This is a genomic window from Stenotrophomonas sp. S4 (assembly GCF_054187805.2).
The window spans coordinates 4,270,220-4,327,365 of the sequence record NZ_CM196188.1 but is presented as its reverse complement, the minus strand read 5'-3'; the positions used below and the strand labels follow the sequence as shown (position 1 = coordinate 4,327,365).

The 57,146-nt window shown below is 67.1% G+C and carries 50 protein-coding genes (1 of these 50 cut by a window edge); 32 read left to right on the top strand and 18 right to left on the bottom strand.

The window, feature by feature from the left end; all coding sequences use genetic code 11:
• On the bottom strand, positions 1–296 hold the 5' end (the start) of the coding sequence (locus ACUZUJ_RS20125) for a DUF4126 domain-containing protein (RefSeq protein ID WP_049447262.1). It extends 322 nt beyond the left edge of the window; only the first 296 of its 618 coding nucleotides appear in the window; its start codon is at positions 294–296; its stop codon lies beyond the left edge, outside the window.
• A 179-nt stretch (positions 297–475) separates the two neighbouring features.
• On the opposite strand from ACUZUJ_RS20125, the gene ACUZUJ_RS20120 reads away from it, so the two are divergent.
• From ACUZUJ_RS20120 to ampE, 5 genes are all read left to right on the top strand, one after another.
• Positions 476–1,219, top strand: coding sequence for a DUF6776 family protein (locus tag ACUZUJ_RS20120; RefSeq protein WP_049447264.1), 744 nt, complete (start codon positions 476–478; stop codon positions 1,217–1,219).
• A 4-nt stretch (positions 1,220–1,223) separates the two neighbouring features.
• A complete protein-coding gene (locus ACUZUJ_RS20115; RefSeq protein WP_014038728.1) occupies positions 1,224–1,688 on the top strand; it encodes a bactofilin family protein in 465 nt (154 codons plus the stop codon).
• 31 nt (positions 1,689–1,719) lie between these two features.
• On the top strand, positions 1,720–2,112 hold the full coding sequence (gene erpA / locus ACUZUJ_RS20110; protein WP_005419789.1) for an iron-sulfur cluster insertion protein ErpA: 393 nt from the start codon (positions 1,720–1,722) through the stop codon (positions 2,110–2,112).
• Between the two features lie 116 nt (positions 2,113–2,228).
• On the top strand, positions 2,229–3,134 hold the full coding sequence (nudC, locus tag ACUZUJ_RS20105) for an NAD(+) diphosphatase (RefSeq protein ID WP_101766188.1): 906 nt from the start codon (positions 2,229–2,231) through the stop codon (positions 3,132–3,134).
• 134 nt (positions 3,135–3,268) lie between these two features.
• Complete coding sequence (gene ampE, locus ACUZUJ_RS20100; protein ID WP_049447267.1) at positions 3,269–4,156, top strand: regulatory signaling modulator protein AmpE; 888 nt, start codon at positions 3,269–3,271, stop codon at positions 4,154–4,156.
• Positions 4,157–4,629: 473 nt separating this feature from the next.
• On the opposite strand, the gene ACUZUJ_RS20095 is transcribed toward ampE, so the two are convergent.
• From ACUZUJ_RS20095 to ACUZUJ_RS20050, 10 genes are all read right to left on the bottom strand, one after another.
• A complete protein-coding gene (locus ACUZUJ_RS20095; protein ID WP_014038725.1) occupies positions 4,630–5,055 on the bottom strand; it encodes a DUF2752 domain-containing protein in 426 nt (141 codons plus the stop codon).
• A gap of 44 nt (positions 5,056–5,099) precedes the next feature.
• Positions 5,100–5,378 (bottom strand): CD225/dispanin family protein, encoded by a 279-nt coding sequence (locus tag ACUZUJ_RS20090; protein WP_014648653.1) that lies wholly within the window; start codon positions 5,376–5,378, stop codon positions 5,100–5,102.
• A gap of 34 nt (positions 5,379–5,412) precedes the next feature.
• Complete coding sequence (locus ACUZUJ_RS20085) at positions 5,413–5,700, bottom strand: CD225/dispanin family protein (protein ID WP_458220664.1); 288 nt, start codon at positions 5,698–5,700, stop codon at positions 5,413–5,415.
• 181 nt (positions 5,701–5,881) lie between these two features.
• Positions 5,882–7,771 (bottom strand): MFS transporter, encoded by a 1,890-nt coding sequence (locus ACUZUJ_RS20080; RefSeq protein ID WP_049447270.1) that lies wholly within the window; start codon positions 7,769–7,771, stop codon positions 5,882–5,884.
• 140 nt (positions 7,772–7,911) lie between these two features.
• Positions 7,912–8,706, bottom strand: a complete 795-nt coding sequence (locus ACUZUJ_RS20075; protein WP_101766452.1) for an SDR family NAD(P)-dependent oxidoreductase — start codon at positions 8,704–8,706, stop codon at positions 7,912–7,914.
• Between the two features lie 142 nt (positions 8,707–8,848).
• On the bottom strand, positions 8,849–11,026 hold the full coding sequence (gene yccS / locus ACUZUJ_RS20070; RefSeq protein ID WP_101766185.1) for a YccS family putative transporter: 2,178 nt from the start codon (positions 11,024–11,026) through the stop codon (positions 8,849–8,851).
• 129 nt (positions 11,027–11,155) lie between these two features.
• On the bottom strand, positions 11,156–13,225 hold the full coding sequence (locus tag ACUZUJ_RS20065) for a TonB-dependent siderophore receptor (RefSeq protein WP_458220665.1): 2,070 nt from the start codon (positions 13,223–13,225) through the stop codon (positions 11,156–11,158).
• A gap of 245 nt (positions 13,226–13,470) precedes the next feature.
• The gene (locus ACUZUJ_RS20060; protein WP_049447274.1) at positions 13,471–16,593 is read right to left on the bottom strand and encodes an efflux RND transporter permease subunit; all 3,123 of its coding nucleotides are present in this window, start codon (positions 16,591–16,593) and stop codon (positions 13,471–13,473) included.
• A gap of 31 nt (positions 16,594–16,624) precedes the next feature.
• Entirely contained in the window at positions 16,625–19,858 is a 3,234-nt protein-coding gene (locus ACUZUJ_RS20055; protein ID WP_458220666.1) for an efflux RND transporter permease subunit, read from the bottom strand.
• Between the two features lie 74 nt (positions 19,859–19,932).
• Complete coding sequence (locus tag ACUZUJ_RS20050; RefSeq protein WP_049447277.1) at positions 19,933–21,177, bottom strand: efflux RND transporter periplasmic adaptor subunit; 1,245 nt, start codon at positions 21,175–21,177, stop codon at positions 19,933–19,935.
• A gap of 186 nt (positions 21,178–21,363) precedes the next feature.
• Here ACUZUJ_RS20050 and ACUZUJ_RS20045 point away from each other — a divergent pair, with 186 nt between their 5' ends.
• The 11 genes from ACUZUJ_RS20045 to ACUZUJ_RS19995 all read left to right on the top strand — a co-directional run bounded on the left by ACUZUJ_RS20045 (position 21,364) and on the right by ACUZUJ_RS19995 (position 31,608).
• A complete protein-coding gene (locus ACUZUJ_RS20045) occupies positions 21,364–22,683 on the top strand; it encodes a M20 family metallopeptidase (RefSeq protein ID WP_049447280.1) in 1,320 nt (439 codons plus the stop codon).
• A gap of 219 nt (positions 22,684–22,902) precedes the next feature.
• Positions 22,903–23,196: a transposase gene (locus tag ACUZUJ_RS20040; RefSeq protein ID WP_087921478.1), complete on the top strand. Its 294-nt coding sequence runs from the start codon at positions 22,903–22,905 to the stop codon at positions 23,194–23,196.
• On the top strand, positions 23,193–24,053 hold the full coding sequence (locus tag ACUZUJ_RS20035) for an IS3 family transposase (protein ID WP_101764920.1): 861 nt from the start codon (positions 23,193–23,195) through the stop codon (positions 24,051–24,053). The genes ACUZUJ_RS20040 and ACUZUJ_RS20035 overlap by 4 nt, the downstream gene beginning before the upstream one ends.
• 435 nt (positions 24,054–24,488) lie before the next feature.
• Positions 24,489–25,307: an NADPH-dependent 7-cyano-7-deazaguanine reductase QueF gene (gene queF / locus ACUZUJ_RS20030; protein ID WP_049447282.1), complete on the top strand. Its 819-nt coding sequence runs from the start codon at positions 24,489–24,491 to the stop codon at positions 25,305–25,307.
• Positions 25,308–25,530: 223 nt separating this feature from the next.
• Positions 25,531–25,824, top strand: coding sequence for a LysM peptidoglycan-binding domain-containing protein (locus ACUZUJ_RS20025; protein ID WP_005419771.1), 294 nt, complete (start codon positions 25,531–25,533; stop codon positions 25,822–25,824).
• Positions 25,825–25,869: 45 nt separating this feature from the next.
• Positions 25,870–26,382, top strand: coding sequence for a hypothetical protein (locus ACUZUJ_RS20020; RefSeq protein ID WP_119006835.1), 513 nt, complete (start codon positions 25,870–25,872; stop codon positions 26,380–26,382).
• Between the two features lie 362 nt (positions 26,383–26,744).
• On the top strand, positions 26,745–28,967 hold the full coding sequence (locus ACUZUJ_RS20015; protein WP_458220605.1) for an NADP-dependent isocitrate dehydrogenase: 2,223 nt from the start codon (positions 26,745–26,747) through the stop codon (positions 28,965–28,967).
• A gap of 312 nt (positions 28,968–29,279) precedes the next feature.
• Positions 29,280–30,245, top strand: coding sequence for a hypothetical protein (locus tag ACUZUJ_RS20010; protein WP_014038713.1), 966 nt, complete (start codon positions 29,280–29,282; stop codon positions 30,243–30,245).
• Positions 30,238–30,786, top strand: a complete 549-nt coding sequence (locus ACUZUJ_RS20005; protein WP_075676018.1) for a GTP-binding protein — start codon at positions 30,238–30,240, stop codon at positions 30,784–30,786. The genes ACUZUJ_RS20010 and ACUZUJ_RS20005 overlap by 8 nt, the downstream gene beginning before the upstream one ends.
• Positions 30,779–31,195, top strand: a complete 417-nt coding sequence (locus ACUZUJ_RS20000; protein ID WP_101766183.1) for a roadblock/LC7 domain-containing protein — start codon at positions 30,779–30,781, stop codon at positions 31,193–31,195. Before ACUZUJ_RS20005 ends, ACUZUJ_RS20000 begins: the two co-directional genes overlap by 8 nt.
• 53 nt (positions 31,196–31,248) lie before the next feature.
• A complete protein-coding gene (locus tag ACUZUJ_RS19995) occupies positions 31,249–31,608 on the top strand; it encodes a hypothetical protein (protein WP_005419760.1) in 360 nt (119 codons plus the stop codon).
• Between the two features lie 75 nt (positions 31,609–31,683).
• On the opposite strand, the gene ACUZUJ_RS19990 is transcribed toward ACUZUJ_RS19995, so the two are convergent.
• A complete protein-coding gene (locus ACUZUJ_RS19990) occupies positions 31,684–32,430 on the bottom strand; it encodes a KilA-N domain-containing protein (RefSeq protein ID WP_135966490.1) in 747 nt (248 codons plus the stop codon).
• 155 nt (positions 32,431–32,585) lie between these two features.
• Between ACUZUJ_RS19990 and aceK the strand changes: the two genes are divergently transcribed.
• Together aceK and ACUZUJ_RS19980 are read left to right on the top strand one after the other, a co-directional pair.
• The gene (gene aceK, locus ACUZUJ_RS19985; RefSeq protein ID WP_101766181.1) at positions 32,586–34,316 is read left to right on the top strand and encodes a bifunctional isocitrate dehydrogenase kinase/phosphatase; all 1,731 of its coding nucleotides are present in this window, start codon (positions 32,586–32,588) and stop codon (positions 34,314–34,316) included.
• 80 nt (positions 34,317–34,396) lie between these two features.
• Positions 34,397–35,287: an energy transducer TonB gene (locus ACUZUJ_RS19980; protein WP_049447295.1), complete on the top strand. Its 891-nt coding sequence runs from the start codon at positions 34,397–34,399 to the stop codon at positions 35,285–35,287.
• Between the two features lie 39 nt (positions 35,288–35,326).
• Here the strand turns inward: ACUZUJ_RS19980 and ACUZUJ_RS19975 are convergent, their stop codons facing one another.
• The 3 genes from ACUZUJ_RS19975 to trxA form a co-directional block, all read right to left on the bottom strand.
• A complete protein-coding gene (locus ACUZUJ_RS19975) occupies positions 35,327–36,901 on the bottom strand; it encodes a sensor domain-containing diguanylate cyclase (protein ID WP_075676022.1) in 1,575 nt (524 codons plus the stop codon).
• 209 nt (positions 36,902–37,110) lie between these two features.
• Positions 37,111–38,856 (bottom strand): transcription termination factor Rho, encoded by a 1,746-nt coding sequence (rho, locus tag ACUZUJ_RS19970; RefSeq protein ID WP_101766179.1) that lies wholly within the window; start codon positions 38,854–38,856, stop codon positions 37,111–37,113.
• A 227-nt stretch (positions 38,857–39,083) separates the two neighbouring features.
• A complete protein-coding gene (gene trxA / locus ACUZUJ_RS19965) occupies positions 39,084–39,413 on the bottom strand; it encodes a thioredoxin (protein ID WP_005411275.1) in 330 nt (109 codons plus the stop codon).
• Positions 39,414–39,923: 510 nt separating this feature from the next.
• Between trxA and rhlB the strand changes: the two genes are divergently transcribed.
• The 8 genes from rhlB (at position 39,924) to relB (ending at position 47,032) form a co-directional block, all read left to right on the top strand.
• Entirely contained in the window at positions 39,924–41,645 is a 1,722-nt protein-coding gene (gene rhlB / locus ACUZUJ_RS19960) for an ATP-dependent RNA helicase RhlB (protein WP_458220604.1), read from the top strand.
• Between the two features lie 158 nt (positions 41,646–41,803).
• Positions 41,804–42,490, top strand: a complete 687-nt coding sequence (ftsE, locus tag ACUZUJ_RS19955) for a cell division ATP-binding protein FtsE (RefSeq protein ID WP_005419728.1) — start codon at positions 41,804–41,806, stop codon at positions 42,488–42,490.
• Positions 42,491–42,493: 3 nt separating this feature from the next.
• Complete coding sequence (ftsX, locus tag ACUZUJ_RS19950) at positions 42,494–43,441, top strand: permease-like cell division protein FtsX (protein WP_014038703.1); 948 nt, start codon at positions 42,494–42,496, stop codon at positions 43,439–43,441.
• A 7-nt stretch (positions 43,442–43,448) separates the two neighbouring features.
• Complete coding sequence (locus tag ACUZUJ_RS19945) at positions 43,449–44,291, top strand: response regulator (RefSeq protein ID WP_049424094.1); 843 nt, start codon at positions 43,449–43,451, stop codon at positions 44,289–44,291.
• Entirely contained in the window at positions 44,288–45,001 is a 714-nt protein-coding gene (gene ung, locus ACUZUJ_RS19940) for a uracil-DNA glycosylase (protein WP_005419723.1), read from the top strand. Before ACUZUJ_RS19945 ends, ung begins: the two co-directional genes overlap by 4 nt.
• A 278-nt stretch (positions 45,002–45,279) precedes the next feature.
• Positions 45,280–46,155: an RNA polymerase sigma factor RpoH gene (gene rpoH, locus ACUZUJ_RS19935; protein ID WP_006473441.1), complete on the top strand. Its 876-nt coding sequence runs from the start codon at positions 45,280–45,282 to the stop codon at positions 46,153–46,155.
• 177 nt (positions 46,156–46,332) lie between these two features.
• Entirely contained in the window at positions 46,333–46,716 is a 384-nt protein-coding gene (locus ACUZUJ_RS19930; protein ID WP_458220603.1) for a type II toxin-antitoxin system RelE/ParE family toxin, read from the top strand.
• Positions 46,700–47,032: a type II toxin-antitoxin system RelB family anti-toxin transcriptional regulator gene (gene relB / locus ACUZUJ_RS19925; RefSeq protein WP_014038700.1), complete on the top strand. Its 333-nt coding sequence runs from the start codon at positions 46,700–46,702 to the stop codon at positions 47,030–47,032. The genes ACUZUJ_RS19930 and relB overlap by 17 nt, the downstream gene beginning before the upstream one ends.
• A 123-nt stretch (positions 47,033–47,155) precedes the next feature.
• Here the strand turns inward: relB and purD are convergent, their stop codons facing one another.
• Genes purD through purH form a run of 3 tightly spaced genes read right to left on the bottom strand, consistent with a single transcriptional unit; the run spans position 47,156 to position 50,976 of the window.
• Positions 47,156–48,439, bottom strand: a complete 1,284-nt coding sequence (gene purD, locus ACUZUJ_RS19920; RefSeq protein WP_458220602.1) for a phosphoribosylamine--glycine ligase — start codon at positions 48,437–48,439, stop codon at positions 47,156–47,158.
• 58 nt (positions 48,440–48,497) lie between these two features.
• Positions 48,498–49,376 carry a hypothetical protein gene (locus ACUZUJ_RS19915; protein ID WP_458220601.1) on the bottom strand — a complete coding sequence of 293 codons (879 nt, stop codon included), beginning with the start codon at positions 49,374–49,376 and terminating at the stop codon, positions 48,498–48,500.
• Between the two features lie 16 nt (positions 49,377–49,392).
• Positions 49,393–50,976: a bifunctional phosphoribosylaminoimidazolecarboxamide formyltransferase/IMP cyclohydrolase gene (gene purH, locus ACUZUJ_RS19910; RefSeq protein ID WP_458220600.1), complete on the bottom strand. Its 1,584-nt coding sequence runs from the start codon at positions 50,974–50,976 to the stop codon at positions 49,393–49,395.
• A 223-nt stretch (positions 50,977–51,199) separates the two neighbouring features.
• On the opposite strand from purH, the gene ACUZUJ_RS19905 reads away from it, so the two are divergent.
• Genes ACUZUJ_RS19905 through ACUZUJ_RS19880 form a run of 6 tightly spaced genes read left to right on the top strand, consistent with a single transcriptional unit; the run spans position 51,200 to position 57,000 of the window.
• The gene (locus ACUZUJ_RS19905) at positions 51,200–51,817 is read left to right on the top strand and encodes a CDP-alcohol phosphatidyltransferase family protein (protein ID WP_458220599.1); all 618 of its coding nucleotides are present in this window, start codon (positions 51,200–51,202) and stop codon (positions 51,815–51,817) included.
• Between the two features lie 34 nt (positions 51,818–51,851).
• On the top strand, positions 51,852–53,603 hold the full coding sequence (locus ACUZUJ_RS19900; RefSeq protein WP_135966499.1) for a bifunctional alpha/beta hydrolase/class I SAM-dependent methyltransferase: 1,752 nt from the start codon (positions 51,852–51,854) through the stop codon (positions 53,601–53,603).
• Positions 53,603–54,931 carry a phosphatase PAP2/dual specificity phosphatase family protein gene (locus tag ACUZUJ_RS19895; protein WP_458220598.1) on the top strand — a complete coding sequence of 443 codons (1,329 nt, stop codon included), beginning with the start codon at positions 53,603–53,605 and terminating at the stop codon, positions 54,929–54,931. Before ACUZUJ_RS19900 ends, ACUZUJ_RS19895 begins: the two co-directional genes overlap by 1 nt.
• Positions 54,928–55,365, top strand: a complete 438-nt coding sequence (locus tag ACUZUJ_RS19890; protein ID WP_101766174.1) for a hypothetical protein — start codon at positions 54,928–54,930, stop codon at positions 55,363–55,365. The genes ACUZUJ_RS19895 and ACUZUJ_RS19890 overlap by 4 nt, the downstream gene beginning before the upstream one ends.
• Before the next feature lie 13 nt (positions 55,366–55,378).
• The gene (locus ACUZUJ_RS19885) at positions 55,379–56,008 is read left to right on the top strand and encodes a lysophospholipid acyltransferase family protein (protein WP_458220597.1); all 630 of its coding nucleotides are present in this window, start codon (positions 55,379–55,381) and stop codon (positions 56,006–56,008) included.
• Positions 56,005–57,000 carry a phosphatidate cytidylyltransferase gene (locus ACUZUJ_RS19880; RefSeq protein ID WP_197592607.1) on the top strand — a complete coding sequence of 332 codons (996 nt, stop codon included), beginning with the start codon at positions 56,005–56,007 and terminating at the stop codon, positions 56,998–57,000. Before ACUZUJ_RS19885 ends, ACUZUJ_RS19880 begins: the two co-directional genes overlap by 4 nt.
• Positions 57,001–57,146 lie beyond the last annotated feature (146 nt).

The following is a 57,146-nucleotide window of genomic DNA, read 5'->3' as shown; positions in this document are numbered from 1 at the left end:
CCATCCGGCGACAGTGTGGCCGCCGCGAGGAATGCGCCGGCAGGTACGCGCGCGAGGGTCTGCACCAGGTCCCAGACCGAGTCCACGCCGGGGATCTTGTCGGCGAAGAACTCGGCGATGGCCAGCGCCGCCGATGTGCCCAGCACCCACCACGATTCAGTGGCCTGCAGGGCGGGCGGCAGGTCGACCCAGCCGAGCAGGCCGGCCAGGCCGACGCCGAACACGGTGAGGTAGACGCGGATGCCGGCCAGCCAGGCCAGCAGGATGCCGATCACGAACAGGTGGGCTTCGGTCATGGCGGTGCTCCGGCGACGGAACTGTGCAGGGGGCCACACTATCGACGATGGCGTGCCTGAACGCCACAGACCGTGGCCGGCCACTGCGCAGGAAACCCACCCGTCCTGTCATACACTAGCCCGTCGTTTGCCACAGGGGCCGTAACGGTGTCGCCCTCGCGATACCCCGGAAACCACCCATGACCAACCGTCCTCCCATGCGCGTGCAGGTGCGCCTGCCCGGCGCGCCGCGACCGCCTGTCGACCGCCGCCGCCTGCTGGTGATCGGCGGCATCTGGCTGCTCAGCCTGGTGCTGGCGGTGCTCGGCGGCTGCTGGATGGCCACGCCGCGTGATGCCCAGGGCCAGCGCCTGCAGGCCGCCGAGAAGCGTGCCGAGACGCTGCAGGCGCAGCTGACCGAACTGCGCCAGAAGCAGGCCACGCTGGAAGCCTCCGACCGCATCAGCCGCGCCGCCAACACCGAGGTGCAATCCTCGCTGGCCGAGCGCGATGAGGAAATCGCCGGCCTGCGCGCCGACGTCGCCTTCTATGAGCGGCTGGTCGGTTCGACCAGCCAGCGCAAGGGCCTGAACACCCACTCGATCGAGTTCAGCCCGGAAGCGGCCGGCACCTGGCAGTACACCGCTGTGCTGACCCAGAACCTCAACCGCGGTGCCATCAGCCAGGGGCAGATGCGCTTCACCGTGGAAGGCGTGAAGAACGGCAAGCTGGCCACGATCAGCTGGGATGATCTGCACCAGCGCAGCAAGGTACCGGGACAGGATTACTCGTTCCGGTACTTCCAGCAGATCACCGGCAGCGTGATGCTGCCGGCTGACTTCACCCCGCAACGCGTGCGGGTGACATTGGGGAGTGGTACGGGGGGTACCACCCAGGTATTCGACTGGAAACAGGCCGGCGCGCCGGCCAGCAAAGGGGAGTAGGCAGATGTTCGGAAGCAGCAAATCCAACCGGGAAGGCCAGCTGGTGGTGGATGCCCTGATCGGCAACCAGGTGGTGATCCGCGGTGATGTGGAATTCAGTGGGGGCCTGTATGTGGAAGGCCGCATCCACGGCAAGGTGATTGCCGCCGAAGGCGCCAGTGGCGCGACCCTGACGGTCGCCGAGCATGGCGTGATCGAGGGTGAGATCCGCGCCCAGGTGGTGGTCATCAGTGGCCGCCTGGACGGCGATGTGCACGCCACCGAGAAGGTCGAGCTGACCCCGAGCGCACGGGTCAATGGCAACGTCCACTACCAGGTGGTGGAGATGAATGCGGGTGCCCAGCTGAACGGCCGCCTGATCCATGCCAGCGCGCCGATGGCGGCCTTGCCGGCGCCGGAAGGCGACGACGCCAATGATGGCAAGGGCGACACCGCCGCACGCCGCAAGCTGGCCGAGGCGATGGCTTGAAAGCCATCGTCGGCACCCCCATGCTGACACCATGAGCACGCTAGTCTCCCTGCCCGGCGCCACCCCGGTTGCCGCGCCCGATTACCAGTCGCTGGAGCGCCCGCTGAACTTCACCGAGTCGGCGGCCGCCAAGGTCAAATCCCTGATCCAGGAAGAGGGCAACCCCGACCTGGCCCTGCGCGTGTACATCGAGGGAGGCGGCTGTTCGGGCTTCCAGTACGGGTTCGAGTTCGACGAGAACCGTGCCGAGGACGACCTGGCGGTACAGACCAGCGGGGTGACCCTGCTGGTCGACCCGCTGAGCCTGCAGTACCTGATGGGCGCCGAGGTGGACTACACCGAGAGCCTGACCGGTGCCCAGTTCGTGATCCGCAACCCGAACGCGAAGACCACCTGCGGCTGCGGCAGCAGCTTCAGCATGTAGTAGATCCACGCCATGCGTGGATGCGCGGTGCCCGCAACCTCGCCCGTGGAGCACACGGGCAAACTGCGCACAGTGCCGACCTTGCCACCCGCATCGATTGGCGGCACGCTTGCCGGATGCCCAATACTCCTTCGCCGCTTTCCGGTTTCGCCTTCGTTGGCGAACCGCTGGAGCGCGCCGATGCCCTGCGCGAGGATGCCGATGCACTGGCGCGCCTGTGGCCGGGTGCGCGCATTCTCGTGCTCGATCAGGACGGCAGCGCCTTCACCGGCGATGACGATCAGCCGCTGGCGCTGAGCGGTGCCGACATCGGCGGCGGCCCGGGTGCCGCGATCTTCCTTGGCCTGCGCGGGGAGCAGGCGTGGTTCTCGGTTGAAGCCGCCAACGTCACCATCAGCGCACCACGCCGGCTTGATCTGCGCCAGGCCGCGTTGCTGTGGTCGATGGCCGATGCGACCGCTTTCAGCTATGCCCGCGGCATGTCCTACTGGCACTCGCGCACCCGCTTCTGCGGCGTGTGCGGCGGCGCCGTGGCGTTTGCTCGTGGTGGCTTCGTCGGCCGCTGCGGGCAATGCGCCACCGAGCACTATCCGCGTGTCGATCCCGCCGTGATCGTGGCCGTGGAGAACCAGGGCCGGCTGCTGCTGGGCCGGCAGTCGAACTGGGCACCGCGTCGCTACTCGGTGCTGGCCGGCTTCGTCGAACCGGGCGAGACCTTCGAGCAGACCGTGGTGCGCGAAGTCCACGAGGAGAGCAAAGTGCGGGTGACCGCCTGCCAGTACCTCGGTTCGCAGCCGTGGCCGTTCCCCGGCGCGCTGATGGTCGGCTTCCGTGCACAGGCGCAGGATGACCTGCCGACCGTGGATGGCGAACTGGAGGACGCGCGCTGGTTCAGTGCCGAAGAGGTGGGCGCTGCGTTGGCACGCGATGTGGAGGACGATGGCCAGGGCATCCGCCTGTCGCCGCCGATCTCGATCTCGCGGGGCCTGATCGAACACTGGTACCGCCAGCACGCGGGCTGAACCCGGCCGGCTGCGGCGCCTGTATTGCCGCCACCTGAACACGGCCCGGGTTACAGTGCGGGTCATCGCGGAGGGCGCCGCTGCGACAGGTAAGGTAGCGGCGCCGAGCGTTCTGTTTCGTAGGGAGACCTGCCATGTTCACCACTCTGGCCGCCGTGCTGGTGGCACTGGCCCTGGGCCATGTTGCCCCGGCCGCTGCCGCCTCGCTGCGCCGTTTCGACGGCTTCCGGCGATGGCTGGGCTGGCTGGACGCGCATGGCGGCAAGGCCTGGCAGGGCGCGGCAGGCGTGGCGCTGGCGCTGTTGCCGCCGCTGCTGCTGATGGGCCTGCTGGCCTGGCTGCTGCGCGGGGTGTTGTTTGGCCTGCCGTCGCTGCTGCTGGGCGTGGCGGTGCTGGCCTGGTGCTGGGGGCCGCGCGACCTGGACCGCGATATCGAAGCGATCATCGATGCGGACGACGCCGCGACGCGGCAGGCTGCGGTGCGCAACCTGCAGGCCGCCGGTGGCAGCCTGCGCGAGGACGTGCCGTCGCTGGTCGAGGCGACCGTGCTCAACGCGCTGCGTCGCTGGTTCGCGGTGCTGTTCTGGTTCCTGTTGCTGGGCCCGGCGGGCGCGCTGGGTTACCGGCTGCTGGCATTGATGGCGGAGAGCCCGATGCGTGCACGCGTGCCGGTGGAGCCGCTGGCGCTGGCGCAGCGCCTGCTGGGCTGGATCGAGTGGCCGGTGGCGCAGCTGATGGCGTTTTCGATGGCGCTGGTGGGCAACTTCGATACGGCGTGGAAGGCCTGGCGCCAGGCCCATGGCGAACGCCTGGCGGGCAACATCGGATTCCTGGGCGCGGTGGCGCGGGCCAGCGTCAACGCCGAGCTGCGCGAGGATGCGCACGATTACACCGAGGCGGGGTTGCTGCCGGTGTGGCAGCGGCTGCCGGACCTGCGCGATGCGATGAGCCTGGTGTGGCGGATGTTGCTGCTGTGGCTGGCGATCCTGGCCCTGCTGGTGATTGCAGGCTGGGTGACGTAGTTGTATTGCAGGGCTTGCAGCCCTGCACCTGCAGAGGCAACAGCAACAGCAGCTCTGGATTGGTGATGGTTGGGCGGGGCGGTGTGGGGCTGCAGGACACGCCGTAAACCCGTCCTTGGGGGCTCGATGGCGCCATCCATGGCGCCAACGGTCCTGCAGCCCCACACCGCCCCACCCGCGACAGATTTCCGGTGACGGATGTTCTGTAGAGCCGAGCCATGCTCGGCTCCGAGCAAGCGCAGCGAAGCGATCCGCTTCCGCTTTTGATCTTCTCTTTCTTTTCCGTGGTGGACGCACACGGAAACTGTCCGTGGCCGGGTGGGTGGGCTGCGCAGGGGCGTGAGCCGCATGGATGCGGCGACCGAGCTTACATGGACGTACTTGCAGCGGCCCCTGCGCAGCCTACCCGCCCGGCCAACCCCATGATCGACAAACGCCGCCCACCACGAGGGGCCGCGCCGTTGGCTGGAAACCTAGATCGGTGCCAGCGCGGTGAACGGTGCCCACGGCAGGTTGCGCAGCAGCGCATACCCGGGCAGCACCCAGAGCCAGAACGTGGGATTGGCCAATACCCGCATCAGCGGGTCGAGCACGCGCGGACGGATGCCGGCGACGTTCAGCAGCATCAGCAGCAGGAAGGGCAGGCTGATGACCAGCAGCGGGTTCATCGCCATCGCGCCGGGCAGGTCGAAATGGACCAGCGAATACAGGCAGCGGGTGCTGCCACAGCCCGGGCAGTACAGGCCGGTCAGCGCGTACAGCGGGCAGCTCGGCAAGGGATTGCCGGCGACATACGGATTGACGTTGCGCAGCACCACCGCGGCACCAGCGGCCAGGCCGGTGGCGGCCAGCAGCGGTGCCCAGCGGGCGAATCGGGAGCGGGCGGGAAGTGCGGACATTGCAGCAACGGATCCGGCGCGGGCGCCGGATCCGTCCACGCGGATCAGTAGCCGCTGTTGTTCATTGCACCCATGCCGCCGACAGCGACGATCAGGATGCCGTACAGCACGCCGACCACGACGGCGGCGATGGCCGACCAGATGGCCCACTTCTTGGCCTTGGCGGCGGAGTCCTGGGCACCGGCGATGTCGCCAGCGGCCAGCTTGCCGTTGACCTGGGCGGCGTAGACGATCGACACGATGCCGGCCGGCAGGCAGCAGAACAGGGTGCTCAGGATGGCCCAGACCAGATTGTTCGGGACCTGCGGAGTGGCGGTGTTCATGGGTTCAAGCTCCTTGATGGGTGGTGGTGGTGAATCATTGGTCGGAAAGAGCGCCCAGTACGGCCAAGCCGCCGAACAGCCCGAACCACAACAGCAACAGGACCGGCAGGGCCACGGCCGAAGCCAACGCCCACCAGCCCGCCTTGCGCGACGCGCTGTAGGCCCCCGGCAGGTCGCCGGCCGCGCGGCGGCCATCGACCTGGGAGGCATAGACGATCGACACCACGCCCAACGGCAGGCAGCAGAACAGCGTCGTCAGGATCGCCCAGACCAGATGGTTGGGGATGTAGACCGGACGGCTGAGCGGTGGCGGTTGATTCAAAGCGAGACTCCATTCCTTGGTGGCCGGCCATGTTGAAACGGCCGAACCTCCCCCCTGTGGGTGCGTAATCTACCTCAACCCGCGTTGCATGTATGCGTTTACAGCCACGGCATGCCGTGTTCGCCACTGGACGCTGGCGTATGTGGAGAGGTCACCCGGCCCGCTGGACGGGCCGGTTCCTTCAGGCGTGATCACCACGCAGGGCCCGCACCTGGGCCTCCAGCACCGGGGCGCTGGTGGTGTGGCCATCGACGGCCGGCGCTGCCACCACCTCGACGGTGGCGCGGAAACGGCGCGGCACGCGCATGCGGCCGAGGCGGCTGTCGCGGCGGCTCCACATGCTCGACCACATGCCGCGCAGCGCCATCGGCACCACCGGCACCGGCCGTCGCTCGAGGATCTTCTCGACGCCGGACTTGAACGGCGCCATCTGCCCGTCGCGGGTCAGGGCGCCCTCGGGGAAGATGCAGACCAGTTCGCCCTCGGCCAACGCGGCGTCGATCTCATCGAACGCGCGCTGCATCAGCGCCGGGTCTTCGCGCGCCCCGGCAATCGGGATGGCCTTGGCCGTCCGGAAGATCCAGCGCATCACCGGGATGTTGAAGATCTTGTAGTACATGACGAAGCGCACCGGGCGCGGGATGGTCGCCGACAGGATCAGTGCGTCCATGTAGCTGACGTGGTTGCAGACCAGCAGTGCGGCGCCTTCGTCCGGCACGTTGGCCTCGATGCCGTGCGGGCGCAGCCGGTACAGGGTGCGCACCATCAGCCAGCTGAGGAAGCGCATCAGGAATTCGGGGACGATGGTGAAGATGTAGATCGCCACCAGTGCGTTGGCGATGGCCAGCGCCAGGAACTGCTGCGGAATGGTCCAGTGCAGCAGCTTGTGGGCGGCCAGCGACAGCAGCGCCGCAGCGACGATGAAACCCGAGTTCTGGATGTTCAGTGCGGCGAACACGCGCGACATCTGCGCCTTCGGCGTGCGGCTCTGGATCAGCGCGAACAGCGGCACCACGAAGATGCCGGTGAACAGGCCGATGCCGATCAGGTCGATGACGATGCGGATGCTGCCGGGCTGCTGCAGGAACGGCCCGATGGTCAGCCCGTGCACCGTCGCTTCGCCGCTGCGGGCAAAGTACAGGTCGAGCAGGAACGCAGTCATGCCGAACGCACCCAGCGGTACCAGGCCGATTTCCACCGTGCGGGCCGACAGCTTCTCGCACAACAGCGAGCCGACGCCGGTGCCGACCGAGAACAGGGCCAGCGCAAAGATGTACAGGGTCGGCTGGCCACCCAGGTTGGTCACCGCGTAGGCCGGCAGCTGCGAGGTCAGCACGGTGCCGACGAACCAGAACCAGGACACGCCCAGGATCGAGTTGCGCACGGCCTTCTGCTGGCGCGCCATGCGCAGCACCGCCAGCGATTCCGGCAACGGATTCCAGTTGATCTTCAGGTTCGGGTCGCCGGCATCGACCTTGGGAATCAGGCGGGCGGCGATGTTGCCGCAGATCGCCAGGGCGATGATCGCGCACGCAGCCACCACTGTGCCGTGGCTGCCGGCCACGGTGAACACCAGGCCGCCGACGATCATGCCGGAGAGGATCGACATCGAAGTGCCCATCTCGACCAGGCCATTGCCGCCGGTCAGCTCTTCGGGCCTGAGCACCGACGGCAGCACCGAATACTTCACCGGCCCAAACAGGGTCGACTGCATGCCGGTACAGAACAGTGCGACCAGCAGCACCGGCAGGCTCTGGGTGAGGAAGCCGGTGGCCGCCAGCGACATGATCACGATCTCCATGGTGGTGGTGATCACGATCAGCCGCGATTTTTCCAGTTTGTCGGCGATCTGCCCGGCCAGCGCCGAGAACAGGAAGTACGGCAGGATGAAGATGGCCGGCGCCAGCGTGGCATACAGCCCCAGTTCTTCCTCCGGCACGGCCATGAACAGCAACATGCTGATGATCGCCTGCCGGTACACGTTGTCGTTGAACGCACCGAGCGCCTGGACCACGAAGAACGGCAGGAAACGGCGCTGGCGCAGCAGGGCGAACTGGTTGTGACCGGACATGGAACCTCCTTGACCGGCGCAGCCTAGCATTCCTGCCCACCCGTCGGGACCATGGCGGGATGCATCCACGCATGGCGTGGATCTACTGAAGCCCCACGACTGTGGGTGCGGACGGTTGGTCCGCACACCTGTCGGCACTCTCAGACGATATCGTCGACCACGCCGCCATCCACGCGCAGCGCAGCACCCGAGGTCGCCGAGGCCTGTGGCGAGGCCAGGTACACCACCATGTTGGCCACTTCTTCGACCGTGGCAGTGCGCTGGATCACCGAGGACGGCCGGTGCGCCATCACGAACTCGCGGCCGATCTGCTCCAGCGGCTTGCCGCTGCGCTGGCGTTCATCCTCGAACATCGCCGCGAAACCATCGGACAGGGTCGGGCCGGGCAGCACCGCGTTGACGGTGACGCCACTGCCGGCCACGCGCTTGGCCAGGCCGCGCGACAACGACAGCTGCGCGGTCTTGCTGACCCCGTAATGGATCATGTCGGCGGGGATGTTGCGTGCCGATTCGGAGGAAATGAACAGCACGCGGCCCCAGCCGGCATCGACCATCGCCGGCAGCAGCGCACGCGACAGGCGCACGCCGGACATCACGTTGGTCTGCCAGTAGCGCTCCCAGGTCGCGTCATCGGTTTCGAAGAAGTCCTGTGGGCCGAAGATGCCGGCGTTGTTGACCAGGATGTCGACCTTGGGCAGGCCGGCCAACAGTGTTTCGACACCGGCTCCCTCAGAGAGGTCGGCGGCGATGCCGAGCACGTCGGCTCCCGGCACGGCGGCGAGCAGGTGCTGGCGGCCGCGCTCGACGCTGTCGGTGCTGCGGCCATTGAGAATGACGCGCGCACCTGCGGCAGCCAGGCCCTGGGCGATGGCCAGGCCGATGCCGGCGGTGGAGGCGGTCACCAGCGCGGTGCGACCGCTGAGTTCGATTTTCATGGCGATGATCCGGAGCGGGGGATTGCCCAGTATCCGCGTGGCCGCGTGATCGAACTGCAGCGCTGGATGCAATGCGCCGTTGCACACGGCGCAGCGGATCCACGCCATGCATGGATGGCGTGCCCGATTCAGCGATGAGGGATCAGGTCAGGCTGGTCACCGCTTCATTGGCCGCTGCCCGCACCTTCGGCAGCATCCGCAGCACCAGCGCCATCTGCGTGCGGATCAGCTGCAGCTTCGGCGGCATTGCCTCGTCGATCTGCTCCAGCTCGGCGGCCACTGCGCGGTCGGCGTCATTGTCATCTTCCGCGACCGGTTGCCGCGCGGTCAGGGCCGAAGCCAGCTGCTGCAGTGCCTTGCGCACGCGCTCGCCGGCCGCCAATGCCAGCGGGTCGCCAGCATAGCTGTCCACCTGGTCGCGATGCGCGCCCAATGCCGACAGATGGCCGAGCAGCGTGTTGGACAGCGCCAGGAAGTGGAAGCCGGCATCCAGATTGCGGCGCACATGGCCGGGTTCACGCAGCATGTTCGACAGTGCGGTGGACAGCGCGGCATCCGCGTTGTGCATGTCGCGCCGCGCGATGCGGTAGGCCAGGTCGTCTCGCATGCCGCTGCGGTACTGGCCCAGCACCGAATCCAGGTAGCGAGCCGCAGTGTCCAGCACGCGTGCCAGGACGAGATGCAGCTGCCGGCCCTGCCAGTCAGGCAGGATCAGGAATGCTGCCGCCGCTGCGATCGCGCAGCCCAGCACCGTATCGACCATGCGCGGCACGATCAGCACGAAGCCATCGCCGATCAGGTTGAAGCAGGTCAGTGCCATCACGGTGATCGCCGCCGACGCCACCAGGTAGCGGTCGGTGCGGGTGAAGAAGAACAGCAGCGCAGAGAGCAGGGCGATCAGCAGCTGCACGTGCAGCTGCGGGAACAGCTGCAGCAGCGCCCAGGTCAGTACCAGGCCGGCCAGGGTGCCGACGATGCGTTGTGCCAGGCGCTGGCGGGTCGCGCCGAAGTTGGGCCGGCACACGAACACGATGGTCAGCAGCACCCACGAACCGTTCTGCGCATTGAACAGGCGGATCGCTGCAAAGCCGGCGATCAGCGCCAGCGCCATGCGCAGGCCGTGGCGGAACAGCACCGAACCGGGCGTGAGCTGCTGGCGGATGCGCACGCCCATCTCGCGCAGGGTGTGCGGGTTGCTGTCGCGCAGGCGGGTATCGACGTTGTCCAGGCTCGCTTCGGAGCGTTCGGCATCCAGCAGGCGCCGTTCGATGCTGCGCAGGTTGTGCACCAGCAGGTCCAGCGAGCCCAGCAGGCGCTGCCATTGCGGCCGCTGCTGGTCGCGCAGGTAGGCCAGCGCATCGGCCAGGTCGCGCCCGGCCTGCTGGTTGCTTTCGCCGTATACGAACGGACGGCGCAGGCGGATCGCCTCGCCCAGGCGGGCACAGGCCTGCCCCTGCAGGTCGAGCAGGCGCTGGCAGCGATACAGCACGTCGCTGTGGAAGAACGCGTCCACCAGCGCGCCATACGGGTAGTGCGAAGAACTGGCGCGTTCGTGGAAATCCTGCGCCATGTAGTACAGGCGCAGGTACAGGCCGGAGTTCACGCCGGGGCGGCCGGAGCGGCCGAAGCGGGCCAGGATCGCGGTCTTGGCCTCGTTCAGTGCACCGACCACACGACGGTTCTGTTCGGCAAGATCAAGCTGGCGACGTTGCAGGTCGGCTTCGCGCACCGGCTCGAACAGCGCGGCCTTCAGCTGCAGGTAGCGGCCCAGTTCCTGGTAGAGCCGCGCCACGCGCTCACGTACCGGCCGGTTGGCGAACAGCGCGGTCCACAGGATCGACAGCAGGCCATACCAGACTGCGCCGGCCAGCAGGTGGCTGACCGCGTCCAGCGCGCTGTGCAGGTCGCTGGCACCGTGCTGTTCCAGGCCGATCATGGTGTAGATCGCCAGGGTCACCGTGGCCTGGGCAATGGACGCATAGCGCTCGCCGAGCGCGCCAAGCAGGGTCAGCCCGAAGGTGGACAATGCCAGCGCGCCGATGAAGATCCACGGCCATGGGAACAGCCAGATCACCGAGGCCGCAGCAATGCAGAAGCACAGCAGCGACAGCGCCACGGCCTTGGTCCGGCCCCACCAGTTGTCGTCGGTCTCGGCGATGGCGCTGGCGATGATGCCCAGGAACACACCGGGCAGGGCGGTCAGCGCATCGAACTGCCAGCACACGGCAACGGCCGTGGCCAGCGCGATGAACACGCGCAGGCCGTAGCTGGCCTTTTCGTGGGCCCAGAGGCGGCTGAGGCGGGACTGTCGGGCGGGCATGCAGGCTCGGTGGAAGGGTCCTCCAACATTATTGCGGGTGTGGGGTGAAATATGGAGTGCGGACCAACCGTCCGCACCCACCGTCCATATGCGGGCCCGTGGTCCGCATGGACGGCGGGGACCGGCACCTTACATCTCCCAGCGCACGCTCACAGCGAACGTGCGCGGCAGGCCGGCGCCGGCGTTGGACCAGTACTTCCGGTTGGCCAGGTTCTCGACGCTGGCGCGCACGGTCACCGGGTGGCCGGAGGCGAGCAGGCGATAGCCGATGCCGGCATTGACCAATGTGTAGTCGGGCAGCTTCAGGGTGTTGTCGGCGTCATACCAGACATCGCCGTAGTAGCGCACGGCGGCGTAGGTCTCCAGCCCATCAACCCATGGCAGTTGGTAGGTGGCATGAAGTACCCCGCTCCAGCGCGCAGCACCGGCGGTACGGTTACCTTCCTGTGCGGCGCTGGTCGGGGACAGCTTGTCGTAGGTCGGGTCAAGCCAGGTGACGCCACCGCCGATGCTCAGTGCATCGTTGAGGTGCAGGTCGGCACTGGCTTCGATGCCTTCGTACAGTGTGATGCCGTCCTGAACCAGGCGCTTGCCGGCAGGTGTGAGTTCATCGATGTTGGCGCCACGCTCCAGCCGGAACGCCGCCACGTTCGCATTCCAGCGTGTCGCCTCGACCTTCGCACCGATCTCGTACTGCTTGCTGATGGTCGGGTCGAGCACGTCGCCGGCGTTGACGTAGCTGTTGCCTACGCGGTTGCCTGCTTCCAGCGATTCGATGTAGCTGGCGTAGAGGGTGACCGCCTCGCTGGGCTTGAACATCACGGCGTAGGTCGGGGTGACCGGGTAGGTGTGGTAGCGGCCCTTGGTCTCATAGTCGTTGTAGCGCCAACCCGCCAGTGCCGACCAGCCGCTGCCGAGATCGACGGTATCGCTTGCGAACACCGCCTGCTGCACGGTCTCGTCGCCACGGGTCATCACCCGTGAACCGACAGCGTCATGGCGGATGGCGTGGCGCTGGTAAAGGTTGGCGCGGCCGATCAGGTTCCATTCGTAGGGGCGGTCCCAGCCCAGTCCGGTCTGGTGGCTGATGCCCGCCACCACCTGATGCTGCAGGGGGCCGGTGCGGAAGCTGCCCTGCAGCATCGCCTGGGCCAGCTTCCACTCGCTCTTGCCGCCCAGCTCGTAGACATTGACGTCATAGTCACCGTTGGGCGAGTCGATGTAGGCGAAGATCTTGTTGACGTCATTCCATGAGGTGGTGACGCCGTAACTCAGGCTGGCTTTCCAGTCGTTGTTGATCTGCCAGTTCAAGCCGGTCGACAGCAGGCTGGATCGGGTGTCGTAGTAGGTGCCGGGAACACTGTTGTCGGCATCCCCGGCAATCGGTCGCGGCAACGATGTCACGCCACGGAAGTAGTACTGCGGCGATTCCTCGCGCAGTTCGCGTGATTGGAACACGCCGTCGAAGGTCCAGATCAATGCATCGCTCAGGCGTGCGTCCAGCGACAGTGCGCCCACCTTGCGATCGACGTGGCCACCATTGAAGGTCTCGCCCTTTTCCTCGAAAGCATTGAAGCGGTAGCCGAACATCTGCTCGTTGCCGAAGCGGCCGCCAACGTCGATGCCGCCGCTGACGATGCCCTGTTCGCGCCAGCCGAGCTGGGCGGAGAACGTGGGTGTGTCGGTCGGCTTCTTGGTGATGTAGTTGACGATGCCGCCTGGAGTGCCGAAGCCATACAGGAAGCCGCCCGGCCCCTTCATCAGATTGACCTGCTCCATCACCTCCAGCGGCCACTCGGTACCCCACGAGGAAACCTGCAGGCCATTGACCCGATAGCTGTCGTAGTTCAGTTCCAGTCCGCGGTTGCGGATCGGCGAGCTCCAGCCGCTGGCATAGGCACTGACCTGGGTGCTGACCGAAGGGTCGAGCAGGAAGGCTTCGCCCAGTGACACCACCTGGCGCTGCTCGATCTGCTCGCGGCCCACGACGGTGATCGCAAACGGGGTATCGCGCAGGGCGCGATCGCCAAGGGCGCCGGTGTCGGCGTGGGTGCGTTCGGCGGTGACCTTGACCGCATCCAGCTCGGTGGTACTGCGGTTGCGATTGGCGCGCTCTGGTGTGGATTGGGCATGCGCGGCACAGGCCAGCGAGAGGGAGACGGCAAGCAGGGCCGGGCGGCAGAGTGGGTGCAGGAGCATGGTTCAGTCATCCTCGGCGAACGGCCACGCGCCATCCGCCCACATGTGGGGGAAAGTTTGATGGCTGGGATCACGCAGGCTTGCCGGAGAGGGCAGCGGGGCGCCGCGAAGGGGCGCAGGACCATGGCTGGATGGGAATTGTTCTCTTTTCGTTATGGCACGTCAAACCCACCAGCGTGCGGACCAACGGTCCGCACCCACCGTCCGCGCCCACGGTAGTGCCGGCCGCTGGCCGGCAGATCCAATCAGGCCCGCTGCGCGCGCTTGAGCAGCTTCGCTTCGCGCTTGCGTGCGCGGCGTGCGCGCCAGCGCTCGGCCAGGCACGAGAAGATCACGTACAGCGCCGGCGTGCTGAGCAGGGTCAGGCTCTGCGAGAACAGCAGGCCGCCGATCATCGCGATACCCAGAGGGCGGCGCAGCTCGGACCCTTCACCCAGGCCGATCGCCAGCGGCACGGCCGCCAGGATCGCGACCATCGTGGTCATCATGATCGGGCGGAAGCGCACGATGCTGGCCTCGCGTGCGGCATCGCGCGGCGCCAGCCCATGCTCGCGCTGCGCCACCAGTGCGAAGTCGATCATCATGATCGCGTTCTTCTTGACGATACCGATCAGCAGCACCAGCGCGATCATCGAAATCACCGACAGCTCGGTGTTGGTGCCGAACAGCGCCAGCAGCGCACCGACGCCTGCCGCCGGCAGCGTGGACAGGATGGTGACCGGGTGGATCAGGCTCTCGTAGAGCATGCCCAGCACCAGGTACACGGTCAGGATCGCCGCCAGCACCAGGATCAGCATGTCGCTGGGGTCGGAGTTGAAGCCGAAGCCCGCATCGTCGGCCAGGCGGATGTCGCCGGGCATGCGCATGCCGGCCACGGTGGCATCGATGATCGCCTTGGCCTCACCCATGCTCACGTTGGGAGCCAGGTTGTAGCTGAGGTCCATCGTCGTGTACTGGTTTTCGTGGGTGATCTGCGAAGGGGCCAGGCCGGGCATCTGGGTAGCCACCGCGGTGATCGGCACCATGTCGCCGTTGCGCGCACGCACGTACACCTCATCCAGCGCCGACGGGGTGGCGGTCTGCGAGGGCAGGGCGTTGACCACCACGCTGTACTGGTTGATGTCCGAATAGATGGTGGAGATCTGGCGTTGGCCGAACGCACCGTACAGCGCGCCATCGATGGCACCTACCGTGATGCCCAGGCGCGCGGCCTTGGCGCGGTCGATCTGGATGTTCTGGCGCAGGCCGGCATTGTCCACGTCGGTACCGACGTCGCGCAGCTTCGGGTTCTTCTTCAGTTCCGCCTGCAGCTTGGGCAGCCATTCCTGCAATGCGGCCAGGTCATTGCCCTGCAGCGAAATGCGGTACTGCGCGCCCTGGCTGGACCCGCCGCCATCGTTGCTGGGCAGATCCTGGATCGCGCGCAGGCGCAGCTGCAGGTCCGGGTAGCGATCGGCCTTGGCACTGAGTCGCGCCAACGCATGTGCGGTGGTTTCGCGGCGGCCGTCGCTGCGTGACTTCAGCTCGATGTTGAACTGTGCGCTGGAGCCCTGGCGGCCGCTACCCAGGCGGACACCCACGGTCTTCACTGCCGGGTCGGCCATCAGCATGTCGGTGATGCGGCGCTGGCGGGCGACCATGTCCTCGAAGGAGACGGTGGCGCTGGAGTTGGCGCGGCCCCAGATCAGGCCGGTGTCCTGCGGCGGGAACGCACCCTTCTTCACCGCCCCGAACAGGAACACGGTGACGCCGATCAGGATCAACGGGGTGAGCGACATCAGCAGCGCGTGGCGCAGCGAGAAATCGAGGAACACGGTGTAGATGCGCAGCATGCGCTCGTGGCCGGCATCCAGCCAGCGGCCGAAGCGCGACGGTGGCGCGCTGTGGTCGTGCGCACTGAGGAAGCGGCTGCACAGCGCCGGGGTCAGCGTCAGCGAGACGATCATCGAGACCACAATGGCCGCGACCAGGGTGACGGTGAACTCGCGGAAGAACGCGCCCATCATGCCGCTGGCGAACAGCAGCGGGATGAACACCGCCACCAGCGAGGCAGTGATCGAGACGATGGTGAAGCCGATCTCGCGGGCGCCGGTCAGTGCCGCCTGCATGCGCGGCATGCCTTCGTCGAGGTGGCGCATGATGTTCTCGATCACCACGATCGCATCGTCCACCACGAAGCCGATCGCGATCACCAGCGCCAGCAGGCTCAGGTTGTTCAGGGTGAAGCCCATCACGTACATCACCAGCGCGGCACCGGCCAGCGACAGCGGCACGGTCACCGCGGCGATCAGCGTCGGTGCCAGCCGGCGCAGGAACAGCGCCATGGTCAGCACCACCATCGCCAGGCTGATCAGCAGGGTGATCTGCACTTCATGCAGCGACGAACGGATGGTCGGCGTACGGTCGAAGTACGGCGTCATCGTGGTGCCCGGCTGCAGGTAGTCGCGCAGGGTCGGGATCTGTGCCTTGACCCGGTCCACGGTCTCCACGATGTTGGCGCCGGCACGGGTGAACACGTACATCACCACCGCCGGTTTGTGGTCGAACCATGCGGCCTGGTAGGCATCCTGCTGGCCGTCGTAGACGTTGGCGATGTCCTTCAGGCGGATCACCCGGCCGTCGCCCTGGGTCTTGACCACCAGGTCGGCGAAGTCGGCGGCACGCGCGACCGAGTCGTTGGCGATGATCGCGGTGGTGGTGTTGCCATCGCTGAGGAAACCGGTGGGCGAGGTCACGTTGGCCGCGCGTACGGCGTTGCGCAGGTCATCGGCGGTCAGGCCCAGCGCGTTCATCAGGCGCAGGTTGACGTCCACGCGCACCGCCGGCGTCGAAGCGCCAGCGATGTCGACCGAAGCAACGCCGCTGATCTGGCGGATGCGCTGTGCCAGCAGCGAATCGGCGACGTTGTACAGCTCGTCGGCGGACTGCGTCTGCGAGGTCAACGCGATGGCGATCACCGGGTCGTCGTTCGGGTTCGCCTTCTGGTACATCGGCGAGCCCATGCCCGAGGGCAGGTCGGCCTGTGCCGAGTTGATCGCCGTCTGTACGTCCAGCGCCGCCGAATCGATGTTGTGGCCGCTCTGGAAGATCATGAACACCAGCGAGCTGCCTTCCGAGCTCGACGAGCGCATGCGGTCGATGCCCGGCAGCTGGCCGAGATGGCGTTCCAGCGGCGCGGTGACCGTGGAGGCCATGGTCGCCGCGTCGGCGCCGGACTGGCTGGCATGCACGAAGATCACCGGGATCTCGATGTTCGGCAGTGCCGACACGCCCAGCCGCAGGTAGCAGATCAGGCCGACCATGAACAGGCCGATGGCCAGCAGCGCGGTGCCGATCGGGCGGCGGATGAAGGGGCCGGACAGGTTCATCGTGCGGCCCCCCGCAGCAGCGGGGCGTGGATCATGCCTGCGGCTCCTGCAGCGAACCGTTGCGCAGCGCACGCTGTTCGCGGCGGCGGGCAAGCCACTCGGAGAAGCGTTCCATGTACAGGTAGATCACCGGCGTGGTGTACAGGGTCACCAGCTGCGACAGCAGCAGGCCGCCGACGATGGCGATGCCCAGCGGGCGGCGCAGCTCCGATCCGATGCCGGTGCCCAGTGCCAGCGGCAGCGCACCGAGCATGGCCGCGGCGGTGGTCATCATGATCGGGCGGAAACGCAGCAGGCAGGCACGGCGGATCGCCTCGTGCGCGTTGGCACCGGCGCGGCGCGCCTCGATCGCGAAGTCGACCATCATGATGCCGTTCTTCTTGACGATGCCGATCAGCAGCACGATGCCGACGATGCCGTCCACCGACAGGCTCAGGCCGCACAGCATCAGCGCCAGCAGCGCGCCGACACCGGCCGGCGGCAGCGTGGAGATGATCGTGATCGGGTGGATGTAGCTCTCGTACAGCACGCCCAGCACGATGTAGATCACCACCAGCGAGGCCAGCAGCAGCCACACCACATCGGTCTGGCTGCCGGTGAATTCGGCGGCCTTGCCGATGAACTCGGCATGCAGGTGGGTCGGCATGTCCAGGCTGTCCTTGGTCTCCTGGATCGCACGCACGGCCTCGGACAGCGAATAGCCCGGCGCCACGTTGAACGACACCGTCACCGCCGGCAGCTGCTGCTGGTGGCTGACCACCAGCGGCGCACTGCTGACCTTGCCTTCGGCCAGCGCCGACAGCGGGATGATGTTGCCGGCGCCGACGGTGATGCCGGTGTTCTGCGCGCCGATGCCGGTGGCGGTCGACGAGTTCGACGAGGTGACCTGGCCGAAGCTGGTGGCATTGGTGCCGGTCAGTGCGCCGGCACCGTTGGAGGCCACGGCCAGCTGTTCCATCAGCGCGGTGCTGGTGCGGAACTCCGGCGCCACTTCCAGCACCACGCGATACTGGTTGAGCTCGGTGAAGATGGTCGAGATCTGCCGCTGGCCGAACGCATCGTAGAGCGTGTCATCGATGGTCTGCATCGGCACGCCCAGCACGCTGGCCTTGTCGCGGTCGATGTTCAGCTCCAGGGCGCGGCCCTGGTTGGACAGGTTGTTGTCGACGTCCGCCAGTTCCGGGCGCTTGCGCAGCGCTTCGGTCAGGCGCGTGGCCTGGGTGGCCACCGTCGCCGAATCCACGTCCGACAGCGAGTACTGGTACTCGGTAGCGGCCACGCGGGTATCCAGGGTCACGTCCTGCACCGGCTTCAGGTACAGCGCCACGCCCGGAATGCCGGCCACTGCCCTCTGCAGGCGCGGCAGGATCTCGTCCAGGCCATCGCGCTGGCTGCGCTCCTTCAGCACGATCGACAGCTGGCCCTGGTTGAGCGTGGGGTTCATGCTGCCGGCACCGATGAACGCCGATACGCCGGTCACATCCGGATCGTGCCGCAGTGCCTCGGCCACCTGCTTGGTGCGCTGTTCCATCTGCGGGAAGGCGATGTTCTGGTCGGCCTGGACCACGCCGGTGATCAGGCCGGTGTCCTGCTCGGGCAGCAGGCCCTTGGGAATCAGCACGTACAGCAGGACGGTCAGCACCAGTGCGCCGCCGGCCACCGCCAGGGTCAGGCGCTGGTGGCCCAGCACCCAGTCCAGGCTGTGTGCGTACAGGCCGACGGTGCGCGTCCACAGGTTCTGCTTGCCGGCCGCCGCCGCACGCTCATGCGCGTCCTCGCCCTCGGGCAGGGCGTCGGGCTTGAGCAGGTAGGCGCACATCATCGGGGTGAGCGTCAGCGAGATCAGCATCGACAGCACCACGGCGATGCTCAGCACCCACGCGAACTCGTGGAACAGGCGGCCGGTGACGCCGGGCATCAGCAGCAGCGGCAGGAACACCGCCACCAGCGAGACCGTCAGCGACAGCACAGTGAAGCCGATCTGGCGCGCGCCGATCTCGGCCGCTTCCTTGCCACTCTTGCCCTGCTCGATGTAGCGCACGATGTTCTCGATCATCACGATCGCATCGTCGACCACGAAGCCGGTGGCCACCACCAGCGCCATCAGCGAGAGGTTGTCCAGCGACATGCCGGCGAAGGCCATCACCGCGAAGGTGCCGGCCAGCGACAACGGCACCGCCACTGACGGAATGATCGTGGCCCACAACCGGCGCAGGAACACGAAGATCACCGCCACCACCAGGCCGATGGTGAGGATCAGGGTGAACTGCACTTCATGCACCGACGCGCGGATGGTCTCGGTGCGGTCGTTGAAGATCTCCAGGTGCACGTCGGCCGGCAGCACGCCCTGCAGCTGCGGCAGGATCGCGCGGATGCGCTCGACGGTCTGCACGATGTTGGCACCGGGCTGGCGGCGCACTTCCAGCAGTACCGCCGGCTTGCCGTCGGCCCAGGCGGCCAGCTGGTCATTCTCCACGCCATCGATCACCTCGGCCACGTCCGACAGCCGCACCGGGCGGCCGTTCTTGTAGCTGATGATGGTGTCGCGGTACTCGGCGGCGCTGGCCAGCTGGTCGTTGGTGCCGATGCTGTAGGACTGCGTCTTGCCGTTCAACGAACCCTTCGGCGCATTGACGTTGGCCTGGGTCAGCGCGCTGCGCAGCTGCTCAAGGGTCAGGCCCATGTTCGACAGCTGCGCCGGGTTGACCTGGATGCGCACGGCCGGTCGCACATTGCCGGCGATCGAGACCAGACCCACGCCCTGCACCTGCGACAGGCGCTGGGCCAGGATGGAATCGGCGTAATTGTTGACGTCGCGCAGCGGGCGCGTGTCAGAGGTCAGTTTCAGGGTGACGATGGCCGCGTCGGCCGGGTTCACCCGGTTGTAGACCGGCTGGTAGGGCAGCGACGAGGGCAGGGTGGCCTGGCGGATCGCCGCCTGCACGTCCTGCGCGGCGATGTCGATGTCGCGGTCCATCGAGAACTGCAGGATGATCGTGGACAACCCGGCCGACGAATCGGAGGTCATCAGCTCCAGCCCGGAAATCTGCCCGAACTGGCGCTCCAGCGGCGTGGTGACCAGCGAGGCCATGGTGGTGGCGTTGGCGCCGGGGTACTGGGTGGTGACCACCAGGCTGGGCGCATCGATTTCCGGCAGTGCCGACACCGGCAGCTTGCGGTAACCGAGGATGCCCAGCAGCAACAGGCCCGCCATCAACAGCGAGGTGGCGATCGGGCGGCGGATGAAGATCGTCGAAAAGCCCACGGACTGATCCTTGCTGGCACTTCAATGTCGGCGCCGGCAGGGTCGCCGGCGCGAGGGAGATCAGTGGCCTGCGCTCAGCGCGGGCCACCACCGCGACGGCCACCGCCGCCTGCGTTCTTCTGCTCGGCCGCCTTCAGTTCGGCCTCGGTCGGTGCGGCCGGGGTCTCGCCCGGCTTCAGCGCGGTGACCTTGCTGCCTGGCTTCAGGCGGAACTGGCCTTCACTGACCACCCGCTCGCCGCCCTTCAGGCCTTCGGCGATCTGCACCTGGCTGTCGCCCACTTCCACGCCGCTGCGCACGGTCTGCATCTTTACCGTGTTGTCGCCCTGCACGATGTAGACGTACTCGCCGTCCGGGCCACGCAGCACCGCCTGGGTGGGGATGACCACGCCACCGCCGATCGTGCGCAGCTGCATGCGCACGTTGACGAACTGGCCCGGCCACAGGCCGTTGTCGGTGTTGTCGAACAGGGCACGCGCCTTGAAGGTGCCGCTGTCGGCACTGATCAGGTTGTCGACCACGTCGAGCTTGCCGTCGCCGGACAACACGTGCGAATCGGCACGGTCCAGCGCGGCCACCGGCACCGTACCGGCGGCCTGCGCCTGGCGCACGTCGCCGAGCTGGCGCTCGGGCAGGTTGAACAGTACGTGGATCGGATGGATCTGGGTCAGCGTGACCAGTGCGGTGCCGGCGTTGACCACGTTGCCCGCATCGACCGCACGGATGCCGGCGATGCCGGTGATCGGTGCGGTGACCTTGGTGTACTGCAGCTGCACCTGTGCCGAGCGCATGCTGGCCTCGTTCGCTGCGACCGCGCTTTCGTACTGTGCCACTTGGTTTCGCTGTGTATCCAGATCGGTCTTGGCGACGTACTGGCGATACTCCGGCGCGTTCGAGCGCTGGAAGTTGGAGCGCGCGGTGGCCAGCAGGGCTTCGTTCTGGCGCTTGGCCGCGGCGGCCTGGTCATAGCTGGCCTGGGCCGTGCGCGGATCGATCACCGCCAGCACATCGCCCTGCTTCACTTCCTGGCCTTCGCGGAAATTCAGGCTCATCAGCTGGCCGCCGACCTGCGGGCTGACGGTAACGGTGTTCATCGCGGTCACCGTGCCCAGCGCGCTGGCATACACCGGCACGTCCTGGCGCGTGGCATCCACCACGGTCACCGGTACGGGACCGGCATTCGGATCCTCGCCGCCCTGGCGCGCCCCCGCAGCCGCACCACCGGCCTTGTCCTTGCCCCCGCCCATGACGCGCAGGCCGACCACGGCCAGCACCAGCACTGCCACGACCAGCAGCACGATCTTCCAAACACGTGACATTACGAGGACTCCGAGAGGGCTGGACCAGGCGGGACGCCGGGGCAATGCGCAAAGCATACCTGTGCCACATCACGTTTCCTGCATGACGGATGGGACGGGCGCTAAGACCGGATCCAGCGCCGGAGGTTCCCGTGGCGGCGGTGTTGCCCTACATTCAGCTGGAACCCTTCTGCTGTGGAGATTGCGATGCGCCGTTCGCTGCTGCTGTCCGCCCTGCTGCTGGCCCTGCCGGCCCTTGCCTACGCCCAGGACGGGCAGCGCCCGGAGGTGACCGCCGCCGCGCAGCGGCTGCAGGCCAAGGTGGTCGAATGGCGCCGGGACTTCCATCAGCATCCTGAGTTGTCCAACCGCGAGGCGCGCACCTCGGCCGAGGTCGCCAAGCGCCTGCGCGCGATGGGCCTGAAGCCGAAGACCGGCATCGCCCATCACGGCGTGGTGGCGATCATCGAGGGCGGCAGGCCAGGCCCGAAGATCGCGCTGCGCGCCGACATGGACGCGTTGCCGGTGACCGAGCAGACCGGCCTGCCGTTCGCCTCGAAGGCCACTGACCAGTACCGCGGTCAGACCGTGGGCGTGATGCATGCCTGCGGCCATGACGCGCATACCGCCACCCTGCTCGGCGTGGCCGAAGCACTGGTGGCGATGAAGAAGGACCTGCCGGGTCAGGTGATGCTGATCTTCCAACCGGCCGAGGAGGGCGCACCGCCGCCGGAGGAGGGTGGTGCCGCGTTGATGCTCAAGGAAGGCCTGTTCGCTGATTTCAAGCCGGAAGCGGTGTTCGGCCTGCACGTGTTCTCCAGCGTGCAGGTAGGGCAGATCGCCGTGCGCGGCGGCCCGTTGATGGCCGCCTCGGACCGGTTCGGGATCAAGGTGATCGGGCGCCAGACGCACGGCTCGGCGCCGTGGAACGGTGTCGATCCGATCGTCGCCACCGCCGATCTGGTCGGCACCGCGCAGACCATCGTCAGCCGCCGCGCCAACCTGTCCAAGCAGCCGGCGGTGCTGACCTTCGGCGCGATCAACGGTGGCATCCGCTACAACATCATTCCCGATGAAGTGGAGATGGTCGGCACCATCCGCACCTTCGACGAAGGCATGCGCCAGCAGATCTTCGCCGACCTGCGCAACGTGGCCGAGCACACCGCTGCCGCGCACGGCGCGAAGGCGGTGACCGAGATCTACGAGGCCGATGGCAACCCGGCCACGGTGAACAACCCGGCACTGACCGCGAAGATGCTGCCGAGCCTGCAGGCGGTGGTGGGCAAGGACAACGTGTACGAGCCGCCGTTGCAGATGGGCGCGGAGGATTTCTCGCTGTACGCGAAGGAAGTGCCGGGCATGTTCTTCTTCGTCGGGTCCACCAGCGTTGGGATCGACCCGGCGACGGCGCCGGCCAACCATTCGCCGAAGTTCCTGCTGGATGAGAAGGCGTTGGATGTTGGATTCCGCGCGCTGCTGCAGGTGAGCCTGGATTACTTGAACGGTGCCGGCACTCCTGCTGGCTGAGGGTTTCCGGCAGGACTGCGCCCTGCACCCGTTTGAATCAACGGCAACGGCAACGTCAAAAGTGGGCATTCCTTGGGATGGCGGGGTGGGTCCGGTTGAGGGGGACGCCGTAAACCCATCCCTGGGGGCTTGGCCGCGGCATCCATGCCGCGGACTGATCTGGCCCCCCGTCCGCGGACGCCAAGAGGCGATACTTTGATCGCACTTGGAGGTCCCCTTATGTCCCGTATCACCCGTCGTAGCTACACCGATGAGTTCAAGCACCAAGCCGTGGAGTTGGCCGAGTCGCTCGGGCCTGCCGCAGCGGCCCGTCAGCTGGAGATGTCGGTCAAGACGCTGGCAAATTGGATTGACGCGGTCCGTGCTGGCCGGTCGTTGACCTCTGAGGCCCGCAGGCCGGCCACTGACCTGGAAAGCGAGATCAGCCGCCTTCGGGCCGAGAACGCCAATCTGAAGATGGAGCGGGAAATCCTAAAAAAAGCGGCGGCGTTCTTTGCCAGAGAGTCCAAGTGAGGTACGCCTTCGTCGCCAGTCAAAGGACTCGCTACCCGACCAGGTTGCTGTGTCGGCTTTTTGGGGTTTCTGTCTCTGGATTCCATGACTACCTGCGCCGCCAGTGTGCCCAAACGTGCGATGTCGATTCGGCCCTCCGTACCGAGCTTCGGGCCATCCATGTGGCCAGCAAACGCAGTTATGGGCGGCGTCGGCTGGTCAGGGCCTTACGAGCCAGGAATCATCCAGTTGGCCACAAGCGCGTGGCACGGTTAATGGCCGAGGAGCGAATCCAGGGCAAGACCAAAGGCCGATTCCGGCCCAAATCCTCCGGCGGCTCATCTCAGCTCGCCCCCAACCTGCTGGATCGGCAATTTGCCCCCGGAACCGGACCGACGGCGTGGGTCGGAGATATCACGTATGTCCCCACCCGCCAGGGATGGCTGCATCTGGCCGTGGTCATCAGCGTCCAGACCCGGCAGGTGCTGGGCTACAGCGTTTCCAGGCGCCTGACTGAAGAACTGGTAGTGAAAGCATTCGCCAATGCCTGGGCTCTGCATCCACAACGACCTGGCCTGATCTTCCATTCCGATCGTGGCGGGCAGTACTGGGGGAACGAGTTTCGCCAGCTGCTGCAGTCCCATGACGTGGTCCAAAGCATGAGCCGGCCTGGCAATTGCTGGGACAACGCCGTGGTCGAGAGCTTCTTTGCGACGCTCAAGACAGAAGAGGCTGCCGAGCCTTACGCCAGTAAGGAACAAGCCAGCCAGTCCATCGCTGCTTACATCCACGGCTTCTACAATCCAGCCCGGCTACACTCGGCGCTGGGCTACCACTCGCCTAACAACTACGCCCGGCAGCTCCGGGCTGCCGCCTGAAACGGCTTCATGGCGTCCGTTTTCAGGGGGCCAGATCAGACACCCCCTCAACCGGACCCACCCCGCCTTCGACAGTTTCCCGCGGCTGTTGGTGCCCGCTGCTGTTGGTGGGTGCCGACCGTTGGTCGGCACGGCGGACGTCATGAACGTCTGAAGGATCGGATTCTGATTTTGATTTTCTGATCTTTCCCGTGGTGGCGGCCGCGTGCAGGGAACTGTCAGGGGCCGGGTGGGTAGGCGGGGCGGGGGTGTCCGCGGCATGGATGCCGCGGCCAAGCCCCCAGGGACGGGTTTACGGCGTCCCCCGACCCGCCTACCCACCCGGCCAAGCCGATAGACCGCCTTCCACGACCAACCAACAAAACCACCACGGAGGGGCTCCGCCGTTGGCCGGCCCGGCCGAAGGCCCGCCCTTCGCGCGATACAATGACCCCCATGAACACCCCACAGGATTCCAGCCTCGGTCGCGAGGTCAGTTACCCGTCGCAGTACGATCCCGGCCTGCTGTTCCCCATCCCGCGCATCGGCGCCCGCGCCGAGATCGGCCTCGATGACGCCGCGCTGCCGTTCGTCGGCCACGACCGCTGGCATGCCTTCGAGCTGAGCTGGCTCGACCCGCGTGGCAAGCCGCAGGTGGCCGTCGCCACCGTGCAGGTGCCGTGCACCTCGCCGCGGCTGATCGAGTCGAAGTCGTTCAAGCTGTACCTCAACTCCCTCAACAGCACCCGCATCGACAGCGCCGAGGCACTGCGCGAGCGTCTGGTGGCTGACCTGTCAGCCTGCGCCGGTGCGCCTGTCCAGGTCGAGTTCGGTCTGCCGGGCCTGCGCGAGACGCCGCTCGGTGAATCCGTCGACGGGCTGGATGTGGAGATCGACTGCTACGGTCCGCCGCAGGCGGACTTCCTCACCGCCGATGCGCATGAAGTGGTAGAGGAGACCCTGGTCTCGGCGCTGCTGAAGTCCAACTGCCCGGTCACCGGCCAGCCGGACTGGGCGACGGTCAGCCTGCGTTACCGCGGGCCGAAGATCGACCGTGCGGGCCTGCTGCGCTACCTGGTCAGCTACCGCGAGCACGCCGAGTTCCACGAGCAGTGCGTTGAGCGGATCTTCAGCGAAGTGTCCGCCCGCTGCCAGCCGCAGTGGCTGGAAGTGGAGGCCCGCTATACCCGCCGTGGTGGCCTGGATATCAATCCCTGGCGGGCCAGCCCCGGCATCGTTGCACCGGCTGCGACCTACCGCGAACTGCGGCAATAAATAACCGCCGCAGGCGGTTACGGGCAGTGCCGGCTGCTGGCCGGCAACTGCAGGGAACCCGCATCCAGGGCAAGGGCAGGCCGGCCAGCGGCCGGCACTACCGGGCACCGGCTCTCCCGATTGTTCAGCCGCCCCCGGGGGCGGCTTCACATCTGCACCATCCCCATTTAACAACCGCCATGGCAACGTGCGAACCACGTAGTCATGCAGACGGGAGTTGTGGATGAGTACCGAGAAGAAAGCCGATTTCTCCGGCGTCAGTGGCAGCGTCGACAGTACCGCCGAGCAGGTGCCGAAGGCGGACTTCTCAGGCGTAAGCGCTTCGGTGGACAGCACCGCCGACGTTGTGAGCGGCGGCACCTACACCGTGCAGAAGGGTGACTCGCTGTCGAAGATCGCCAAGCAGCATCTGGGCGACGCCAATGCCTGGAAGAAGATCTTCGAAGCCAACCGCGATGTGCTTGATGACCCGGACAAGATCTTCCCGGGCCAGACCCTGAAACTGCCGCCGAAGTAAGCCGGCGATCGAACGCCGTCCGACAATCCCTGGGAGGAACCCCGAATGATCAAGACCACCCCGCTCCAGACCGCCCTGATCGCCGCCCTGCTGGGCAGCGTTGCCCTGGTCGGTTGCAAGAAGAAGGAAGAGTCGACCGACAGCAACGCCGCACCGGCAGTTACTGCCCCGGCCGAGCCGGCGGCACCGGCCCCGATGACCGGCGCACCGCCGCCGATGGCCGAAGCCGCTGCAGTCAGCGTCTCGGCGGTCACCGTGGGCAAGACCGCAGCCGCCGACAAGTCGGTTGCGACGACAGCATTGTTCGCACCTAAGGATGACGTCATCGTCTCGGTCAAGACCGATGGCGCTGCCAACAACGTCACCGTTGGCGCGAAGCTGACCTACCAGGACGGCCAAGTGGCCGGCGAGCAGAACGCGACCCTGAACACCAGCGGCGCGGAAACCACCAACGTCACGTTCAAGAATGCAAAGGGCTGGCCGGCCGGCAAGTACCGCGCCGAGGTCACCGTCGATGGCAAGGCGGCTGGAACGCCGCAGGAGTTCGAGGTCAAGTAAGTCCTGCCGACTCTCTCCCGGCAGGGCTCACGATGGACGCAGCCGCGAGGCTGCGTCCTTTTTTATTGGGTGGCGGTTGGCCCCATCACGCATGGCGTGGATCTAGTCACAACCGGGCCGCGCTTCATCCACACCGGGCGTGGATGGATCACAGCGTTGCCGGCATGCAGTACCGCCGCGTATGGCGCGGCTTTGCCCCGCGCGGCTGAAAACGCGACAATGCAGGGGTTTCCCCGCCGCGCGCCCACCCTGACGGCGACGGGGGAAAGCGCGGGGCCCGGCCCCGCGCGCGACACGGTTGCACGTGGCCCGGCGTTGGCGCCGGCCTTCCCCTGAGCATCGCTACAGAGTCCAAGTCCCCCATGTCCAAGATCCTCTACACGCTGACCGACGAAGCACCGTTCCTGGCCACCCAGTCGCTGCTGCCGATCGTTGGTGCCTACACCGCCACTGCCGGCATCGTGGTGGAAACCCGTGATATCTCGCTGTCCGGCCGCATCCTGTCGCTGTTCCCGGAACTGCTCAGCGACGCGCAGAAGGTCAGCGACGACCTGGCCGAGCTGGGCCAGCTGGCGACCACCCCGGACGCCAACATCATCAAGCTGCCGAACATCTCCGCCTCGGTGCCGCAGCTGAAGGCGGCCATCAAGGAACTGCAGGACCAGGGCTATCCGCTGCCGGATTACCCGGAAACCCCGGCCGACGACCAGCAGCGCGACTACAAGGCGCGCTATGACAAGGTCAAGGGCAGTGCGGTGAACCCGGTGCTGCGCGAAGGCAACTCCGACCGCCGCGCACCGCTGTCGGTGAAGAACTATGCGCGCAAGCACCCGCACCGCATGGGCGCCTGGGCGTCGGATTCGAAGTCGCACGTCGCGCACATGGCCGCCGGTGATTTCTACGGCAGCGAAAAGTCGGCCACCCTGGCCAACGCCGGTGCGCTGAAGATCACCTTCCACGGCAAGGACGGCAGCACCGTCGTGCTGAAGGAAAAGACCGCAGTGAAGGCCGGCGAGATCGTCGATGCCGCGGTGATGAGCCGCAAGGCACTGGCCGCCTTCATCAGCGAGCAGATCGCCGATGCCAAGGCCCAGGGCGTGCTGTTCTCGCTGCACCTGAAGGCGACCATGATGAAGGTCTCCGACCCGATCATGTTCGGCGTGGCGGTCAACGAGTTCTACAAGGACGTGCTGGCCAAGCACGCCGACGTGCTCAAGCAGGCCGGTTTCGATGCCAACAACGGCATCGGTGACCTGGCCGCACGCCTGCCGTCGCTGCCCGAGGCCACCCGTGCGGCGATCGAAGCCGACCTGGCTGCCGAGTACGCGCAGCGTCCGGGCGTGGCCATGGTCAACTCGGACAAGGGCATCACCAACCTGCACGTGCCGAGCGACGTGATCGTCGATGCCTCGATGCCGGCGATGATCCGTGACTCCGGCAAGATGTGGAACGCCGAAGGCAAGCTGCAGGACACCAAGGCGGTCATTCCGGATCGCTGCTACGCCGGTGTGTACCAGGCCGTCATCGACGACTGCAAGGCGCACGGCGCTTTCGACCCGGCCACCATGGGTTCGGTGCCGAACGTCGGCCTGATGGCGCAGAAGGCCGAAGAGTACGGCTCGCACGACAAGACCTTCCAGATCGCTGCCGATGGCGTGGTCAAGGTCACCGACGATGCTGGCACCGTGGTGTTCGAGCACGCCGTGGAAGCCGGTGACATCTGGCGCATGTGCCAGACCAAGGACGCGCCGATCCAGGACTGGGTGAAGCTGGCCGTCGAACGCGCCCGCCTGAGCAGCACCCCGGCCGTGTTCTGGCTGGATGCCGCCCGCGCCCACGACGCGCAGGTCATCGCCAAGGTCGAGCACTACCTGAAGGACCACGACACCAACGGCCTGGACATCCGCATCCTGCCGCCGGTGGAAGCCACCGCATTCTCGCTGGACCGCATCCGCAAGGGCGAGGACACCATCTCGGTGACCGGCAACGTGCTGCGCGATTATCTGACCGACCTGTTCCCGATCATGGAGCTGGGCACCAGCGCCAAGATGCTGTCGATCGTGCCGCTGATGGCCGGCGGTGGCCTGTTCGAGACCGGCGCCGGTGGTTCGGCCCCGAAGCACGTGCAGCAGTTCGTCGAAGAGGACTACCTGCGTTGGGATTCGCTGGGCGAATTCCTGGCCCTGGCAGCGTCGCTGGAACACCTGGGCAACCGCTACGACAACGCCGCAGCCCGCGTGCTGGCCAAGGCGCTGGATGAGGCCAACGGCCAGTTCCTGGACAACGACAAGTCGCCGTCGCGCAAGCTGGGTGGCATCGACAACCGCGGCAGCCACTTCTACATCGCGCTGTACTGGGCCCAGGCCCTGGCCGCGCAGAATGAAGATGCCGCGCTGAAGGCACGCTTCGCCCCGCTGGCCAAGGCACTGACCGACAACGAGCAGAAGATCGTCGAAGAGCTGATCGCGGTGCAGGGCAAGGCGGTGGACATCGGCGGCTACTACCGCCCGGACGTGGCCAAGGCCAGCAAGGCGATGCGCCCGAGCGCGACCTTCAACGCCGCGCTGGAGCAGCTGCGCGGCTGATCCAGCGCCGCTCGGCCGTGACACCGGAACCCGCGCTTCGGCGCGGGTTTCTTTTTTTGCGGCCTTCGGGGTCAGATCCCTTTTGCATGGCAGAAGGGATCTGACCCCGAAGGATGAAACCGTGACATCCGTCGGCTGTCGGAATGCCGTCAAAGGGGCATGAAACTTGCCCGCGATGGCCGTCGCAGAACCGATAGGAGGCGGACTGCAGCCGCCCTCAATCTGAGCAGTCGATCACGACGGCCCTCGTCGGCAATGCCCTAGCCTTGGCGACGCGAGACCACCGGGGAGGTGGTCGCTCGGGGAACACGGATGGCACGCGTGCTGGTAGTGGGAACCGATATCCAGGGCGAGCAGGCCCTGCTGCAACGGTTGCGCCTGGCCTCGGCACTGCCGGATGGCCAGGTCCGCCGCAGCCAGGATCTGGACGATTGCGACCTGCTGGTCATCCGCGATACCCCGGCGCTGCGCAACGCCGCCCAGCGCATGCGGCAGCAACGACCGCGCCTGCAGTGCTGGATCGAGGACATCGGCGGCCAGCTGCGTGATGGCGACGGGCATCAGGACGTGCTTGATGACGGTGCCATCGGTCGCGCGCTGCGCCGCATGCAGTTGGCACCGGAGCCCCTGGCCATGCAGACACCTGCACCGATCCGCCTGGCAGATGGCGCGCACGCCATCACCCGCCTGCTGCGCGAGCGGCTGCCGCTGCGACAGGGCCAGGCACTGCTGGGTGATGCGGGTGAGCCTCTGCTGCTGATGGATCTGGAGCACGATCAGGCCGTGCTGTTGCAGGAGCCGGCTGCGGCGCTGGTGGAGCGCCTGGCCGATGCTTTTGAGCGCCTGCAGCTGGATGCGCTGACACCCGCGCGCCTGCAGGCCCTGGCCGGCGAGCGGCCACGCCAGCCGCTGCGGCCGCTGCTCTGGCAATGGGCGCAACGCAGCCGCCATTGGCAGGCGCTGGACGAGCGCCTGCGCGGCGCCTCGGTGAAGCTGCTGCGCTGGCCGGATTTCCGCGTGCTGGGCCATGACCACGATGGCTTCCGCCTGTGCTCATTGCTGCTCAAGCGCGCGTGCACGGTTGAAGAATGCGCGATGCTGCTCGAACTGCCGGCGGCGGCCGTTCGCGATTTCATCCATGCCGCCTACCTGTGTGGCTACGCGCAGCTGCAGGCCGCCCCGGCGGCGCCGATGATGGCGACAGGTGGCACCCGCACCGACAACGGATTGCTTGCCCGCCTGTGGCGGCACCTGCGCGGGAGCGAGCGCAATGCGTGAGCACAAGGTGGTCGTGCTGGGCGGCATGGGCAGCGGCAAGTCGACCCTGGTACGCAGCATCGCGGCTGGCGCGGTGGTCGACACGGATGTGGCCAACAGTGATCGCCTCGGCGCCGACAAGGCTTCCACCACCGTGGCGCTGGACTACGCAGACATCGACCTGCCCAACGGCGAACGCCTGCGGCTGTACGGAACACCCGGCCAGCAGCGTTTCGATTTCCTGTGGCCGATCCTGCTGCAGGGCGCGCGTGGCGCGGTGCTGCTGCTGGATGCGCGCCGCGCCGGCCTGGCCAGCGAGCTGGAAGGCTACCTGCAGGTGCTGCAGCCGTTCGCATCATCCCTGGCACTGGTCGTGGCGGTCACCCACCTGGACCAGGCGCCACAGGCCGCGCTGGATGACTGGGCCGCCCGTGCCTGCCTCGATGACCAGCCGCTGCCGCTGCTGGCCGTGGATGCCCGTGACCGCGAACAGGGACTGCTGCTGATGGATGTACTGATGAGCGAAATGGAAGCGCACGCACTGGTGGCTGCACATGGCTGACGGGCAGATGTCGGTACTGCCCGATGCCGGTCAGCGTGAGCGCCTGCAGCCCCTGCTGCAGGACCTGCAGCAGCGGGTCGAAGGCGTGCGCACGGTAGTGCTGGCCAGCGTCGATGGCTTTGCCCTGGTCAGCGCCGGCGCCGAAGGGCGCGGCGAACGGCTCGCGGCGATGACCAGCGCGATGCTGGCGCTGGCCGCGGCGGTCGGGCGTGAACTGGTACTGGGCGATCTGCAGACACTGATGCTGGAAGCGGCGGGCGGCAAGGTGCTGATGCTGGCGATCCAGGCCGAAGGGCGCGCACCGCTGCTGCTGATGGCGGCCTGCGACCAGCGCAGCGTGATCGGCCAGGTGCTGTGGCAGAGCAGGGAATGTGGCCAGGCGATCCTGGCCGAACTCGGCGGATCGTGAGCCCGGCCGCAGGGGAACGAGGGGCTCGAACCAACATCGACAAGAGGTGCGACGTGGCCGGATTGAATGAATCGTTGAACGCACTGATGGGCATCGACGGCGCGCAGGCAGTGGCGCTGGTCGACTATGAAAGCGGCATGCTGCTGGGCGAAGCCGGTGCCGGCATGGACATGGAAGTGGCCGCCGCCGGCAACACCGAAGTGATCCGCGCCAAGATGAAGACCGCCGCGTCGTTGAACCTCAACGACAGCATCGAGGACATCCTGATCTCGCTGGGCAAGGCGTACCACATCATGCGCCCGGTGGCGAAGAAGAAGGGCCTGTTCTTCTACATCGTGCTGGACCGTACCAAGTCCAACCTGGCATTGGCCCGGCGCAAGGTACAGGACGTGGAGGCTGAACTGGCGATCTGAGCCATCGGTTCCAGTAGAGCCGAGCCATGCTCGGCTGCTTTCAGCCGAAGCAGCCGAGCACGTTCGGCGCTGCTTTCACTGCGGTGGAAGCAGCAGCGTGGTCACGAACGAAAGCGCTTTGTTGTCGCGCTTGGCGAAGTACGCCGGCGCCTTCTCAGGCAACCACACTTCGTTGAAGTGGCGGCGGAAGTCTTCGTAGAGCTCGTTGGGATACAGCTTGGCCTGCACCGTGCGCCCATCCGGGTAGGAGTGGTCATACGTGGGCAGTGCATCGGTGTTGATACCCCGATGATCCCTCAGCCATTTGCAGAACAGGCGGCCTTCGGAGATGTCCGGCACCAGCTCCTGCGGGAGCGTGTAGCCTGCCTGCTCGAGCGGCGCGATCAGGTTCAGGGTCAGCTCGTTGAGCATCGAAAAGTGGGTATAGGGCACCTTGGCGCGGTTCTGCATGTAGCGGTCGATGTGCGCTGGCATCACCGCGTTGGCGCGACCCTGCTGCCATTCCACCACCCACTGCGAGACCTTCACTGAGAACTTGCGCGACAGCCACTGGCCGAGGTGGATGGCGAGGTACGGGTGGATCCAGGTGCCCTGCATCGCCGGGTTTCCACCGGATACCACGTGGATCAGCTCATTCTCGGACAGCTTCGTCTGCGCCATGAGCTCCTGCAGGAACTCCTCCGTCGATTTCAACGCCCGGTAATCGGACCAGCGCTTGCCGACGGACTGGCAGAGGGCGGTGGCGCTGATGTAGCCGTCGCGGGCGCGCTGGGGGATTACGTTGCCTTCCTCCACGCGTGGAATAAAGGTCATTTGCTGCATGCGTCACCTCGTGCCGTTGTTGGGCCTGAAAGGGTAGGCAGCGGGGAGGCATCGGGTCTGTAGGAATCGTTGCGTTTGTCGCGGCACGCAGTGGCCCTACACAAGCCACCCCACGCCAGCGTATGGTGAAGCCGGTCCTCCCGGGTGAGTCCTGCATGTCCGAGCCTGACATCGCTGCCGAGCTGGCGTCGCGCATCGCCTGCGCCATCCACGCCGGCTTCGAGCAGTATCACGCCCGCTTTGCGGCGATCACCGCCCGTGCGCGGCAGCGCTTCGAGCAGCGCGACTGGGCGGGCGCGCGCCAGGATGCAGTCGAACGCATCGCGTTGTACGACCTGTGCATCGCCGAACAGATGGATGCGCTGCGGCGTCTCGCCGGCGAAGCGATCGGGGAGCGCGCGCTGTGGCTGCAGGTGCATGCGCGCTACAGCGCACTGCTGCGGGGGCTGATCGACGCCGAACTGTACAAGACCTTCTACAACACGCTGTCGCGGCGCTTGTTCTCCACCCGTGGCGTGGACCCGGAACTGGAGTTCATCGCCTTCGATGTCGAGCCATCCGATGCGATCACCCACCCGGTCGCACGGCATACCTATGCGGTCTCGCCGACGCGGCCGGTGGAGGCCCTGCAGCGTGTGCTGGCCGATTACCGCTTCGACATTCCCTATGCGCACCAGCTGCGCTGCGCGGCGGCCATCGCCGTGCGCCTGCAGGATGATCTGGCCCACTGGGGCGATACGCCGGTGCGCAGCATCGAGCTGCTCGACACCGTGTTCTATCGCGAGCGCCGCGCCTATCTGGTGGGGCGCGTGTTCGGCGAGCACCGCTTCTCACCGTGCGTGATTGCCCTGGTCAACGATGGCCAGGGCCTGCGTGCCGATGCGGTGCTGACCCGGCGCCGCGACGTCGCCCACCTGTTCGGCGTGTCGCGCAGTTATTTCCAGGCCGACCTTGCCACGGTCGGCGATGCGGTGGTGTTCCTGCGCAGCCTGCTGCCAGGCAAGCCCATCGATGAGATCTACACCGTTCTGGGCCGGGCCAAGCAGGGCAAGACCGAGCGCTACCGGACCTTCTTCCGCCACTTCAACGAACATCCGCAGGAGCGGCTGGTGCCCGCCGAAGGTACGCCGGGCATGGTCATGGCGGTGTTCACCCTGCCCAGCTATCCGCTGGTGTTCAAGCTGATCCGCGACCGCTTCGCCTGGCCCAAGGCGATGTCGCGGCAGCAGGTGGAAGAGAAGTACGCGCTGGTGTTCAATCTCGACCGGGTCGGCCGCCTGCTGGATGCGCAGCCGTACCGCCATCTGCGTTTCCCACGCGACCGCTTCGCACCGGCCTTGCTGGAAGAGCTGCTCGAGCAGTGCGCGCAGAGCGTGCGCGTCGATGGCGACCAGGTGGAAGTCGCACTGTGCTACGTGCAGCGTCGCTTCCGTCCATTGAACCTGTACCTGCGCGAGCAGGGCGGCGAGGCGGTGCGCGCGGCGGTACTCGACTACGCGCAGGCGATCACCGACATGGCGCGCAACAACATCTTCCCCGGCGACATGCTGCCGAAGAACTTCGGCGTATCGCGGCATGGTCGGGCCGTGTTCTACGACTATGACGAGCTGTGCCTGGTCAGCGACTGCGTGTTCCGCGCCTGGCCGCAGCCGCGTACGCCGGAGGAAGCCATGGCCGACGAACCCTGGTTCCATGTCGGGCCACGCGATGTGTTTCCCGAGCGTTTCGGCCCGTTCATGGGCCTGCCGGCGGGCGAGCTGTCCGCGGTGCGCGAACATTATCGGCACCTGTTCGATCCCGCGTGGTGGCAGGGCCTGCAGGCGCGCTTCGCCGGCGGTGACTATCCGGATACGCCGCCCTACGCGGTGGCCCATCGCCTGGCCTGAACGGATTGGCGTGAACCGCCTGCCGGTCCCGTCCAGACTGGGGTACGCTCTGGGTTCACCTCATCACCATGGATCCGGCAATGATGCGCTCCCCCCTGTTCCTTGCCCTGGCCCTGGCGTTTACCGCCGGCGCTCCCCTGCTGCCGGCCGATGCCGTTGCCCAGAACGCGCGCGCCGTGCGCGCCACTGCCGAGATGAGCATGGCGCTGTCGGGCAGTATCGATGTGGCGGCCGACGGATCGGTCAGCAAGCTGACCCTGGACCAGCAGGCGATGCTCGCACCGGGCATCGCATCGTTCGTGGAAGGCACTATCCGTGGCTGGCAGTTCGAGCCGACGCTGCGCGACGGCAAGCCGGTGGCCACCCACGCGCCGCTGCGGGTACGCCTGCGTGGCAAGGAGCAGGACGACGGCAACTACCAGATCAGCATGACCAGTGTCGATTTCAGTGAATATGATCCGAAGGCTACCGATTCGGTCACCCGGAAGAACATGCCGCCACCGCGCTACCCCGAGGATGCCTTCCGCAATGGTGGGCAGGGTGACGTGCTGCTGCTGGTCCAGGTAGCGCGCGACGGCACCGTCGCCGATGTCGTTGCCGAACAGGTGAACATGACGGTGGTCGCACCGGAACGGACCATGTCCAAGATGCGCGACATCCTCGCCAAGGCCAGTATCAGTGCGGCCCGCAAGTGGACCTTCGTGCCGCCGACCACCGGCGAGGACAGTACGCGTGACTCCTGGACCGTGCGCGTGCCGGTCACCTTCGCCCTGAACAACAGCGACAACGGCCAGCCGGAACGCTATGGCCGCTGGCGTGCCTTCATCCCCGGCCCGCGCCAGGCCGCACCGTGGCGCAAGCCGGACGCTGCCGAGCAGGTGGGCAGTGATCTGCTGCCCGCCGGCGGCGTGTACATGGTCGATGGCACCCAGCGCGGCCTGCGCCTGCTGACGCCGCTGGCCCAGCGCTGAGCCCGGCGCGGTGAGGCGGTTGGCCAGGCCGGCCGCTTCTCAGTCCGCGTACGGGTAGACCACTACCCGGTTGCGGCCCTGTTCCTTGGCCATGTACAGGGCCTTGTCGGCCAGCCGCAGCGCCTGCTCGGCATCGACATGGAAGCTGGGGAAGTGGGCCACGCCCAGCGACACGGTGATGGTGCCCACCGGCTCGAATGGATGATCGGCGATGTGCTGGCGCAGGCGCTCGCCGGCCTGGCGTGCCGAGTCGGTACTGATGCCCGGCAACAGCAGCAGGAACTCCTCGCCACCGGCGCGGCAGAGGATGTCGCTGTCGCGCGAGTAGCGGCGCATCTGGTCGGCGATATGGACGATGGCGGCATCGCCGACGTCATGGCCGTGGCTGTCGTTGATCGATTTGAAGCGATCGATGTCCAGCGCCAGGATCGCGAACGGGATGCCCTGCACCTGCAGCGCATCCAGCGCCTGCTGCAGGCCGCGGCGATTGAGCAGGCCGGTCAGCGGATCGGTGCGGTTGGCGCGGTTGAGCGTACCGATGCGGTCCTGCAGGGCGTTGAAGCTGTGCAGGACCGCCTGCTTCAGCTGGGCAACCTCGAAGTACCACGCACGGATGCCGCTGACGTGGTTGATCGCGTTGCCGGTGTCCTCGCCGCCCTGTACGTTGCGCGCCAGCTGCCACAGCGGCATCGAGATGCGCCGGGCGAACCACCAGGTGATCAGCAGTGACAGCAGGCCGAGCGGGATCGCGTTCCAGATCACCGCAGTCATCAACCGCGACAACGGCTGCAACGTGGCCTCGGTCGGCCGCTGGGCGATGATGCCCCAGCCGGTGGCCGGTACCGGCGCATAACCGGCCAGCATCGACACGCCCAGATTGTTGCGGACCTGCTGCGCGCCGCGTTCGCCGCGCACCACCGCCTTCACCGCCGGGTTGCCGACCACGTAGTCGCCGACCCGCTTGCCGTCGGCGTGGTACAGCAGGCGGCCATGGCGGTCGACCACGTACAGGTAGGAGCCGTCGCGATAGTAGTGCTTGCCCAGCAGCGTATGCAGCGCGCTGCGCTGGCGCAGGTACAGGGTGCCGCTGACGTAGCCGCGATAGCGGCCCTGGCGGTCGAAGATCGGGTGCGACAGCGAGACCAGCAGCTTGCCCGTGGCCGACTGGTAGGGATCGCTGATCATCGGCTGGCGCGCGGCCAGTGCGGCGTTGTTGCCGACGCTGTGCAGGATCTCGCCCTGCAGCTGCAGGGTCTGCGGCGAGGTGGCGATCACCAGGCCGTCGGCGTCGACCACCAGCGAGGAGTTGAAGCTGTTGGTCTGCAGCTGCAGGCGGCTGGCTTCATCCTGGGCCTGCTTCGGATCCAGGTCGCTCTGGCCGAGCCGGGTGGCGGCGTAGGCCAGCTCCTGCTGTGCGGCCAGCAGGAAGTTCTGGGTGGTCTCGGCCAGCTTGGTGGCATAGACGCGGTTGGCTTCCAGGGTATTGCCGACCAGCTGGTCGCGCTGCACGCGGTAGCTGGCCAGCAGGGTGTTGGCCAGGGCGATGATGGCGCTGAGCAGGGCCAGGGCGAGGATCAGCTTGCCCAGGTTGAGGCGGGGGGACAGCGTTCGCATGCGTCGACGGATCCGGCAGGAGGCTGGACCCGACCGGTTCTCCGGAAGGGGCGACAGCGGGAATCGGTGGCCACGCCCGCAGGGCCGGGCAGGGTATCGGGCGAATTATCGCCAAAAGTCGGCGGCGGCAAAGTGAAGTGGGTCGCCCTGCAGGCAAAAAAAAACCTGCCGCAGCGAGCGGCAGGTTCTTTTCGATGCAATGCCGTGGATCAGCGCTTCATCGAACCGAAGAACTCGTCGTTGGACTTGGTGTTCTTCATCTTGTCCAGCAGGAACTCCATCGCGGCCATTTCATCCATCGGATGCAGCAGCTTGCGCAGGATCCAGATCTTCTGCAGCAGCTCCGGCTCGATCAGCAGGTCTTCGCGGCGGGTGCCGGAACGGTTGATGTCGATGGCCGGGAACACGCGCTTTTCAGCGATACGACGGCTCAGGTGCACTTCGCTGTTGCCGGTGCCCTTGAACTCTTCGTAGATCACCTCGTCCATCTTCGAGCCGGTGTCGACCAGCGCGGTGGCGATGATGGTCAGGCTGCCGCCTTCTTCCACGTTGCGCGCGGCACCGAAGAAGCGCTTCGGGCGGTGCAGGGCGTTGGCGTCCACACCACCGGTCAGCACCTTGCCCGAGCTCGGCACCACGTTGTTGTAGGCGCGGGCCAGGCGGGTGATCGAGTCCAGCAGGATCACCACGTCCTTCTTGTGCTCGACCAGGCGCTTGGCGCGCTCGATGACCATTTCGGCCACCTGCACGTGGCGCGCGGCGGGCTCGTCGAAGGTCGAGCTGATGACCTCGCCGCGCACGGTGCGCTGCATTTCGGTCACTTCTTCCGGGCGCTCATCGATCAGCAGCACGATCAGGTGCACGTCCGGGTGGTTGGTGGTGATGGCCGTGGCGACCTGCTGCATCATCATCGTCTTGCCGGCCTTCGGCTGGGACACGATGAGCGAACGCTGGCCCTTGCCCTGCGGCGCCATCAGATCGAGGATGCGGCCGGTGATGTCTTCCGACGAACCGTTGCCACGCTCCAGGGTGAAGCGGCGGCGCGGGAACAGCGCGGTCAGGTTCTCGAACAGCACCTTGTTCTTCGACGCTTCGATCGGCTCGCCGTTGATGGTGTCGACGATGTTCAGCGCGAAGTAGCGCTCGCCGTCCTTCGGGAAGCGGATGCGGCCGGAGATGTGGTCGCCGGTGCGCAGGTTGAAGCGGCGGATCTGGCTGGGCGAGATGTAGGTGTCGTCCGGGCCGGCCAGGTAGCTGGCTTCGGCCGCGCGCAGGAAGCCGAAGCCGTCCGGCAGGATTTCCAGCACGCCATCGGCGGCGACGCCGTCGCCGTGGCGGGTCAGCACCTTCAGCAGGGCGAAGATCACGTCCTGCTTGCGGGCGCGGGCCACGCCTTCGGAGATCTGCAGCTGCTCGGCGATTTCCAGCAGCTTCTGTGCCGGCATGCGCTTGAGGTCGCTCAGCGAGTAGACCGGGAAGCCTTCCGGCACGTTGGCGTGCGGGCGCGGCACGAAGGGCTGCTGCTCGCCGCCGTCCTGCGGCATGCCGTCATCACGGCCACCGCGGTTGCGGTCACGGTCGCGACGATTGCGGAAACGGTCGCGGCGATTGCCCTGGCCCTGCTGGCCGTTCTGGTTGTAGGGGTTGTTGTTCTGACCCTGGCCCTGGTTCTGGCCACCGCCCTGGTGGTTCTGCTGGCGCTGTCCGGATTCGCGGCCTTCGCCACCCTCACCGCCGCCGGAGGCGGGGGTTTCAGTGGCAGGCGCGCTCGGCGCGGGGGCGGCTGCAGCCGGTGCCGGCGCTTCGGGCGCGGCTGCCAGCGGCAGGGTCGGTTGCGCCGGAACGGCGCTGGTTTCGGCGGCTGCCGGAGCGGCGGCCTTGCTCACGCGGGGCTTGCGCACGCGCTTTTCGGCGGGCGCATCGGCGCTGCCGGTTTCGGAAGTGTTATCGGACAAGAGCGTTATTCCTCGCTTGAAGGTGCGAGCGCCCGGCTGGGGCGGCGAACGTTGGGAATGGGTCTGGAAGAAACTGCGTCCAGAGGGTGCGGCACGCGAACGCGGCCGGATATGCCGACACTATCATCGGCCTGCGGCGGCTTGCAAGGGTCGCCGGGAACAGCATTCATGATGGACGCTGGGCGCCCGCCGGCAGCCGCGGGCGGCGGCTGCCGGGAACAACGGGATCAGGCCAGGGCCTTGTCCAGCAGGCCGGCCAGCTGGGCCTTGCCCACCGCACCGATCTGCTCGCCGACCTTCTCGCCGTCCTTGAACACGACCAGGTACGGAATCGAACGCACGTGGTACTTGGCGGCCAGCGCGCGGTTGTGGTCGACGTTGACCTTGGCGATCTTGGCGCGGCCCTGGTAGGCATCGGCCAGTTCGTCCAGCGCCGGGGCGATCATCTTGCAGGGGCCACACCACTCGGCCCAGAAATCGACCAGCACCGGTTCCTTGGAGTTCAGCACTGCGCTATCAAAGTCGGCGTCGCCGACATGTACAACCTTGTCGCTCATCTTGGTTTCTCGTCTTGGATTGCACCCGGCCATGCCGGAGGTGGGTGAACTGGGCCATGCCCGGTGGCGCGACCCTCGTCGTTGCCTCGCGGCGCACTGCCGCGGTGCGTTCGGCGGGATGCCTGGACGCTCACGGCCGGCAGTGTACCCCTATCGCAGGGCAGGGACAGGCGCCGGCTGGAACCCAGCGTATCGTGATCGCTTCGATGGCCGGTATGTGTCGGATTTCACTGTCTTCCTGTACATGGGGCTGGCAGTGGGCAACACCAGCGACCCCGGGCAGGCCGTTCAAGTCCGGCGTGGCTGGGTGAAGGGCGCCGTCTCTTGACTTTATGAGACGGGTCATTCCGGTTTGCCTGCCCGAGTGCGTTAAACTGGGGCATTGTGCGGCGCGCGGACCGGGTGGTCCCAGCCTGCCAACCCGCCGCAGGGGCCGCAGTTTGCGACGGTGCCCCTAGACGATGAAGTGCCAGCCGCCCCACGGGCCGGCGGCCATACCAAGACGGACTCATGAGCGACAAACCGCTGACCGATTTGACCTTCTCCTCCTTCGAGCTGCATCCGGCCCTGCAGGCCGGCCTTGAAGGAGCCGGATTCACCCGCTGCACCCCGATCCAGGCGCTGACCCTGCCGGTCGCGCTGCCCGGTGGTGATGTTGCCGGCCAGGCCCAGACCGGCACCGGCAAGACCCTGGCCTTCCTGGTCGCTGTCGTGAACCGCCTGCTGACCCGCCCGGCCCTGGCCGACCGCAAGCTGGAAGATCCGCGCGCGCTGATCCTTGCCCCGACCCGCGAACTGGCCATCCAGATCCACAAGGATGCGGTGAAGTTCGGTTCCGACCTGGGCCTGCGTTTCGCGCTGGTCTACGGCGGCGTGGATTACGACAAGCAGCGCGAGCTGCTGCAGCAGGGCGTGGACGTGATCATCGCCACCCCGGGCCGCCTGATCGACTACGTCAAGCAGCACAAGGTGGTTTCGCTGCACGCCTGCGAGATCTGCGTGCTGGACGAAGCCGACCGCATGTTCGATCTGGGCTTCATCAAGGACATCCGCTTCCTGCTGCGCCGCATGCCGGAACGCACCATCCGCCAGACCCTGCTGTTCAGCGCCACCCTCAGCCATCGCGTGCTGGAGCTGGCCTACGAGCACATGAACGAGCCGCAGAAGCTGGTGGTCGAAGCCGAGACCATCACCGCTGCCCGCGTGCGCCAGCGCATCTACTTCCCGGCCGACGACGAGAAGATCCCGCTGCTGCTGGGCCTGCTGTCGCGCAGCGAAGGCGCGCGCACCATGGTGTTCGTCAATACCAAGGTGTTCGTCGAGCGCGTCGCCCGTTCGCTGGAAAAGGCCGGCTACCGCGTCGGCGTGCTGTCCGGCGACGTGCCGCAGAAGAAGCGCGAGAGCCTGCTCAACCGCTTCCAGAAGGGCCAGCTGGAGATCCTGGTGGCCACCGACGTCGCCGCGCGCGGCCTGCATATCGACGGCATCAAGTACGTCTACAACTACGACCTGCCGTTCGACGCCGAAGATTACGTGCACCGCATCGGTCGTACCGCGCGCCTGGGCGAAGAGGGTGATGCGATCAGCTTCGCCTGCGAACGCTACGCCATGGGCCTGCCGGACATCGAGGCCTACATCGAGCAGAAGATCCCGTCCGAGCCGGTCACCAAGGAACTGCTGACCCCGCTGCCGCGCCCGGAACGCCCGGCCCCGGCCGCTGGCGAGGAAGGTGAGGAGAACGAGAGCGTCGGCCAGATCTTCCGTGAAGCGCGCGAAGCCCGTGCCGCCGAAGAAGAGCGTCGTGGTGGTGGTCGCAGTGGTGGCCGCTCCGGCGGCGGCCGTGGCGAGCGTCGCGACGGTGAGCGCAGCGGCGAGCGCCGTTCGCGTGGCCCGCGCAAGCCGCGCGTGGAAGGCGAGCAGGCCGCAGCTGCCCCGGCCGAAGGTGCCGAAGCCGCTGTCGCCCAGGCCCCGCGTCCGCCGCGCCCGCCGCGTGCCGAGGGGGCACCGGAAGGTGCCGTGGATGGCGAGCGCAAGCCGCGCAAGCGCCGTCGTCGTCGCCACGGCCGTCCGGTCGAGGGTGGCGAGGGCGTGCAGGCCAACGCCGGCAACGGCGCCAGCCCGGTGACCCCGGTGCAGGTGGTGGCCAAGCCGGTGCGTACGGCCGCCGATACCGGCGATTCGTTCCTGACCCGCATCGGCCGCAAGATCCGCCGGATGCTGTCGGGCAACTAAGCCGCCGATGGTGGGTGCGGACCTTGATCCGCACTGCCCCATGGGGTGGGGTAGTGCCGGCCGCTGGCCGGCAACCCACACAGCTGCCGGCCAGCGGCCGGCACTACCGATCGCGCGACCGTCTCCACGACGTCGCGCCGCTCCTGCATAATCGGGGCATGAGTGTCCTGCGCTTCGACAATGTCAGCAAACAGTACGCCGGTGGCCACGAGGCACTGACCGATGTCAGCTTCGAGGTCGCGCCGGGCGAGATGCTGTTCGTCACCGGCCATTCCGGTGCGGGCAAAAGCACCCTGCTCAAGTTGATCCACCTGGACGAGCGGCCCAGCCGCGGCGCGGTGGTGTTCGACGAGCGCAACCTGCTGAAGGTGCGCGGCGGCGACGTGCCCCGCCACCGACGCGCGGTGGGGGCGGTCTACCAGGACCACCGCCTGCTGATGGACCGTTCGATCGCCGAGAACGTGGCGCTGCCGCTGATCCTGCGCGGTACCCGCCGTGGCGACATCAACAAGCGCGTGCGCTCGGTGCTGGAACGGATGGGCCTGGGCCACCGCGAGAAGGCGCTGCCTTCGCAGCTGTCGGCCGGCGAGCAGCAGCGCGTCGGCATCGCCCGCGCGATCGTTGGTGAGCCCAAGTTGCTGGTGGCCGATGAGCCGACCGGCAACCTCGACCCTACCCTGGCGGCGGAGATCATGGCCCTGTTCGCCGAGCTGCCCTCGCGCGGCACCAGCGTGCTGGTGGTCAGTCACGACCTGCCGCTGCTGCGCCGCATGCGCAAGCGCGTGCTGATCCTCGACCACGGCCGGCTGGTGGATGACATCTCGCCGCAGGACCTGGCGGAGTAACCGATGGCGAAGAACGAAAACAGCGAAGCCGCCGCCCCCTCGCGTGTGGGTGTCTGGTTCCAGCACCACGTGCACAGCGTGGTGTTCAGCCTGGGCCGCGCCTGCCGCAAGCCGTGGGCGACCCTGCTGACGGTGATGGTCATGGCGCTGGCACTGGCCCTGCCGCTGGGGCTGTCGATCGCGCTGGACAACCTCAAGCAGTTCGCCGGCAGCGTGCAGCAGTCGCGCGACATCAACGTGTTCCTGAAGGGCAACGTCGATGGGCCCGGCGCGCTGCGCCTGGCGGGCCAGCTGCGCGACCGCGACGACGTGGCCGAAGTGAACGTGCGCACGCCCGAGCAGGGCCTGCAGGAACTGCGCGATGCCGGCCTCGGTGAGGCCATCGACGCACTCAACGACAATCCGCTGCCCTCGCTGCTGGTGATCACCCCCGGCCAGGGCAAGGACGATGCACGCCTGGCGCGCGCGCTGGAAAGCCTGCCCGAGGCCGACCTGGTGCAGCACGATGCGCTGTGGCGCCAGCGCCTGGATGCCTGGCTGGCCTTCGGTGCGCGGCTGGTGCAGGTGCTGTCGGTGCTGCTCGGCGTGGGTGCCGCGCTGGTGGTCGGCAACACGGTACGCCTGGACATCCAGGCCCGCCGCGAAGAGATCGGCGTGCTGCAGCTGCTCGGCGCCAGCGATGGCTTCATCCGTCGCCCGTTCCTGTACCTGGGCGCGTGGTACGGCCTGGGCGCCGGCGCGGTGGCGCTGGCCCTGATCGGCGCCGCCGGTGCCGCCCTGCGCATGCCGCTGGCCGAACTCTCGCGCAGCTACGGCAGCCCGTTCGTACTGCACGGCCTGGACCTGCTGCATGGCGGCCTGGTCCTGCTCGGCACGCTGCTGCTGGGTTGGCTGGGCGCCTGGCTGGTCACCGGCCACTTCCTCCGCCAGACCCGCCCGACCGACACCTGAGACCGGCATGCAACCGCAAGCGCTGAAGCACCTTGAAGGGCCCGCGACGCGGGTGATGGTGGTCGATGGTTCGAAGCTGGTGCGCAAGCTGATCGCCGACGTCCTGCAGCGTGACCTGCCCGGCGTGGAGGTGATCGGCTGCGACAGCATCGAGGATGCGCAGCAGGCGCTGGCGCAGGGCCCGGTGGACCTGGTGACGACCTCGCTGACCCTGCGCGATGGCGACGGCCTGGCGCTGGCGCGGATGGTGCGCGAAGCGGCCGGCCAGGCCTATGTGCCGGTGATCGTGGTCTCCGGCGATGCCCAGCAGCACCTGGAGCAGCGCCGCTTCACCGAGTACGTCACCGACTATTTCGACAAGGCGCTGGGCCACGAGGCACTGGCGACCTTCATCCGCGGCTACGTGCAGCCGCAGACCATTCCCGGCGCCACCATCCTCTATATCGAGGACAGCCGCGTGGTGGCCGAGGCCACCAAGCGCATGCTGGAACGCCAGCAGTTGAACGTGCTGCACGTGGTCAGTGCCGAAGAAGCGTTCACCCTGCTCACCGCCGAGTCGCTGGGCCGCAGTCGCCACCGCATCGACCTGGTGCTGACCGACGTCACCCTGAAGGGCGAACTGAGCGGTCGCGACGTGGTGCAGCGCGTGCGCGTGGACTTCGGTTACGGCAAGCGCCGCCTGCCGGTGCTGGTGATGACCGGCGATGGCAATCCGCACAACCAGACCGGGCTGCTGCAGTCCGGTGCCAACGACCTGGTGCTCAAGCCGATCGAAGAACGGCTGCTGGTCACCAAGGTGCTGTTCCAGCTGCGGCTGGCCCGATTGAACGATGGACCCCTGTTGCGATGATGGATGAAGTAGCCGACACCCCGACGATCCAGCTGGAACCGAGCTGGAAGCAGCATGTCGGCGATTACCTGTTGCAGCCGCAGATGCGCGAGCTGTCCAGCTTCCTGCGCCAGCGCAAGGCCAGTGGCGCGGCGGTGTTCCCGCCCGGCCCGCAGATCTTCGCCGCGTTCGACGCCACGCCGTTCGAGCAGGTGAAGGTGGTCATTCTCGGGCAGGACCCGTACCACGGCCGCGGGCAGGCGCATGGCCTGAGTTTCTCGGTGCCGCCGGGCGTGCCGGTGCCGCCGTCGCTGCTGAACATCTACAAGGAGATCGAGAGCGATCTCGGTATCCCGCGTCCGGACCACGGCTGCCTGATCCCGTGGGCGCAGCGTGGCGTGCTGCTGCTCAATGCGGTGCTGACGGTGGAGGAGGGCAAGGCCGGTGCGCACCAGGGGCGTGGCTGGGAAGGCTTCACCGACCACGTGGTGGACGTGCTCAACCGCGAGCGCGAAGGGCTGGTGTTCATGCTCTGGGGCGCCTATGCGCAGCAGAAGGGCAAGGTCATCGATACCCGCCGCCATCGCGTGCTGAAGTCGCCGCATCCGTCGCCGCTGTCGGCCCACCGTGGCTTCCTCGGCTGCCGGCATTTCTCGATGGCCAACGAGTACCTGCAGCGCCGCGGCCAGGCCCCGATCGACTGGTCGCTGCCGCCCCGCTCGGCGCTCTGACCGTCGGTGGGTGACCGGGGCTGAACGCCGGGCAACGTTTCCGGGCCTGAATGGGTCCTGCGGACGGCCCGTTCAGCTCCGCTTGACCGGAATTGGCCGGTTTCCAGTAGGTAATTGCTTGAATTCCAAGGGATTGTGAATCCCGAAAAGCATGCTCGCCACTGTCATCAAATCGCGCTACGGTAGGGCTCTGTTTGGGACCAGTGTTGCATCAATGGGACGCTGGAACTTTTTCCTCCTTTAGCAGTCCAAATGCCGGACTGCTAAGATGGGTGCCTATGAGCCAGAACACCTCTACTGCCCTTGTGGCAAACAATCTCCCGATTCCCAGTGCGCTCGGTTCGCTGGACGCCTACATCGGTGCCGTGCACCAGATCCCGGTGCTGTCGGTCGATGACGAACAGGACCTGGCCCGTCGCTTCCGCGACGGTAACGATCTGGACGCCGCCCGCGAGCTGGTGCATTCGCACCTGCGCTTCGTGGTGCACGTGGCCCGCGGCTACAACGGCTACGGCCTTGCGCTGGGCGATCTGATCCAGGAAGGCAACATCGGCCTGATGAAGGCGGTCAAGCGCTTCGACCCGGACATGGGCGTGCGCCTGGTCTCCTTCGCCGTGCACTGGATCCGTGCCGAGATGCACGAGTTCATCCTGAAGAACTGGCGCATCGTGAAGGTCGCCACCACCAAGGCGCAGCGCAAGCTGTTCTTCAACCTGCGCAAGTCGAAGACGCGCCTGGGCTGGATGAACGCGGCTGAGGTGAGCGCGGTGGCCAAGGACCTGAACGTGTCCGAGCGCGAGGTCATGGAAATGGAGTCGCGCCTGTCCGGTCGCGATATCGGTTTCGATGCGCCGACCGACGAGGACAACGAGCACGCGCCGCCGTCGCCGGCTGCGTTCCTGGTCGCCAACGATGAAGACCCGTCGATGGCCTACGAACGTGCCGACAGCGAAGACAACCAGATGCAGCTGCTGCGCGAAGGCCTGGCCGAGCTGGACGCCCGCTCGCGCGACATCATCCGCCGTCGCTGGCTGGACGCGGACAGCAAGGTGACGCTGCAGGAGCTGGCCGACGAGTACGGCGTGTCGGCCGAGCGCATCCGCCAGGTTGAAGCGAATGCGCTGAAGAAGATGAAGGCGCTGTTCACCGCGTAAGCGGGGTGGCGTTGAAGCGATGAAAAGGCCCGGCATTGCCGGGCTTTTTCTTTTTGGTGGCGTTCTCATCCACGCATGGCGTGGCTCTAGTCTGACGCCAAAGCGGTGATTGCGCCGACCGGATCATGTGCTGGATGCTGATGTTCACGCCGTACCACGCAGTGGCACGGTATGATCATGCCACGCGTCTTCCGCACACGAAGTTTCAATCGCAGCATGCGCAGGACCACCCTGTCCGACGCTGCGCTGTACCGGTCGGTACGTGAAATGGAAGAGGGTCTGGTGGATGCTGATCTTGGCGGCGGAATCTTCAAGAAGCGCGTTGCCTTGCCGGGGCGAGGAAAGCGTGGGAGCGTCCGAACCATCGTCGCCACACAGCGAGGCGGGCATTGGTTCTTCCTTTTCGGCTACGAGAAGAATGAACGTGCTGCAATCACGAATGCGGAACGCGATGCGCTGCAGCTGTACGCATCGGAGTTCTTGAAAATGAGTACGGCGCAGCTGAATCGTGCCGTGCAGTACGGGGATCTACAGGAGATCAGCCATGACGAAGACCCCTGAGCGACGGCGCGCGAAAAGTGCGCTTCTTGAGGCGGTGCATGATGCGGCTGTGAGTCTGCACGCACATGGCTTCATCGATAAACGTCGATTGAGCAGCTACGAAGCGCTTTGCCTTGAGCCGGTCCCTGAATACAGCAGTGCCCAGATCCGTGCCCTGCGTGCGTCATTGCAGCTCAGTCAGCCGGTCTTTGCTGGAGTTCTCAATACCAGCGTTTCCACCGTACGCAGCTGGGAACAGGGCGAGAAGAAGCCCAGCGGACCATCACTGAAGTTGCTGAACCTGATTGATCGGAAGGGACTCGAAGCAGTCCTGTAAAGCAAAGGCCCGGTTCTGCCGGGCCTTTGCTTTTCCGAGGTGTTCAATCCACGCGTGGCGTGGATCTACCCCGGCGGTGTGGCGCCTGTAGAGCCACGCCATGCGTGGCTGCGGCGCCGGACCTCAGCCCTCGCGTGCGATCGCGCGCCAGCCGATGTCGGTGCGGTGGAATTCGTTGGCCCAGGTCACCTTGGCCACGCCGGCATAGGCCTTTGCCTGCGCATCGCGCACGCTGTAGCCAAGCGCCGCCACGCACAGCACGCGGCCGCCGGCACTGACCACCTGGCCCTGCGCGTCCAGCGCGGTGCCGGCATGGAACACCTTGGCACTGGCCGGCACGTCGTCCAGGCCGGAAATCACGTCGCCGGTGATCGGCGTTTCCGGGTACGGCCTGGCGGCCAGCACCACGCCCAGCGACGGACGCGCATCCCACTGTGCTTCTACCTGGTCCAGGCGGCCGTCGATGGCGGCTTCCACCAGCTCCACCAGGTCCGACTGCAGGCGCAGCATCACCGGCTGGGTTTCCGGGTCGCCGAAGCGCACGTTGAACTCGATGACCTTCGGTGCGCCGCTGGCGTCGATCATCAGGCCGGCATAGAGGAAGCCGGTGAACGGGATGCCGTCGGCGATCATGCCCTGCACGGTGGGGTTCACCACCTCACGCATCACGCGTGCATGCACCTCCGGCGTCACCACCGGGGCCGGCGAATAGGCGCCCATGCCGCCGGTGTTCGGGCCGGTATCGCCGTCGCTGACGCGCTTGTGGTCCTGCGAGGTGGCCATCGGCAGCGCATGCACACCGTCCACCATCGAAATGAAGCTGGCTTCCTCGCCGTCGAGGAATTCCTCGATCACCACGCGTGCGCCGGCATCGCCGAACGCGTTGCCGGAGAGCATGTCTCGCACCGCGTCTTCGGCTTCGGTCAACGTCATTGCGACGATCACGCCCTTGCCGGCGGCGAGGCCATCGGCCTTGACCACGATCGGTGCGCCCTTCTCGCGCACGTAGGCCAGCGCAGCGTCCACGTCGCTGTGCACGGCGTAGAACGCGGTAGGGATGTTGTGGCGGGCCAGGAAGTCCTTGGCGTAGGCCTTGCTGCCTTCCAGCTGCGCGGCAGCGGCGGTCGGCCCGAAGATGCGCAGGCCGGCGGCGCGGAAGCGGTCGACCACGCCGGCCACCAGCGGTACTTCCGGGCCGACCACGGTCAGCGCCACGCCTTCAGCCTGGGCCAGCGCCAGCAGACCGTCGATATCGGTGACCTTGACCGCCACGTTGCGGCACTTGTCTTCGCTGGCGGTGCCGGCGTTGCCGGGCGCCACGATCACTTCGGTGACACGGGAGGACTGGGCCAGCTTCCATGCCAGGGCGTGTTCGCGGCCGCCAGAGCCGATGACAAGTACGTTCATCACGAGATTCCAGATTGCGTGGGAAGGGAGGATCGATATCCCCGGCGGCGCGCGTGGTTCACTCGCAGCCTTCGCGTCGCAGCGATTCGGGGAAGGAGTAGGCCCAGGTCTTCGGGTCCAGGGTAAAGCGGTGCTGCTGCCGGACCTGCTTGCCACCACAGGTGATTCCGGTTTCCTCGATCAGCAGTGGCCAGACGCGCGCGCTGCGGTCGCTGTCGTCGAAACGCAGGGCGAAATCGATGCTGAAGCGGCGGGTGCGGCAGTCGTTGGTCGTGTCGGGGTCGGTGCTGGCATCGACCGTGTCGCACTCGTACTGGGCGTCATTGTCGATATGGCTACGCACGCTGCCACTGGCCACCAGGCCGTTCGGGCCCGGCAGGATCAGCGACTGCGAGAGCAACGAGAAACCCTGCCCGAACCAGCCGTCCTCGACGCGGAAACCATAGAAGTCGCTGCCGGCGCGGATGATGCTGGTGGTGCCGGGCTGGCCGCCGCTGCCGAAGCGCTGGCCGGTCAGTTCGCTGGCCACTTCAAAGCCCTCGCCATTCGGGCGCAGCACGAAGAACTCGATGGTTCCCGGGTCGATGTGCGCGCCATCGACCAGCGCACCGCACACGGCCAGCAGCTGTTGCCAGCTGTCACCGCTCACCACCGGTTGTTCCGCGCAGACCTGCCAGTCCATCGCATGGGTGTCGCCATCGTCGGTCCAGCTGCCGCGCCATTCACCGGAGAGCTTGGCGTTGCTGCCGTAGCGCTGGACCAGGAAGGCCTGCAGCCGTGCGGTGCGGCTGACATGCTGCGCCGGTGAGGCGGGGGCCACCGGCGGCGCATCTGCCTTCGGGCCCGTGCTGGGCTCGGCAGCAGGCTTGCAGCCCGCCAGCACGGCCGCACCCGCGAGGGCGAGGGCGGCCAGCGATTTCATCGAAACTGTGGACATCCGTGTCGCTCCAGGATCAATGGCGGAAGTGGCGCACGCCGGTGAACACCATGGCCAGACCATGTTCGTCGGCGGCGGCAATCACTTCGGCATCGCGCATCGAACCGCCCGGCTGGATGACCGCCTTGATGCCGGCGGCAGCGGCGGCGTCGATGCCGTCGCGGAACGGGAAGAACGCGTCGGAGGCCATCACCGAGCCCTCGACTACCAGGTTCGCATCGGCGGCCTTGATGCCGGCGATGCGGGCCGAGTACACGCGGCTCATCTGGCCGGCACCGACACCGATGGTGCGGTTGTCCTTGGCATAGACGATCGCGTTGGACTTCACGAACTTGGCCACCTTCCAGGCGAACAGCAGGTCGGTGAACTGCTTGTCGGTCGGCGCCAGCTTGCTGACCACCTTCAGTTCATCACGGGTCATGCCGCGGTTGTCCGACGACTGCAGCAGCAGGCCCGAGCCGACGCGCTTGCTGTCGAAGTTGTTCAGGCCATCGCCGTGCGGGATGCGCAGCACGCGCACGTTGGCCTTCTTCTGCGCGTATTCCAGCGCAGCCGGCTCGTAGTCCGGGGCAATCAGCACTTCGACGAACTGGCGGTCCAGGATCACCTTGGCAGTGGCGGCGTCCAGCGGCTTGTTGAAGGCGATGATGCCGCCGAAGGCGCTGGTCGGGTCGGTGGCGTAGGCCAGCTCGTAGGCATCGCCGTTGCCGGCACCGACGGCCACGCCGCACGGGTTGGCGTGCTTGACGATGACGCAGGCCGGCGCATCGAACTGGCGTACGCATTCCCACGCCGCATCGGCATCGGCCAGGTTGTTGTAGCTCAGTTCCTTGCCCTGCAGCTGCTGGAAGGTGGCCAGCGTACCCGGCAGCGGGTACAGGTCGCGGTAGAACGCGCCGCTCTGGTGCGGGTTCTCGCCGTAGCGCAGGTCCATCACCTTCACGAAGGTGGAATTCATCTGCGCCGGGTACTCGGCACGGGCCGGCACCGCGGCGTCGGTGGCGGTGACCGCCGACAGGTAGTTGCTGATCGCCGCATCGTACTGGGCGACGCGGTTGAACGCGGCCACCGAGAACGCGAAGCGGGTGGCAGCCGTCAGCTGGCCGTTGTTGGCCTCCAGCGAGGCCAGCAGCTCGGCGTACTGCGACGGGTCGGTGGCCACTGCCACGCGGGCAAAGTTCTTGGCCGCCGAGCGCAGCATGGCCGGGCCGCCGATGTCGATGTTCTCGACCGCGTCGGCCAGGGTGCAGTCGGCCTTGGCGGTGACCGACTCGAACGGGTACAGGTTCAGCACCAGCAGGTCGATGGCACCGATGCCGTGCTCGGCCATCACTGCATCATCCAGGCCCGAACGGCCCAGCAGGCCGCCATGCACCATCGGGTGCAGGGTCTTGACCCGGCCGTCCATCATTTCCGGGAATCCGGTGACCTCGGCCACGTCCTTCACGGCCAGGCCCGCATCGCGGATCGCCTTGGCGGTGCCGCCGGTGGACAGCAGCTCCACGCCGCGTGCCGCCAGCGCAGTGGCCAGCTCGACCAGGCCGGTCTTGTCGGAAACGGAGAGGAGGGCCCGGCGGACGGGCAACAGATCAGCAGTCATGGGACAGAATCGGCAGCGGAGCGGGGCCGATATTGTAGGCGGTGGGGGCCGGTGGCGGGCGCTGGAAGGGGTAATTGGCCTCGGCAATCGGTGCATGGCCGCGTCAGGCACATCGATCCGACCGGATCCGGTGGCGGGGCTGCGGGCCGGAGCCGGGTTGCCGGAATCTGTCGACGATGGGGTAGGCTGTGCCCGCACTGCCAAGGATTAGCGGGTACAGATCGTGTCGATCTATGCATTGAAAGGACGTTTCCAGGACCTGTTGCGTCCCGCCGTACGCGGTCTGTACCGCATGGGAATCACCGCCAACGCGGTGACCGTGGCCGCCGCCGTGGTCTCGCTGCTGGTGGCCGCCGCCGTCTGGTGCTGCGCGCCGGCCCAGCCCCTGCTGTACCTGCTGCTGCCGCTGTGGATGCTGCTGCGCATGGCGCTCAACGCCGTGGACGGCATGCTGGCCCGCGAGTTCGGCCAGCAGTCGCGGCTGGGCGCCTACCTGAACGAGCTGTGCGATGTGATCGCCGACGCGGCGCTGTACCTGAGCCTGCTCAGCGTGCCGGGCGTACGCCCGGAGGCGCTGTGGCTGCTGGCCTGGACGGCGGCCCTGAGCGAGTACGCCGGCGTGCTGGGGCTGATGGTCGCTGCCAGCCGCCGCTATGACGGCCCGATGGGCAAGAGCGACCGCGCGTTCGTGATCGGTGCGATGGGCCTGCTGCTGGCGTTTGAGTGGGTTGGCGCGATGACGGTCACTGGCGTGGCCGCGGCCATGGCGGCGCTGTGCATGCTGACCATGATCAACCGGGTCCGTCGCGGACTGCGGGAATCGGCGGTTTCGCCGAATTAATCAAGCAGATACAAAAAGACAATCAGGAGATTGCATGCGTCAGGCGCAGGAACGGGAATTCCACAGCTTCGACCAGGTACCGCTGTTCTACCGGTACTGGGCGGGCACCACCGCAACGCCGGCCACCAAGGCCATCGTGCTGCTGCACCGCGGCCACGAGCACTCCGGGCGTGTCACCCACCTGGTCGATGAGCTGGACCTGCCCGACACCGCCTTCTTCGCCTGGGATGCGCGCGGCAATGGCCGTTCGCCGGGTGCGCGTGGCGATGCACCGGGCTTCCCGGCGCTGGTGCGCGACCTGGACAGCTTCATCGCCCATATCGGCGCCGAGCATGGCATCGCGGTGGAAGACATCGTGGTGATCGCGCAGAGCGTGGGGGCGGTGGTCGCCGCGACCTGGGTGCACGATTACGCGCCGCGCCTGCGTGCGCTGGTGATGGCTTCGCCGGCGTTCAAGGTGAAGCTGTACGTGCCGTTCGCGCGGCCGGGCCTGGCCTTGATGCAGAAGCTGCGTGGCAACTTCTTCGTCAACAGCTACGTCAAGCCGCAGTGGCTGACCCATGACCCGGCGCGGGTGGAAAGCTACCGCACCGATCCGCTGATCACCCGGCCGATCTCGGTGCGCGTGCTGCTGGGCCTGTACGAAGCGGCCGACCGCATCGTGGCCGATGCGCAGGCGATCAGCGTACCGGTGCAGCTGCTGGTGTCCGGCTCCGACTTCGTCGTGCACCGTGGCCCGCAGGACCGCTTCTACGAGCGCCTGTCCAGCCCGATCAAGGAGCGCGTGCACCTGCCGGGCTTCTTCCACGACACGCTGGGCGAGCGCGATCGGGCGCCTGCGCTGGCACGCATCCGCAGTTTCATCCAGGCGCGTTTCGCCGAGCCGCTGCGCGAGCTGTCACGGCGCGACGCGCACCGCCATGGGCCGACCTTCGAGGAATCGGAGATCCTGGCGTGGCCACCGGAGCGTAACAGCCTGGCCGACCTGCGCTGGCGCGTGGTACGTGGCGGCCTGCGTTTCGGCGGTACGTTGTCCGAAGGCATCGCGCTGGGACTGCAGACCGGTTTCGATTCGGGCAGCACGCTGGACTACATCTATCGCGACGAAGCGCGTGGCAAGGGCCCGCTGGGGCGGATGGTCGACCGCAACTATCTGGATGCGATCGGCTGGCGCGGCATCCGCATTCGCGGCCAGCACCTGCAGGAACTGCTGCGCGACGCTGCCCAGCGCCTGCGCGGGCAGGGCACGCCGGTGCGCGTGCTGGATGTGGCTGCCGGCCATGGCCGCTACGTGCTGGAAGCGCTGGGCCAGGGCGAACAGCGCGCCGAGCGCATCGTGCTGCGCGACTTCAGCGATCTGAACGTCACCCAGGGCCAGGCACTGATCGAGCGCCTGGGGGCGGCCGACATCGCACGCTTCGAGCAGGGCGATGCGTTCGATCCGTCACAGCTGGCCAAGGTCGATCCGTCGCCCACGCTGGCGGTGGTGTCCGGCCTGTACGAACTGTTCCCCGACAACGACGCCGTGCTGCGCTCGCTGCAGGGCATCGCCGCAGCGGTGCCGGTGGGTGGCTACCTGGCCTACACAGGCCAGCCCTGGCACCCGCAGCTGGAATTCATCGCCCGTGCGCTGACCAGCCATCGCGGTGGCGCGGCATGGGTGATGCGCCGCCGTACCCAGCAGGAAATGGATGAGCTGGTGCGCCTGGCCGGGTTCGAGAAGGTGGCGCAGCGCATCGATGACTTCGGCATCTTCACCGTGTCGCTGGCTCGTCGGACCGCGTGATGGCGACGCTCGCCGCAACCCCGCTGGCCGCGGAAGGGCGCCCCTGGCGGCGCGCCCTGTTGTGGCTGGCCCTGCTGGGCCCGTTCTTCTTCGCCAGCTATGGCTTCGCCAACTGGATGGCTGGCCGCCATGCCGAACTGCCAGTGATGGCGTTCGGATGGGAAACGCAGATTCCGTTCGTACCGTGGACGATCGTGCCGTACTGGTCGATCGACCTGTTCTACGCGATCTCGTTCTTCCTGTGCCGGCGTCGGCTGGAACTGGACCGGCACGCGCTGCGGCTGTTCAGTGCACAACTGATCGCCGTGAGCTGCTTCCTCCTGTGGCCGTTGCGCTTCAGCTTCGAGCGGCCGGAGATCGGCGGCGTGTTCGGTTGGCTGTTCGATGTGCTGCTGGGCTTCGACAAGCCGTTCAACCAGGCGCCGTCGCTGCACATCGTGTTGCTGATCGTGCTGTGGGTGAAGTTCGCGCAGTACCTGCATGGCGCGTGGCGCTGGGTGTTGCACGTGTGGGCGCTGCTGATCGGCGTTTCGGTGCTGACCACGTTCCAGCACCACTTCATCGATGTTCCGACCGGCCTGCTGGCCGGCTGGCTGTGCGTCTGGCTGTGGCCGGAGCAGGGCACGCCACCGCTGCGTGCGTGGCGCACGGCACGTGATGCCAAGCGCTGGCGCCTGGCGGGGCTGTACCTGCTGGGGGCCGCTGTGCTGCTGGTGCCGGTGATCCTGCTGCGGGGGGCAGCGTTGTGGCTGCTGTGGCCGGTGGTGTCGTTGCTGCTGGTGGCGCTGGCCTATGCCGGGCTGGGTACGGCGGTGTTCCAGAAGCGCGCTGATGGGCGCCTGACCATGGCGGCGCGCTGGTTGCTGGCGCCGTACCTGGGCGCGGCCTGGATCAATTCGCGGCTGTGGACGCGGCGTGCGCCGCAGCCGGTGCCGGTGATGGATGGCGTGTGGCTGGGGCGTATTCCCTGTGCTGCGTTGCCAACACCCCTGGTCGGCGTGGTCGATTCCTGTGCTGAACTGTCCTGTCGTGCACCGGGCGCGGCGTATGCCAGTGTGCCGATGCTGGACCTGGCGGTGCCCACGCCGGAACAGCTGCGCGCGGCGACCGAGGCGATCGAGCGCCTGCGCATGCAGGGGCCGCTGCTGGTGTGTTGCGCGCTGGGCTATTCGCGCAGTGCTGCCAGTGTGGCGGCCTGGCTGCTGCGCAGTGGTCGTGCCGCCGATACCGATGCCGCGGTGGCGATCGTGCGCGCGGCACGTCCCGGTATCGTGCTGGGCGCGGCGCATCTGCATGCCATCACTGCTGCAGCGGGAGCACGCACGTGAGTACGGTTCCCGATCTGGCGACCATGCAGCTGCTGCTGCGGCAGGGCCGTTGGCCGGCGTTGCTGTCGTTGGGCCTGTTGCTGGTGGCGTTGCTGCTGCTTGGCACCGAGCCGGACCTGGCGATGGTTGCTGCCGGCCTGCTGCTGGTCAGCGTCGTCGTCGGGCTCGCACAGGCCTACCACGCATGGCGGGTCGGGCTGGATGCCAGCCTGCTGCAGCTGCTGCGCGATGAAGGCCTGGAGGGTGACGCCGCTGCGCGCCGTACCGACCAGCTGCTGCACGACAGTGGCCTGCGCCGCGCCGCGCCCGACGCGCCGCTACGCGGTTGGGACCTGCGCTGGGCCGGCATGCGCCGCCTGCTGCTGCGCCAGTACCTGCTGACAGCGGTGCAGGTGGTGCTGCTGGTGCTGGCCGTGGTGTGGCCGCAGACGTGAACGGGAGGAGCTGATGTTCGCCGAACTGATTGCCCGCGCCTGCAGTGGCGCGATCCATGTGGTGACCGGTGCGCGCGCGCTGTGGATCGGCTGCGCGCCGTCCAGCCAGCGCCGCGTGTATTACGGCAACCACGCCAGCCATGGTGACTTCGTACTGATCTGGTCGTCGATGCCACCGGCATTGCGGCGCCAGGTGCGCCCGGTTGCCGCAGCCGAGTACTGGCAGCGCGACGGCCTGCGCCGCTACCTGATCGATGCGGTGTTCAACGGTGTGCTGGTCGAGCGCGAGGCCGGTCATCGCCAGCAGGACCCGTTGCAGGTACTGCGCGATGCGGTGGATGAAGACTGCTCGCTGATCCTGTTCCCGGAAGGCACGCGCAATGTCGGCGATGAACCGCTGTTGCCGTTCAAGAGCGGCATCTACCACCTGGCGCGGCAACGGCCGGAACTGGAGTTCGTGCCGGTGTGGATCGACAACCTGAAGCGGGTGATGCCGAAGGGCCGGTTCCTGCCATTGCCGCTGCTGTGCACGGCGACCTTCGGCACGCCGTTGCGTTTGCAGGCTGACGAGGACAAGGCGGCGTTCCTGGCGCGCAGCCGGCAGGCGCTGCTGGACCTGGCGCCGAATGGAGGGCGCGCATGAGTTACCTGATGGATGTGTCCGGCGACCTGGCCGCGCGCAGCGTGGGCCAGCAGACCGGCCTGCTGTTCGCTGGCGTGGGCGCGGTGCTGGTGCTGGCCACGCTGGTGGCCGAGACCCTGCGCTGGCGCCAGCGCGGTCAGCCCAGCGCGGTGATCGCCAACCTGGTGTCGCGCATCCGCGCGTGGTGGGTGATGGCGATCGTGGTCGGGCTGGCGCTGTTCTTCGGCCGTGCCGGGGTGATCGTGCTGTTCGCGATCATCTCGCTGTTCGCGCTGCGCGAGTTCATCACCCTGGCGCCGACCCGTTCCGGCGACTACTACGCGCTGCTGGCCGCGTTCTACATCGTGCTGCCCTGGCAGTACTACCTGGTGTGGATTGACTGGTACGGCATGTACACGCTGCTGATCCCGGTCTATGCGTTCCTGTTCCTGCCGATCCTGTCGACCATTGGTGGCGATACCACGCACTACCTGGAGCGCACGGCGAAGGTGCAGTGGGGGTTGATGATCTGCGTGTTCTGCATCTCGCACGTGCCGCTGCTGCTGAACCTGCACGTGCCCGGCCATGACCCGTCGCGCAACGTGTTGCTGTTCGCCTTCCTGGTGATCGTGGTGCAGTCCTCGGACGTGCTGCAGTACATCTGGGGCAAGCTGCTGGGCAAGCACCTGATCGCGCCGAAGCTGTCGCCGTCGAAGACGGTGGAGGGCTTCGTGGGTGGCGTGCTGAGCGCCAGCGCGCTGGGGGCGGCGCTGTGGTGGATCACCCCGTTCACGCCGCTGCAGGCATTCGGCCTGTCGCTGCTGATCAACCTGATGGGATTCTGGGGCGGCCTGGTGATGTCGGCGATCAAGCGCGACCGCGGCATCAAGGACTGGGGCCACATGATCGAGGGGCATGGCGGCATGCTCGACCGGCTCGATTCGGTGTGCTTCGCCGCGCCGGTGTTCTTCCATGTGGTGCGGTACTACTGGAAGGCGGGCGGCGGCGGTTGATTCCGCGGGGGCTTCATCCACGCATGGCGTGGATCTACTGGACGGGGCGGGGCGGTTGATCGCCGGGGTGGCATCCACGCATGGCGTGGATCTACTGGACGGGCTGGGGGCGGTTGATCGCCGGGGCTGCATCCACGCATGGCGTG

Bases quoted from the DNA above. Each gene is read 5' to 3' on its own strand.
- ACUZUJ_RS20000 (WP_101766183.1), top strand. From the start codon at position 30,779: ATGGCTGACGGGCAGATGTCGGTACTGCCCGATGCCGGTCAGCGTGAG.
- ACUZUJ_RS20025 (WP_005419771.1), top strand. From the start codon at position 25,531: ATGAGTACCGAGAAGAAAGCCGATTTCTCCGGCGTCAGTGGCAGCGTC.
- ACUZUJ_RS20050 (WP_049447277.1), bottom strand. From the start codon at position 21,177: ATGTCACGTGTTTGGAAGATCGTGCTGCTGGTCGTGGCAGTGCTGGTG.
- ACUZUJ_RS20010 (WP_014038713.1), top strand. From the start codon at position 29,280: ATGGCACGCGTGCTGGTAGTGGGAACCGATATCCAGGGCGAGCAGGCC.
- ACUZUJ_RS20115 (WP_014038728.1), top strand. From the start codon at position 1,224: ATGTTCGGAAGCAGCAAATCCAACCGGGAAGGCCAGCTGGTGGTGGAT.
- ACUZUJ_RS20005 (WP_075676018.1), top strand. From the start codon at position 30,238: ATGCGTGAGCACAAGGTGGTCGTGCTGGGCGGCATGGGCAGCGGCAAG.
- ACUZUJ_RS19915 (WP_458220601.1), bottom strand. From the start codon at position 49,376: ATGTCCACAGTTTCGATGAAATCGCTGGCCGCCCTCGCCCTCGCGGGT.
- ACUZUJ_RS19945 (WP_049424094.1), top strand. From the start codon at position 43,449: ATGCAACCGCAAGCGCTGAAGCACCTTGAAGGGCCCGCGACGCGGGTG.
- rpoH (WP_006473441.1), top strand. From the start codon at position 45,280: ATGAGCCAGAACACCTCTACTGCCCTTGTGGCAAACAATCTCCCGATT.
- purH (WP_458220600.1), bottom strand. From the start codon at position 50,976: ATGACTGCTGATCTGTTGCCCGTCCGCCGGGCCCTCCTCTCCGTTTCC.
- ftsX (WP_014038703.1), top strand. From the start codon at position 42,494: ATGGCGAAGAACGAAAACAGCGAAGCCGCCGCCCCCTCGCGTGTGGGT.
- yccS (WP_101766185.1), bottom strand. From the start codon at position 11,026: ATGCCCGCCCGACAGTCCCGCCTCAGCCGCCTCTGGGCCCACGAAAAG.
- ACUZUJ_RS19990 (WP_135966490.1), bottom strand. From the start codon at position 32,430: ATGCAGCAAATGACCTTTATTCCACGCGTGGAGGAAGGCAACGTAATC.
- rhlB (WP_458220604.1), top strand. From the start codon at position 39,924: ATGAGCGACAAACCGCTGACCGATTTGACCTTCTCCTCCTTCGAGCTG.
- ACUZUJ_RS19895 (WP_458220598.1), top strand. From the start codon at position 53,603: ATGGCGACGCTCGCCGCAACCCCGCTGGCCGCGGAAGGGCGCCCCTGG.
- ACUZUJ_RS19900 (WP_135966499.1), top strand. From the start codon at position 51,852: ATGCGTCAGGCGCAGGAACGGGAATTCCACAGCTTCGACCAGGTACCG.
- ACUZUJ_RS20040 (WP_087921478.1), top strand. From the start codon at position 22,903: ATGTCCCGTATCACCCGTCGTAGCTACACCGATGAGTTCAAGCACCAA.
- ampE (WP_049447267.1), top strand. From the start codon at position 3,269: ATGTTCACCACTCTGGCCGCCGTGCTGGTGGCACTGGCCCTGGGCCAT.
- ACUZUJ_RS20060 (WP_049447274.1), bottom strand. From the start codon at position 16,593: ATGAACCTGTCCGGCCCCTTCATCCGCCGCCCGATCGGCACCGCGCTG.
- ACUZUJ_RS20080 (WP_049447270.1), bottom strand. From the start codon at position 7,771: ATGTCCGGTCACAACCAGTTCGCCCTGCTGCGCCAGCGCCGTTTCCTG.
- ACUZUJ_RS20075 (WP_101766452.1), bottom strand. From the start codon at position 8,706: ATGAAAATCGAACTCAGCGGTCGCACCGCGCTGGTGACCGCCTCCACC.
- nudC (WP_101766188.1), top strand. From the start codon at position 2,229: ATGCCCAATACTCCTTCGCCGCTTTCCGGTTTCGCCTTCGTTGGCGAA.
- erpA (WP_005419789.1), top strand. From the start codon at position 1,720: ATGAGCACGCTAGTCTCCCTGCCCGGCGCCACCCCGGTTGCCGCGCCC.
- ACUZUJ_RS20090 (WP_014648653.1), bottom strand. From the start codon at position 5,378: ATGAACACCGCCACTCCGCAGGTCCCGAACAATCTGGTCTGGGCCATC.
- ACUZUJ_RS19880 (WP_197592607.1), top strand. From the start codon at position 56,005: ATGAGTTACCTGATGGATGTGTCCGGCGACCTGGCCGCGCGCAGCGTG.
- ACUZUJ_RS20120 (WP_049447264.1), top strand. From the start codon at position 476: ATGACCAACCGTCCTCCCATGCGCGTGCAGGTGCGCCTGCCCGGCGCG.
- aceK (WP_101766181.1), top strand. From the start codon at position 32,586: ATGTCCGAGCCTGACATCGCTGCCGAGCTGGCGTCGCGCATCGCCTGC.
- ACUZUJ_RS20095 (WP_014038725.1), bottom strand. From the start codon at position 5,055: ATGTCCGCACTTCCCGCCCGCTCCCGATTCGCCCGCTGGGCACCGCTG.
- ung (WP_005419723.1), top strand. From the start codon at position 44,288: ATGATGGATGAAGTAGCCGACACCCCGACGATCCAGCTGGAACCGAGC.
- ftsE (WP_005419728.1), top strand. From the start codon at position 41,804: ATGAGTGTCCTGCGCTTCGACAATGTCAGCAAACAGTACGCCGGTGGC.
- trxA (WP_005411275.1), bottom strand. From the start codon at position 39,413: ATGAGCGACAAGGTTGTACATGTCGGCGACGCCGACTTTGATAGCGCA.
- queF (WP_049447282.1), top strand. From the start codon at position 24,489: ATGAACACCCCACAGGATTCCAGCCTCGGTCGCGAGGTCAGTTACCCG.
- ACUZUJ_RS19930 (WP_458220603.1), top strand. From the start codon at position 46,333: ATGCCACGCGTCTTCCGCACACGAAGTTTCAATCGCAGCATGCGCAGG.
- relB (WP_014038700.1), top strand. From the start codon at position 46,700: ATGACGAAGACCCCTGAGCGACGGCGCGCGAAAAGTGCGCTTCTTGAG.
- ACUZUJ_RS20045 (WP_049447280.1), top strand. From the start codon at position 21,364: ATGCGCCGTTCGCTGCTGCTGTCCGCCCTGCTGCTGGCCCTGCCGGCC.
- ACUZUJ_RS20020 (WP_119006835.1), top strand. From the start codon at position 25,870: ATGATCAAGACCACCCCGCTCCAGACCGCCCTGATCGCCGCCCTGCTG.
- ACUZUJ_RS19975 (WP_075676022.1), bottom strand. From the start codon at position 36,901: ATGCGAACGCTGTCCCCCCGCCTCAACCTGGGCAAGCTGATCCTCGCC.
- purD (WP_458220602.1), bottom strand. From the start codon at position 48,439: ATGAACGTACTTGTCATCGGCTCTGGCGGCCGCGAACACGCCCTGGCA.
- ACUZUJ_RS20015 (WP_458220605.1), top strand. From the start codon at position 26,745: ATGTCCAAGATCCTCTACACGCTGACCGACGAAGCACCGTTCCTGGCC.
- ACUZUJ_RS20065 (WP_458220665.1), bottom strand. From the start codon at position 13,225: ATGCTCCTGCACCCACTCTGCCGCCCGGCCCTGCTTGCCGTCTCCCTC.
- ACUZUJ_RS19980 (WP_049447295.1), top strand. From the start codon at position 34,397: ATGATGCGCTCCCCCCTGTTCCTTGCCCTGGCCCTGGCGTTTACCGCC.
- ACUZUJ_RS19885 (WP_458220597.1), top strand. From the start codon at position 55,379: ATGTTCGCCGAACTGATTGCCCGCGCCTGCAGTGGCGCGATCCATGTG.